Genomic DNA, 57,671 nt, shown 5'->3' with positions numbered 1-57,671 from the left:
GTGGTGTCTTGAAATCAATTAGCCTTCCATTATATAAAACAGGTAGTACCGATGCAGCATTACAGATCGACATTTATAAGGCCGATGATAAGATGCAACCTACAGGTGTATCTTTAGCTAGTTCTAAAATCCCGGCCAAATCGATAGGCTGGTCAATTAAAAAACAAACTGTTCATCCGGGTATCAGAATAAAAAAAGGAACTGTCTATTGTATCGTACTGCATTCATTAACCACAACCGGATGTTATGGCTGCACTTACAATAAAAGTATAAAAAAGGATGCTAAAAAGGTATTTAGCCAAATTAACGGATCTGTCATTACTCAGGAAAACAGTCGGGAACTGAATTTTAGTCTTGCTATTAACCCAGCTGGGACTAAACCGTAAAAACATCCCATATTTATTTATTTTTACAGGAAGGTTTATGCGATGTTCTAATGTCGAAAAATTGGCTACTTGTCACGTATAAAACACTTCAGTTTTTAACTGTTGATCACTTAGGTAACAATGCCTACTCTTATATTTTAGTAACACTATCAAACTTATCTCATCCATGACTGCGAATCCCTGCTCTACAACATTGGCACTGATCCATTTATTGTTGGGTTATAGTTATGCGGAGAATAACTGGCTTAATCTACGCATATCTTGCGTAGATTAAATCTGAAAACCCCATTCACATGTTTAAAAAGGCGGTCGAACGACTCTAGGTCAACTTCAACCCGACAACACTCCTGCATTAAACAAAGACATGCCCGGGTTTGGCCTGAGTTTAGCCTGAGTTTGGAACCGCTTTTCTACGTGTTTGCACCGTTTTTCCAACGGGTTTGGAACGGGGTTTAGCCGTTCCATACCCGTTCCATACCCGTTCCGAACCCGTTCCAAACTCAGGCCAAACCCAGGCAGAAGTTCCGCTATATTTTGTCAAAAATAGAATCGTAATTGGCTCGTTCAACAGTGAGTATCGTCAATGGAAGTCGCGATACTTGCTTAAAATCACTATTTCCATTATAGTATGAATAAAAAGGGCTATAGTGAGTAATGCTACTGGTTTCTTTTTCATACAATGAAAAAATACCTCATCAATTAAGGAAAATGTCAAAATAATGCTAAACCGATTTATTTTTGTTATTTCATTTTATATTCTTAATATTGCTCTACCAAGTATAACCCAAATGAAGTTTTTATATTCTCTATTTATCATCGTCTTTGGTTTATTGCCGTTAACGCATGGTGCGGAAGTAAAGGCAGTTAATATCTCACCAAGGCCATGGAATGCGCAATGGATTGCGGTACCTGGTGATAATGGCACCACATATGGCGTCTTTTACTTTCGTAAAAACCTTAACCTAACGAGTAAACCTCAAAAATTTATCATTCATGTCTCGGCAGACAACCGTTATAAATTGCACGTTAACAATAAACTGGTTTCATTGGGGCCGGCAAGGGGTGATACTTATTCCTGGAACTATGAAACTGTTGACATTGCACCCTATCTTACTGCCGGAAAAAATACTGTAGCGGCGTTGGTTTGGAATGAGGCCCAATACAGTCCGGTAGCACAAATCAGTGTACGCACAGGATTTATATTACAGGGCGATTCACCAGCAGAAGAAATATTAAACACCAATAATACCTGGAAGTGCATTCGCGATGCAGGGCATCAGCCTGTTCCGGGTTACTTTTTTGCCGCCAGTAAGGGCGAAATGGTAGATGAGAATCAGTCCGTTAAAGGTAACTGGGCAGCTATCAACTATGATGACAGCGCTTGGCTTGATGCGGTTAAAGTGACCGACGGAAAGCTTAAAGGTGCAGCATGGGGTATTGAATGGGCATTAGTACCTTCTACACTGCCGGCAAGGGAAATGACCTATCAGCGATTGCTAAAATTACGCAGTGTTACGGGCATAAGCCTTCCTTCTACATTTCCTGCTGCAAAAACAACGATAACTGTCCCGGCTCATACAACCGCTATAATACTACTTGATCAAACCTTTGAAACCAACGCTTATGTCACGCTGAATTTTAGCGGGGGCAAAAATGCAGGAATATCACTTGGATATGCTGAATCTCTATATGAAAAGGGCAGTAAAGGCGTGGTAAAGGGCAACCGTAACGAAGTAACGGGAAAAGAATTTGTAGGAAGAATAGATAGTCTGATTGGTGATGGCAGCAAAGAGCAGTCATTTACCTCATTGAACTTTCGTACCTATCGTTACATCAGGCTATTCGTAAAAACAGAAAACGACCCATTAGTCATTGACGATCTTTACGGCACTTTTACAGGTTATCCTTTTCAGCGAACAGCAGTTATTCACACAGATCATCCGGAGATCAATCAACTATTGGATATTGGCTGGCGCACGGCAAGACTTAATGCCTGGGAAACCTATACGGATTGCCCGTATTATGAGCAACTGCAATATATTGGCGATACACGTATACAGGCTGTGCTTTCCTATTACAATACAAATGATGATCGTCTGGCACGCAATGCCCTCAATCAAATTGACCATTCGCGCCTACCAGAAGGTGTAACCAGCAGCTGTTATCCTTCAAAAGGGGTACAGGTGATACCCACATTTTCCTTATGGTACATCGGCATGCTGCATGACTATTGGATGTACAGGGGCGACAATGATTTTATTAAAAACAAATTACCTGGAGAAAGAGGGGTGTTAGATTTTTTCAGCAAATACCAACAGCCTGATGGTTCCTTAAAAGACATTCCTTATTGGGCTTTTGTGGACTGGGCTGGTAATATGTGGGGTGAGGTGAAAGGCAAAGACGGCAGCGCGGCTATTTACGACCTCCAGTTATTGTATGCATACCAGTGGGCGGCGGAAATGGAAGCTAAAATAGGCCTTCAGGATTATGCCCGTATCTACACTGAAAAATCCGCTCAGTTGAAAGCAACCATACAGCGTAAGTATTGGGATCCGGTTAGAAAATTATATGCCGATACGAAAGAAAAAACGGGCTTCTCACAGCATGTCAATTCGCTGGCTATACTTACGGGCGTGGTGAACAATGCAGATAAACCAGCTTTAGCCAGTCAGCTGCTTAATGATAAAAGCTTAACACAATGCTCGGTTTACTTTAAATATTACCTGAACCAGGCTTTAGTAAATGCAGGTCTAGGCAATGATTATATGGATTGGCTGGCTATTTACAGGGAAAATATAGCTATGGGCTTGACTACATGGGCAGAGTATTCCGATGTTAACACTACCCGTTCTGATTGCCACGCCTGGGGAGCAAGCCCGAATATCGAATTTTTCAGGACGGTTTTAGGTATTGACAGCTATGCACCAGGGTTTAAGAAAATAAAAATAGAACCTCACCTCGGAAATTTAACAGCTATAAGCGGCGAAATACCTCATCCTGATGGTAAAGTGAGCGTTGATTATAAACTGGAAAAAGGCAAATGGAAAATCAATATCAGCTTGCCGAAAGCAACTACTGGTATATTCGTATGGAAGACAAAGCAATATACTTTAAAAGCAGGAGATAATTCTTTTGATATCTAACTGGAAATTAAGGAGATGGTACGCGAAAGAATAGATTTATTTAACGATTGATAAATTTTACAATCAAATTGTGCATACATACACAAGTATAATTAGGAGTAAATAAAAAATTAAAAAATGGTTGCAAACGAAATTAATATCTCTAGTTTTGCTAAACCGATTTATAATTCCATAACAGCCTTTAATTTGAACAAATAGAATGAAATAGTTTTAATAGGTTTTTGCTAAATCGATATTTTATATTAACCAAATATATTCCCATGAAAAAACAGCTATACACTCAAAAAGGTCTGTTATATCCCGATTTGCGTTTCGCGCATTATTGTTGGTTCGGGCTTCTATTGGTATTTGCTAACGGCACGCCGGTTTATAGTGAATCCCATATTTCCGGCGATGCTAAAATCAATTCCAAAATACTTTCCTATGCGGCAATTACCATAAAGGGAGTTGTGATTGATGAAAAAGGCCTGCCACTGCCAGGAGCCTCCGTAAAAGTTAAAAATGGAACAGGTGCTACAGTTACAGATGCAAACGGTATTTTCTCTTTGAACGTGCCAGATGCTGGAACTATATTACAAATTAGCTATACCGGTTACGATACTAAAGAAGTAATCGCCTCAGCTGCGGCAATGAAAGTACAACTGCAGCCAGCCAGCAAAGCACTGAACGAAGTAGTGGTGGTTGGTTATGGTACCTCAAAAAAGGCAAATCTGACTACAGCAATCAGTTCTGTTCAGGGCGATGCAATTACTGAAAGGCCAACCACATTAAATGTTCTGGAAGGTCTGGCGGGTAAAGCTGCGGGCGTTAATATCATGGTTAACTCAGGAAAGCCAGGTGGTAGCCCTGCGGTGAAGATCAGGGGTACAGGTTCTATTAACTCATCCAATTCTCCGTTATACGTAGTGGATGGCGTAGTGGGTGCAGATCCCAATTCAATAGATCCTAACATTGTAGCTTCAGTAGATATCTACAAAGATGCAGGGTCGACAGCTATTTACGGTTCGCGGGGAGCGAATGGCGTTATTGTGATCACTACCAAGACTGGTAAAAAAAACTCGTCAGATATCGCATTCAGCAACACCGTCAGTTTTGGTTATTTACAACATGAGCTACCCTTGTTAGATGCCAATGGTGCGCTGGAGATGCTGAAAAGAGAATATGATTATGTTCCCGGCAGGCTGGCACCTAATCTTGACCCATCCAGCACATTTGCCCGTAAAACTGACCTGTTCAACCCAGACGGTTCACCTAAATATAATACCGACTGGCAAAAGGCAGCTACTCAGGTGGCAGTGTCCCATCAGCATTCCCTTACCTTTTCTGGTGGAAAGGACGACTTTACCATCATGGCGAATTTCTCTTACAAAGACAATCAGGGGATTATGCTCAATAGCTATGCAAAACAGCTCAATGCCTATATCAACATTGGCTGGGATGTAAAACCCTGGTTAAATATAAAAGCCAGTTTAAATGTAGGTGGTTACCAGTCTAACAATGTAGAAGGTAATACCCTGGGTTTAAATGCAGTCAGGGAAATGTATGAGTTTTTACCCTTTCTGCCTGTTCAGTATCCTGATGGGTCCTATTCCAGAAAAGGAGACTATCCGGGTGAAGAAGATTCTGAAAATCCGGTTAAGCTGCTAAATGAAGTAAAAGACATCACCGGCAGGATTTCAACACTTGCCAACTTTGTTGGAACCTTTCATTTAGCTAAACACCTGAATTTTGTAAGCTCCTTTAGCGGTCAGCTAAACTCAAATTATGAGAATTATTTTTCAGGAAATGATGTCTTTGGCGTTTCTCAGCAGCAGGGCGGAGTTGCACAGCGTTCCAATACTTTAAATTCTGTATGGACCAATGAAGACTATTTTTCTTACGATAATACCTTTGGAAAACACCACATCAATGCTATTATAGGGGCAAGCTGGTATGATTATATCACCTCTGCAACAAAAGCTGGTTCCGAAAATTTCTTTGATAATACGTTTAGCTATAATAACCTGGGTGCTGGAAGTGTGATTGAGACACCCTATTCCGGACAGCTTGAAAATCAGCTGAATTCTTTTTATACCCGTGTCAATTATGATTATGATAACAGGTATTTATTTGGCGCTTCATTCAGGGCTGATGGCAGTTCGAAATTCCGTGGCGATAATCTATATGGTTATTTCCCTGCCTTCAATGCAGGCTGGCGGATTTCAAATGAAGATTTTTTCAAAAGTTTACTACCTGTTATCAGTGATCTGAAATTAAGGGGAAGTTATGGCCTGGTAGGTAACCAGGAGATCGGAAACTATCCAACAGTTTCCCTGTATAACAGTTCACAATCAATCTTTAATCAGCAAAAAAATGCAGCAGTGACCTTGTCAACCTTTGGTAACCCGAATTTAAAATGGGAAAAATCAGAGCAATTGGATTTAGGTTTCGATATGAGCTTTTTTAAAGGCCGTATTGCTATAGGTGGCGACTACTACAATAAAATAACCAAGGATCTGATCTACTTCGTACAACAACCAGCAACAACTGGATATGGAGGTGCTTACGAAAATCTGGGTTCCATACGTAACCGCGGTATCGAGCTGACTTTAAATACCCAAAACATTGTTGGCGGTGATTTTCAATGGAACTCAGGTATTAACTTTTCAATAAACCGGTCGAAAGTTTTAAATATCAACCATGATATTATTTATCCATGGGGAGGACGTATTATAGAAGGCGGGCCGTTAAATGAATTTTATGGTTATGTAAGGGAAGGTGTATGGACTACAGCACAAGCATCGGAAGCCGCCAAGTATGGTTATAAACCCGGTGACCTGCATTATGCAGACTTAAACCATAATGGGGTAATAGATGCGGGTGACCGAACTAATTTAGGTAATGCCATGCCAAAGTGGGAAGGAAACTTTACCAATACTTTCACCTATAAAAACCTCTCCCTGTTTATAGATCTGGAAGCCATGTATGGTAATAAACTGCTTAACCTTACCCGTTTCATCATGACAGGATCTACGCCTAATGTCAACAGTTATCAGGAAATCCTCAACGCTTATACACCACAAAGCCAAAATTCCAGCCTGGCACAGTTGCGTTTATCTACCGATCCGTATTCCGACAATCAGGTGGCCGACAGCCATTACGTTGAAGACGGGTCATTCCTGAGGGTGAGGAACATTGCATTAACCTACCGTTTTAACAAAGACTTCCTAAAAAAGATGAAGGTATCAAACCTTTCAGTGGGTGTGAACGTGGAGAATGCATTTCTTTTTACAAAATATAAAGGTTATGATCCTGAAGCTACCTCCTTCGATGCTTCTTTAAACCAGGGGGTGGATGTGTATCAATACCCTAAGCCGCGCACCTTCGCACTGAACATCAATGCTAACTTTTAATTCACCAGCCATGAAAAAGATATTTTTATCCCTCATCATTCTTTTTACCTTATGTTCATCGTGTAAAAAGTTCCTCGAAGAAAAAACAACCGGGATTTTAACCCCTGATAATTATTATAATAATTCTGCACAGATCAGGGCAGCAGTTAATGGAGCTTATCTTGGGCTAAACAGCCCTTTTGCTACCGGAATAGGTGTAGCAGTAAGTTCTGTTTTTAGTTTAGAATATATTACCGGTTATTGCCAGCGGCCAAGACCAAGCGGAAATGAAGATAACCAGTTTTTACAATTGACCGGTATCGATCAGAATAACAGTGCTTTGGAAACCTGGTGGACATCCTCGTATTATCCTATTGAGAATTGTAACAGCATTATAGCCAATGTGAGCAAAACCAGTGCGGTGCCGGCAACTGACAGGGACAATTTTTTAGCTGAAACCTACTTTCTGCGCGCCTACTATTACTTTCAATTGGTGAGACTGTACGGTAGGGTACCATTGAAAACTACGCCGACTACCAGTTTAGATAATACACAGCTGTCGCCTGCTGCTATCGGCGATATTTATACACAAATTGTTTCCGATCTGACCACGGCCGAAAAGGCAGGTTTAGCCTGGACCGATAAAACGGGACATGTTTCTCAGGGCGCTATCAAATCGTTATTGGCAAAGGTATACCTAACCATGGCTGGTTATCCCTTGAATAAAGGACAGGCATACTACCAATTGGCTTACGATAAATCTAATGAAGTGATACAAAGTGGTCAGTTCAGCTTGTTTGCCAACTATAGCGATTTACGCAACCCGGCAAATTACAATAGCGGCGAGCATATTTTTATGATCCAGCATGATGAAACTACCATATCCAATATCATGCATTTTTCTTTAATGCCCTATCCAGTCGTGCCTGTTAGCATCCAGCCTTCTTACGGTGGAGCAATGGCACCTGCATTATCATTTTATAACTCTTATGATCCGGCCGATCAAAGGATAAAGGAGGAGAATTTTTATTATACCCAGCATACACAGTATGGAAGCGCATCAACTATCATCAAATTACCGATGCCCTATATTTATAAATACTGGAATGATCAGGCAGAAGTGAGCGGCAGGGATGGTTCAAATTTTCCGCTGATCAGGTACGCAGATATTTTATTGGTCTGTGCCGAGGCTAGTGCCAGTTTAAACGGGAGCAGCACATCAGACCCCGTTGCAGTTTCAGCTTATAATCTGGTTCATCAGCGTGCTTTTCCAGGTACAACTGCCGCGGCTTCTGTTGCACTCAATGATATTTTAAAAGAACGTTACTGGGAAATGGCTTATGAATTTCAAACCTGGTTTGACATGATCAGGACCCGTAAAGCATTTGACGTGGATAACCATACCATTGTAAGCCTTATTGGTTATAAGGCCCCTTTACATAACCGTGCATTTACAGAGGCAGACCTGTTATGGCCAATACCATTAACAGAAGTCCAGAAAGATCCGAATTTGAGTAAATAATAGCTATAGAAACGTTTTCTTTCCGGAAGATACTATTACTATCTTCCGGAAATTTCATCAGTATTTTAAGAAAAGAAATGTTTAAAAAAATCCTAGGTTATCTTAAAGTTGCGGCTATTGCCGGTTTGGTATTGTTTGCACCAGTTGTTAAGGCACAGGATGCCGCATCATTGATCAATCCTTTCATAGGGGCGAGCAGTAGCGAGGCTGCCGCTGGTATTTACCATGGGCTGGGTAAAACCTTTCCGGGTGCTACAACGCCTTATGGAATGGTGCAGGTAAGCCCAAATACCATTACAGGAGGCGACAATGGTTCCGGGTATAGTTATGAACATAAAAGTATAGAAGGTTTCGCTTTCACCCAAATGAGTGGAATTGGCTGGTTTGGAGATATGGGTAATTTACTGGTCATGCCCACTGCCGGCGAACTCAAAACCAGTGCTGGTACATTGGCCGATCCTTCAGGCGGTTATCGGTCGGCTTACTTAAAATCAAGTGAAAAAGCATCAGCAGGTTATTACAGCGTCTTGCTGACAGATCATCATATCAAAGCTGAGATGACGGCTGCACCGCGCAGCGGTATATTGCGCTTTACTTTTCCGAAAAACAAACAGTCGCGGATACAAATTGATCTGGCAAGAAGGGTAGGTGGTACTTCAACGCTCCAATCGATAAAACTGGTCAATGCCAATACCATTGAGGGCTGGATGAAATGTACTCCTGAAGGAGGGGGCTGGGGCAATGGCGACGGACACGCCGATTATACCGTTTATTTTTATGCGCAGTTTAGCAAGCCCCTAAAGAACTTTGGTGTTTGGAGTGCTGCTATTCCTGGTGGGCAAAGCCGTAAACGTGAAGACGTTGAAAGTGCCAGATACCAGGAGATTGTGGCACACTCGGCTATCTTAAAAGGCATTACAGAGAAACAGGGAAAACACCTGGGCTTTTTTACCGATTTCGAAACACAGGAAAATGAACAGGTATTGTTAAAATCCGGTATCTCCTACGTGAGTTTAGCTGGCGCTAAAAACAACCTGCTTGCCGAGATCAAAGACTGGGATTTTGATGCAGCCCACCAGCATGCCGTAGGTTTATGGAACAAAGCCTTGGCTAAGGTGAACATTGAGGGCGGTACCCCTGAAGAAAGAACTGTTTTTTATACCGCCATGTACCATACCATGATAGACCCCCGTATCGTCAATGATGTGGACGGTCAGTATTGGGGCGGGGACGGCAAGATACACCGGAAGGCAGCTTTTAACAAGCGAACCATATTTAGCGGTTGGGATGTTTTTCGCAGCCAGATGCCGCTTCAAACCATCATCAACCCTTCGCTGGTTAATGATATGATCAACTCGCTGGTCACACTCGCTGCGGAGAAAAAAGAAAACTACCTGGAGCGCTGGGAACTGCTCAATGCCTATAGCGGCTGTATGTTTGGAAATCCGGCTGTTTCCGTTATCACAGATGCCTATGCTAAGGGGATACGTAATTTTGATGTGCCAAAAGCTTATGCGCTGTCGGTTAGTTCTGTAGAGAAGTTTGGTAATGGAGATCGTGGTTATACAGGTGGTTCAAACAGCATTGGTCTGACGTTGGAATACGCTTACTCTGAATGGTGCGTTTCGCAACTTGCACACTGGTTAAACCATCCTGAGGACGCTGTTAAATATGCCGCCCGCAGCCAGGATTATCACCATATTTTTGATCATGAAAAAGGCTGGTTTCGCCCTAAAGAGGAAAATGGTAACTGGGCTGCATGGCCGGAGGCTGGCAGGCTAAAACAAGGATACGGCACTTTTGAAACCAATCCCTATCAGCAAGGCTGGTTTGTGCCGCATGATGTGAATGGGATGGTCAAATTGATGGGTGGGAAAGAAAAAGTAATGGCAGACCTGAACAATCTATTTGATAAAACACCCGAGAACATGATGTGGAACGATTACTATAATCAGGCCAATGAGCCCGTACATCATGTGCCGTTCTTGTATAACCGTTTAGGAACGCCATGGCTTACACAAAAATGGACGCGGGAAATATGCCGCAGGGCCTATAAAAATGGCGTTGAAGGTTTAGTCGGTAATGAGGACGTAGGCCAGATGTCGGCCTGGTATGTACTGGCATCTGCCGGTTTACACCCCGTTTGTCCCGGTGATACGCGGCAGGAAATTACCAGTCCTGTTTTCAACAAAGTAACCCTTCGGCTCGACCCTAAATATGCTTCAGGTAAAACCTTCACCATTCTGGCTAAAAACAATAGCCCCAAAAATATATATATCCAGGGCGCAAAACTCAATGCTAAACTATACGATAAATGTTATATCGATTTTAAAGATATCGCAGCAGGGGGTACACTGGAATTAACTATGGGACCGGTGCCTAACAAAAAATGGGGCCTGAATTAATCAAATGAAGAAATCACGAAGCTTAAATAAGAGCTGTTTAATCCATTGAATACGCTAGAATTATAAATTATGAAAAAACTGTTTTATATGCTGATGGTCGGTGTCGGATTATTTTCGGCGGTGGCAAATGCGCAGACTGTAGCGCCATTTAAAGCGGGCGACCGTGTTGTTTTTGTGGGTAACAGTATAACCGATGGAGGGCATTATCATTCTTACATCTGGCTGTATTACATGACACGTTTTCCCAATATGCGGATTACCTGTTTTAATGCCGGTATAGGCGGAGATGTAATTGGTCAGATAGCAGACCGCTTTGATGCTGACGTGCTCTCCAAAAAACCAACCGTTTTAACCCTAACCTGGGGGATGAATGATAGCGGCTACTTTGAATGGAGCCGTACAGATGCACAGGAGGTTTTTGATAAAAAGATGGTGAGTACCTATAAAACATACGGGCTGCTTGCAGACAGGTTAAAACAAAACCCTCAGATCAGAACGATATTGATTGGAGGTTCGCCGTACGATGAAACCACAAAGTTTACAACTAAAAATATATACCCCCATAAGAGTGAAGCGCTGGCGTCTATCGTAGCCCATCAGGAACAATCTGCAAAAGATAACCACTGGGAATTTGTTGATTTTTTTCACCCGATGACAGAGATCAACAAACGTGAACAGTTAAAAGATTCAACCTTTAGCCTGACGCCGAATGACAGGGTACACCCGGATAATGACGGTCACCTGGTGATGGCCGCTATCTTCTTAAAAGCGCAGGGGATGGCTAATAAAGCGGTAGCGGATATTAAAGTTGATGCTGCTGGTAAACGTGTTGACAAGGCTGTAAACTGCAGCATTACGCATGTTGCGGGCTCGGTAAATTCGCTGGCATTTGATTATCTGGCTAATGCCTTGCCCTATCCGCTGGATACCATCCCGCGCAGCTGGGGCAATCACAAAAAACAGTCCGACGCACTGAACGTGATCCCTTTTAACAGAGAATTTAATCAGGAAGTATTAACCGTTAAAAGTTTGAAAAGCGGCATATATAATTTGCTGATTGACGGTGAAGCTATCGGCAGCTGGTCTGCCAAACAATTCTCAGAGGGTGTGAACATGGCCGAACTTACCGAAACACCGCAATATCAGCAGGCGATAGAAGTTCGTGAACTGAACGAAGAGCGCTGGGATATTGAACGCCGTTTGCGTATGTATATGTGGATGGAATATGACTTTTTAAAAGGAAAGAATCTGCTGTATAAGGACAATGTGGCCGCCATGGACAGCGTCAAAAAATACGCGATGAAAGATATGTTTGTTAATGGCAATAAAGATAATTACATGCGTGCCCGGTATAAAAGCCTGCGTGATGCCTGGCAAAAAGAAATGGATGTATTAACAGATCAGATTTATGCGATTAACAAACCGCGTATTCATCATATACAAATAGTGCCGACTAATAAATAAACCACCGACTTAATTCAAAATAAATATGAAGAAATTAATTCTGCTGGTATTGCTGTATACGGGTATAAGTATCAGTGCAAACGCAGCTAGTGTAGATACAGTTTTGACGCATAGTGCTTCCATGCACAAAGATCTTAAAGCGGTTGTGATTAAACCCGCTGACTATCGGGCAGGGAAAAAATTACCTGTTATTTACTTACTGCATGGCTTTAGCGGTAATTACAGTGATTGGATTACCAAGGTACCTGCCATCAAAGATCTGGCCGATCAATATCACGTACTGCTCGTGTGCCCTGATGGTGGTGTTGCAGGATGGTATTTTGATAGTCCGGTAAATAATAAATCTAAGTATGAAACTTATATCGCCGATGAGTTGGTCCATTATATTGATCAGCATTATGCTACCCTGGCTGATAAAAAGTTCAGGGCAATTACGGGCTTGAGCATGGGCGGGCATGGTGCTTTATTTCTGGCCTTTAAACATCAGGGTATTTTTGGCGCTGCGGGCAGCATGAGTGGCGGGGTAGACATCAGGCAGTTTCCAGATCGCTTCGGTATAGAGGAAGTATTAGGTAAGTATAGTGAATACCCGCAGCGATGGGAACAGAATAGTGTGGTTAATATGCTCTACCTGCTCAAACCAAATTCATTGGCTATTACCTTCGATTGCGGTTATGACGATATGATGTATGCCTCCAATCAGAAACTTCATGAGGAATTATTGGACCGTAAAATTCCGCATGATTATATTGTAAGGCCTGGCGGTCATACCTGGGACTATTGGGGCAACTCTGTAGCTTATCAGGTATTGTTTTTTAGCAAATACTTTAAACAGGCAAAGTGATCGAATCGTATAATGATAAAATGAAATGTTTTAGATCAGTTCATATGAGAGGTACTACATTTATTGGGTTGTTTTTTTGTTTTTTAAGCTTTAGAACAACTGCACAGGTAAAGAAGACTCCTAATCTTACAGATATTAAGTTTACAGTTCAGGAGGCTCCGGAGTGGTCGGCTATGCTAAAAAGAACCAGCGGCTGGTTTGGCGGTGATGGAATTTACACGATACCTTTTAACGGCCTTGAAGGTAAACAGGCAAACCAGCGGGATAGTGTCCTTTTTATTTTTAGCGATACAATGATTGGTGAAATTAAAAACAACACCATGGTGCCGGGTTATAAAATGATCCACAATTCTGCTGCTATTTTACATGGTAACCTGCCGGATAAAAAACAAATGAATTTTTATTGGGATAAAGATAGTAAAGGGAATGCTGAACCGCTTTTTGTTCCCCATACCCCTAAAACAGATACTGCAGATTATTATTGGCTGGGCGATGGTTTTGTCAATCAGGCTTTAGGGAACAGCGTTTATATTTTTGGGTATCGCGTGCGCAATGTAAGTACTGATGCATTTGGATTCAGGGAAGTTGGTAATACATTGATAAAAATCCCGGCAGGCAGCAGACCACCATTCAAGAATGTTAAACAAATGGATACACCATTTTATTTAACGGATGAGAAAGGCGATTCCGGCTCTTTTGGCGAAGGTATTTATGTAAACACCAAAAAAGCAGGTGCCCAAAATCCGGATGGTTATATCTACATCTACGGTGTTAAAGGGCAAAGAAAAAATTTACTGGTTGCCAGGGTATTACCTGAAGATTTTGAGCAATTTAAAAAATGGACCTACTGGGACGGGAAAAAATGGATAGCCGATATGAATGCTGCTGCCAATGTAACTGATGGTGTGTCAAACGAATTAAGTCTTACCGATTTACCTGATGGCCGGTATGCCTTAGTATTTCAGCTGAATGGCATGAGCACTACAGTAGGCATGCGTATAGGTGCAAGTCCGGCAGGACCATTTGGCCCTGTAATTAAACTATGGGATTGTAAACCCGACCTGCTTGAAAAAACTTTTGTGGTTTATAATGCAAAAGCACATCCTAGTTTGTCAAAGCCCGGCGAGCTGCTCATCAGTTATAACATTAACTCTACAAAATTTATTGAAGATCTGAAGGTACATCCCAATTTATACCGGCCAAGGTTTATCCGTGTGAAGTTTCAGTAAATATATCACCCCATTAACCGCAGAACGATAATCTAATTAAAAAACAGACCCAACTAAAGCATTATGATCTTACATAACAAACAGTAATGAAAAGATCATGATAGCTTCACAACCATTGAAAAAAAATATTTACTTATGAAAAAGATCATCCTTTTATTAACCGTATTTTCTTTATTTTCATTTACCGCAAAAAAGCCGGTGAACGTTGTATTCTTTGGCGATTCTATTACTGAGTATGCAGTACAGCCGAAAGGTTTTATCAGCCTGATACAGCAGCGCTTAAAGGATGAACATGCCGATGCCGATTATACAGTTCAAGGCGCCGGTATTGGAGGAGACAAGATCTATGACCTTTACCTGAGATATGAAGAAGACGTCTTAGCCAAAAAGCCGGATGTAGTGGTCATGTGGGTAGGTGTGAATGATGTGTGGCATAAGCGCCTTGCAGGTACAGGAACAGATTACAACAAGTTTGGCCGGTTTTATACCGCTTTGATCAAAAAAATGCAGTCTAAAAATATCAGGGTAGTATTGTGTACGCCAGCGTCAATTGGTGAAAAAACAGACTATAGTAACGAACTGGATGGCGACCTCAACAAATATTCTCAGTACATCCGCGAGATGGCGAAGCAATACAATTGCGGGCTGGTAGACTTCCGTACCTTATTTCATGAGTACGGCCTTAAAAACAATCCGGAGAACAAAGAGAATGGCATCCTGACAAAAGATGGAGTGCACCTCAATGACGAAGGGAACAAATACGTGGCTGATCTTATGTACAAAGCAGCCATCAAATAGGATATCTAAATTTTTCATAGCGGTATAATTTCATTGGTTTGGGAGGGTTTCCCTGATTGTAAATAATTGATTTTAAAATGGGAGTAAAGGGTTTATTTACGTGTGTTATATTACTATTTGGTGGTACTGTTTTTGGACAACAAACTAACCTGGTTAAGTATGTTAATACCCGGCAGGGTACCAATACCAAATATGAGTTTTCGTATGGTAACACCTACCCGGCTATTGCATTACCCTTTGGGATGAATACCTGGACGCCTCAAACCGGCAAGGATGGTGATGGCTGGAAATATCAGTATGCAGAAAAGGCCATTCGGGGATTTCAGCAGTCGCATCAGTGCAGTTCCTGGGTAAATGATTATGCCGTATTTAGCCTGATGCCTGTTACGGGTAACCTGGTGGTAGATGAGAATAAAAGGGCTGCTGATTTTAGTCACGATCAGGAAATTGCACAGCCCAGTTATTACAAAGTGAAGTTAAATAACAACATCACCACGGAGATCAGTCCCACAGAACGTGGTGCGCATTTGCGTTTTACTTTCCCTAAGGGTGCAGGATCTTACCTCGTGCTGGATGGTTACACTAAAATGAGCGGGGTAAAAATAGATGTTGCCAAAAGGCAGATTACCGGCTGGGTAAACAACTGCCGCTGGGCGCCGCAAAGTTTTAAGAATTATTTTGTGATCACATTTGATAAACCATTTGTTGCCTACGGTACCTGGGAGAACAAACAGAATACCACGCAAGCTCAAAATACAGCTGCAGAAGGTGAAGGCATTGGTGCCTATCTAAAATTTAAAGATGGCGAAACCGTACAGGCCAAAGTTGCCTCATCTTATATCAGTGCAGATCAGGCACAATTAACGTTAGCCACAGAACTGGGCCATTTCCGGTCTTTTGATGATACACATAAAGCGGCGGATGCAGTCTGGAATACACTGCTTGGCCGAATGAAGGTTGAGGGGGGCAGCGAAGAGCAAAAGGCTACATTTTACTCCTGCCTTTACCATGCTAACCTATTTTCCCATCAGTTTTTCGAATATGGCAAAGATGGAAAGCCCTACTACTATAGTCCTTATGATGGAAAGATACATGATGGATATATGTATACCGACAATGGATTTTGGGATACTTTCAGGGCGCAGTTTCCGCTCAATACCATCCTGCATCCTAAAATGGAAGGACAGCTTGTTGAAGCTTTATTAGATGCGCAGGAGCAATGCGGCTGGTTGCCAGCCTGGTCTTTTCCGGCAGAAACCGGCGGTATGCTCGGCAACCATGCGATATCACTGCTTACCGATGCCTGGGTAAAAGGTATACGCACCTTCGACCCGAAACGGGCTTTGGAGGCATACTATCATGAAGCTACCAATAAGGGCCCCTGGGGAAGTGCTAATGGCCGACCGGGATGGAAAGAATATTTTGCAGACGGCTACGTACCCTATACGCAGGAAACACAGGGCGCTACTGCCTGGACACTTGAGTTTGCCTATGATGATTTTTGCGGTTACCAGCTGGCCAAACAAACTGGTAACGCGCATGATCAAAATGTATTTGGCAGGCAGATGTATAACTACAAAAACCTGTTCGATCCGAAAACCAGATTTATGCGTGCTAAAGATGCCAAAGGTAACTGGATAGAACCTTTTGACCCAATGGATTGGGGCGGTCCCTATACGGAAGGAAATGCGTGGCACTGGACCTGGTCGGTTTTTCAGGATGTGCAGGGACTGATCAATTTGATGGGAGGAGATCAGGGATTTACCGGTAAACTGGATTCCGTATTTACGGAGCCGGGAACGATAAAAGTAGGTGCTTATGGAAGCGTAATACATGAGATGACCGAAATGGCAGCTTTTAAAATGGGACAGTACGCACAGGGAAACGAACCCATACACCATATGCTTTATCTCTATAATTACGCGGGCCAGCCCTGGAAAGCACAACAGCATTTGCGTGAAGTAATGGCGAAAATGTACAACGCTACAGAAAACGGTTATCCCGGTGATGAAGATGAAGGCCAAATGTCTTCCTGGTATGTACTAAGTTCTGCAGGTTTTTATAGTGTATGCCCGGGTACAGACCAATATGTAATAGGCAGTCCGGCGTTTAAAAAGATGACTATAGCCCTGGAGAATGGTCGTCAATTTACTATTGAAGCCAATAACAACAGTGACAAAAACGTATACATTCAATCGGCCACGCTGAATGGCAAACCTTATACACACAACTGGATCAGCCATCAGGATATTGTTAATGGTGGCATATTGCATTTTGAGATGGGGGCTCAACCAAATAAAGAGAGAGGGTTGGCACTCCAAGATAAACCCTTTTCATTATCGAAAATGGAATAAATAAGCGCAGGGATTTTAATCGTTGCACGATGAATGATCAACAGACGAGTGAAGGTCATCCCAATAAATAGCGGCTTTTTGGATCAAATAAACTCAAACCTTTGGTAACCTACAAAGATTTGAGTTTATTTACGTCAGTAAATAACCAAAAAATAAACCGCTGTTAATGGACGTTAAACCCAAGTTTACTGAACGCAGATATCTTGTAATCCTGTTGTTTATGGCTTCGCTTTTTATGCTGTGGGGGCTTGCCTTAACGCTAGGCGATGTATTGAACAAGCATTTTCAAAATGTGCTCAACGTTTCTAAGTCGCGCTCGGCACTTGTTCAATTTTCTATGTTTGGTGCATACGCGGTAATGGGTATCCCTGCGGGCATGTTCATGAAAAAGTTTGGTTATAAAAATGGTGTACTGCTGGGACTGTTTTTATATGCTGCGGGAGCGTTTTTATTTATTCCAGCTGCCAATACTGCATCTTTTAACTTCTTTAGGTTCGCCCTGTTTATTCTTGCCTGCGGCCTGGCAACATTAGAAACCGTTGCCCATCCCTTTGTTGCATCCCTGGGAGATCAGCGTACCAGCGATCAGCGAATTAATTTTTCTCAGGCATTTAATGGACTGGGTGGGGTGATCGGCCCTTTGATAGGCAGTTATTTTATTTTAAAAACGGGACAGGAGCATTCTAACGACCTGATATCGGTAAAACATCTCTATATTTTTATTGGTAGTGTAATTGTATTGATAGGCATAGCTTTTGCCTTTATAAAAGTTCCTCTACTTCATGACCCTCATCTTCCGGAAACCGGCTCAATAGAAACAGCTGGTGATGGGCAGGCACATAAAAAACTGTTTCAACATAAACATTTTGTTTTTGCTGCAGTAGCCCAGCTATTCAATGTGGCTGCGCAAGGTGGCACCTGGGCTTATTTCATTAACTATGGACACGAGGTAATGCATTTCAGTGATGAAAAGGCCGGATACTTTTTCTCGCTGAGTATGGTGATGATGGTATTAGGACGTGCAGCAGGTACCCTATTGATGCGGTATATTGCGCCCAATAAATTGCTGGCAACTTTTGCATTATGTAATATCCTGATGTGTGTAATTGTCGCGCAGGCTTTTGGCTGGGTTTCATTTATTGCACTGCTTTTTATCAATTTCTTTTTCAGCATCATGTTCCCCACTATATTCAGTTTGGGCTTAAAAAATATGGGCAGGCAGACCCAGCAGGCTTCATCATTCATTGTAATGGGCGTTGTTGGAGGAGGTATCTTTCCGCCGTTAATGGGGCTCGTAGCTAATCATAGTGTAGCTACCGCCTATTATGTTCCTATTATCTGTTATGCAGTGATATTTTTATTTGGTTATACTTATGGGAAGATAAAACCATCGCCTACCTATAATAGTTAAAAAATCAGTAAACCGATTTAAATTGTTGGAAAGTAACTTTAGTGAGATATATGTTTTACCTTTGGTTATAAAAAGAACACTTGAAAAAAATATCAATAGCGGATATTGCCCGTGAATTACATGTTTCAAAAACTACCGTATCTTTCATTCTGAACGGGCGTGCGGAAGAGAAACGCATAGGCAGGGAAGTCGTAGAACGCGTGCAAAAATTTATAGAAGAAGTGGGTTACAGACCTAACCCGCTTGCGCAAAGTTTGCGTACAGGTAAGTCAAATATCATTGCATTGATGGTAGAGGATATCTCAAACCCTTTTTTTGCTTCTATAGCCCGTTTGATAGAAGACCGGGCCTATAAAAACGGGTATAAGATCATTTATTGCAGTACTGACAACGACACTGTAAAAACCCGTGACCTGATCAGTATGTTCCGTGAGCGGCATGTTGACGGTTATATTATTGCCCCTCCTGAGGGTATCGAGGAGGAGATCAGTTCTTTGATCAAGGCAAAAATGCCTGTAGTGTTGTTTGACCGGCATTTGCAAAACATCAGTACCGATCTGGTGGAGATCGATAATCTTTTCAGCACGTATAACGCAACCAGACATTTAATTCAGCAGGGCTTTAAAAAAATTGCCTATATCACCTTTTCCTCTAACCAGTCGCAAATGCTGGCACGTTTGGAAGGATACCACAAGGCTTTGGAAGAAAGTGCTTACAAACCCTTTTTGAAAGAAATACCGTTCAATCAGAATGACGATTTAATTACTGCACCGATCGCCGCTTTTCTGAAGAAAAACAAAAACCTGGATGCTGTTTTCTTTGGCACCAATCACGTCGGAACCTGCGGACTCATGGTGCTCACGGATATAGGCATAAAAGTTCCGTCAGATCTGGCCGTGGTTTCTTTTGATGATTATAATGTTTTCAAATTGCATTCGCCGCCGGTGACAGCGATTGCGCAGCCGATAGAAGCGATTGCAGATAACGTCATTACAGTCCTTCTCAACAGATTAAACACATCTTCTCAACACATCAGCTCACAATCTATCATTTTGAAAACCGATCTGAACATCAGAGCGTCTTCCAAAATGATAAAAAGTTAATCATCAAACATTGCTTACTGATTGTATGCCTTTGCCTGCAAAATGTAATTCTTGCCCAATACTTTAGGGTCGATCTCTATGACAAGGATTTTAGACTCGCCCTGCATCAATGAAAAGTAGCCGTCGCTGTATAAAGCAGGCAGGATTTGAGTGCCAGATGAATTTAATAATTGTGCCCTGATTCCAAAGGCTGCGGTAGTGCCGGAGTTGTTTTTGATGGTGTAGCTTAGTAATTTATTGATGCCGTTTTTTGCTACAGTTATTCGCGGCTTGCTGACTGTTAAACTCTTGCCAACTTTGGGCATTTTATTTAAGGCCGTATAATTCAGATAAGTATTGCCTAACCAGTAAAAATTGTCAGACACTATCTTACCTTCTTTATCGGTCAGTTTAAGTTTTAGAAAATGGACATCAGATAATGCCGGTGCTGTGTTATTCGCTGCAAATACTGTAAAAGCTTCTGTAGCTGAAGTAGGCAGCACATCTATTGTTTTTGATAAACTATATTCTGGTACAATTTTGCCATCCATATTATAAACCGTTGCCTTTGCAGTCAGTCCATTTAAACCATAAGGTTTATTGTTAATGATCTTGATGGAATTTGTTGCCGCGTTCCATTGGATATGAACAGGCTCGCAAGCTGTTTTAGCTCCAAAATAAGCCCCTGTAAGATCGTAGTAATAATCATAGGTCTGCCAGATCATTGATGGATATGCAGATTGGCTCATCCAGATCAGCATTCCGGTTGCGTCTTTCCACATATGGTCGTTCCATGCCTCAAACATGGCTTTCATGGTTTCCACATTTTGCATTTGAGCCTTTTTGCAAAAATCTTCTATTGATGTGGGCTTACCATAACTGTCATTGATGTTGTTAATGTATTTCACCGGGTCTGAGCCGCCGCCCAAAGCTCCGTCTGTACTGAAATAGTGTTTTGCCCATAGGTTAGTTTTGCTGTTTACAGACTCAGGAGTAGGGGCAACCCAGTAATCGCGGGGCATGAATTTTTTAAAACTCTCCACATTGACAAAGGTGGCGGTACCCAGTTCGCTGCGCATACCGTAAGAATCTTTAGAAAAGAGGTAGCCATTATGCGGATCGGTAAAGTAAGTTTTAGGATCGAGGTTATTCCATAAGCCGCTGCCGGATAACATCCTGCTGCCGCCATGGATGGAAAAGTTGGGATTGGTTTCTCCGGCATTGGATCGTGCAATGTACAGCCTGTCGTTACCATCGTTATCCTTAATCGCAGTTTTTATTACGTTACTTAATGCACTATTCGGGTCGCCACCAGGGGCACCTTCATTGGCACCGCACCAAATTACTATTGAGGGGTGGTCCCTTAACTTTTTTATCTTTTCAATAGCATTGCTTTTAAATATGTTTAAGCTATCAATCTTTCCATAATTGTTGAGCCAAAAGTCGTCCCAAACCATGATGCCGTACTTATCGCAATATTCATAAAAGGCTTCGTCGGTCACTTCACCCGTCCAGTTTCTGATCATATTAAAATTCATGTCCTGATGAAACCGCACACGGGTTTCATAATCTTTACCACGGGCCTTAAGCATATAGTCGCTCATCCCCCAGTTTCCTCCCTTAACCAATATGGGTACGCCATTTATATACAAGCGCAATGGCCCGTTTAGTGTTGTCGTATCCGAGGTGATTTTTCTGATGCCAAAGTTTTTCGTCACTACATCAGAAGATACATGGCCATCCGCTTCAAAACTAGCCTTGAGGGTGTAAAGATGCTGCGTTCCATCTGGTTTTCCTCCGTATCCGTTTGGCCACCATAATTTTGGATTGTTAATATGTAGTTGCGGAAATTGCTCCTGGTTATAGTAGATGGTTTGGGTGCTGTTTGCGCCAACTGAAATTTTAGGCCCCGTAATTATGATGTTGCCTGGATTGATCGTTAATTTTACCACTCCGGTTACTGTTTCCGGTGAGGTGTTTTTAAGCCGCAGATTAACTTTTAAGTCGGCTGCAGACTTATTCTGGATGTTGGATTGAACCCATGGATCTTCAACAGTGACAGGGCCTGTAGCGGATAAACTAACCGTATCCGTTATACCGCTGTTTAAGCCGGGTACGGCAGGCATCCAGTCCCAGCTGCCACTACTGATGTAAGTAGGGCTTTCCCAGTTGGCCAATGGATGATTATGGTCAGGATCATGACGGGGAGGTACAACGAGTACTAAGATTACGTTGGCGCTCTTTTTTCTCAATATATCCGTAATATCATAAATACCCCGCTCAACAATTCCTTTTATCGTGCCTATATGATGACCATTTACATAAATTTCGCCGCGCTTATGAATCCCATTAAAGTTTAACCTGACTCTTTTATTTGCCGGGAAAGAGGTGGCAGGAAATTCACTGCGGTACCAGAAAGGCTGGTTATATTTTGCATTATCTACTTTATAAATATTATCAGCAAAGTCTGGGTTAAGCTCCCTGCCGGCTTTCACATAAGCGTAGAAAACTGTTCCTGGTACTACGGCATTGATCCAGTCTTTTGTAACAAAATTGGGTTGTGATAATTGCGATATGGTGTAACCATTCCCGCTTTCGGGATGCAGCATCCATTTCAGGTTGATTTTCTGGGCATATAGGGTACCGGGCAGCAGCAAATATGCGATGATAAACACGCGGACAAAAGATTTCATATAAGGTTTTAAAATTCAAAGCAATATAGTGAATATTTACTAAACCGATTTATTTCTATTTAAATAGCGATTTAAGCAGATTATTCCTGGATCGGATTGCTTGATGAATTTAAAATGGTCTTCTATGATGTACTGCGTTTGTCCGGTTTTTGCCGATAAAGAGGAAAACGGCAGCTTAGATTTAAACTGCCGTTTTTAACAAGCTAATCTTTTTCGCTGGCCAGTGCAAGATCCCTTTGTGCGTCAAGTGCATCCAGCCTTGAAACCAAAGCAGCACGCATGTCACGGTAGGCATCACCACCAAGTGCAAGTCGCAAAGGGGCAGGAGAAATGTTCACGCTGTCAATGATCGCCTGTACTGTGATGTCAACATTGTTTTTGATAGGGAATGTTCCTGCAGCAACGGCGCGTCTTACATCACCTGCCGGGGTGTTTTCATAAGCATCCAAAACAGGCGCTGGTGCCATGCCGGTAGCGAAGGAGGTATGGTGTGCTCCGGGTTCAACAATGGTTACGCCAATGTTAAGTGGTGCCACTTCCTTGGCGAGCGTATCGCAAAATCCTTCTACAGCCCATTTGGTAGTGTGATAATAGCTAAAGTTCGGATAAGTGGTTTGGCCACCAGCTGATGATAATTGGAGGATGCGACCAGAACCTTGTTTTCTCAAATGAGGCAAGGCAGCACGTATAACCTGGATGGAGCCGATAATATTGGTATCCACCTGCTGGCGTATCTGTTCATCGCTGGCTTCTTCAGCGGCACAAAATAAAGCGTAACCTGCATTATTTACTATAAAATCTATTTCGCCTAAATCTGCAAAAGCCTGATCCACTACTTTTTTGATCGCTGCGGTGTCTGTTACATCAAGCGTTGCTACCCATAATTGATCTGCATACTGTGCCTTCAGATCATCCAATGCATCTGTTTTACGTACAGTGCCTACAACACGGTGGCCCTGCTGCAATAGTTTTTCGGTAAGTGTTCTACCCAAACCGGTAGAGGTACCTGTGATAAACCATGTTTTCATCTTTTTCTCTGTTTAATTAATTCTCAGACAAAACTATTGAAAGCGGCCATCAGCCGTTAACCCGGTTCAAACCAATACCGACCTTAAACAAACATTTACCGAAATGAGGAGGGGGTATGTCCCGTATAGCGGCGAAATGCTCTGGTAAAATGAGTTGCTTCCTCAAATCCCAGGCTGTTGCTGATCTGGCTGACAGACCAGTTAGAATGCATGAGCAATGTCCTGGCTTCCTGCATCACCCTTTCGTTGATAAGCTGAGTGGTGGTTCTGCCGGTAATTTCTTTAAGCACACGGTTCAGGTAGTTAGTATGTACAAACAACTTTTCTGCATAATCCTGAGGAGACCGCAGTTGTAATTGCTGATTTGGGGTAACCAGAGGAAACTGATCGGCAATTAGGTTTTTAAAAGCATCGGCAAGACGTGTAGCAGCGGTCTGGCTACGCAATTCAGGATCCGGTTCTAGTTTCAGTGCACCGTGAATGCATTCCAATACGTATAAAAACAGCAGATCATACTTTTGTGAATAAGTCGATGCTTGTTCCGTGAGCATTTTTTGGAAAAGGCTTTCAAAAAATGCTTTATCCTTTTTTTCTAGTCGGAATACCGATTGGGCAGAGCCATTAAAAACGGCCCAATCGACCGGCCGGATGTAGGTGTGCACGGGTAGAAAATCCTCGGTGAACATACAGCTATAACCGCTGCAACTACCCTCGTGCACGTCCCATCGGTAAGGATTCTCGCGGTTGGTGAAAACCAATGCCCATTCGCCTGAATTGAACAGGTATTCCTGGTCACGATAATGATATGAGGCATGCCCAGTGATCAATGAAACCTTATAGAAATCTTTGCGGCTGTAAACACTGGTAGCCTTAACGCTTTCTGCGGAAAAATCATCCAGACGGACGGCTGTAAAGTAACCACCGAAGTAATCTCCGGTTTTGCCAATCTCAGGTGCGTAAACATTGATGGAATGCTGTTCAATCATGATCTGGAAATGCTAAAGGTGTTTACTTGTATAATAAGCGGAGCGCAAATATCGTGGTTTAATCTCCATCCTCACCTTTTATAACTGTATATAATTCCAGTGTTTTATTTAATTGGGCTTTCATCTGTTTTACCAATATTCTTGGTCCTAACACACGCATTTTAGCGCCAAAGCCTAATAATTCCCGCTCCAACTCAAAGTTTAAGATCACTTTAATACTAAATATCTTTCCATCAGATTCATCCCTTAATAATTTTTGTGTATGATGTAGCGGCTTAGTAATTACATAGGGGGCGTTATCATTATCCACCCAAAATATAACCTCACAATCACGCTGGCCAAGTGATTTCGTAACCCCAATACAATCATTATAATATGTGGACAGGTCTAATGTTTCGTTTTCCCTATAGTCTGCTTCATGTTCTTCAATGGTTTGTATCCTGTCCAGCGCAAGATTCATAAGCTTGGGATTCCGATCATGTTGCATCCCTAATACAAACCATCGGTTACGGTATTCTTTAAGCAGATAACCATTAAAGCAAAAAGTGCTGGCTTGCCTGGCTTTGAAGGATCGATAGGTAATACACATCGTTTTCTTCGCTACGATAGCTTTACGTATGACCTCTATCCATTCTAATCCTTTCAGATTATCATTCTTTTCAAAATCAACTATCGGCAGGCTATGCATTTTCTGCGAATAGATCTTGTCTTCCAGTTTACTCACCATTTCGTTAAGGTCGGTAAAATGGCTAAAGCCTTTAAATTGCTTTAACAAATCTGATACTTCAGTCAACACCTGCATATCCTGCTGATTTAAAGGACTATTTGTGATGCTGTAATTTTTATCGCTGTAAGTATAAAACTTCTTGTCAATCACCACAATAGGTGCTTCATAACCTAACTTATTGCTGCGCATCATTTCCATGTCTGCCTGTATAGTTCTTCGGCTCACGCCGGTATTAATACCCTGGTATTCATATAGTGCCTCACTACAGGCTTCAATCAGGTCTTCGAGGGTCCATTTCTTAAATTTGTTCTGCAAACACTGATCAAGGGTACGGTAACGGATAAGGGCATTGCGGTTAACAGGCATAGAATGAAAATTATTTTGATGAATTTATGAATTAATTTTTACTGCGCAAATAGACTGCGCAGAGCCTATATTTCTTTGTATTATCAAATAACAAAACGGTCATGGAAAAAGAAAAGATCAGTAATAACGAATTGAAGGGACTTGGTATTAACGACGTGGAAATATTGGTGAGTTTTAGTCGGGTGGCTAATGGCTTGCTTCAACACGGCGTAATGGCTAAACCTGAAATACTGGCTAACCTTGAAGCTTTAATTGACGACCCAATGCCCTATGCATTAAGAAAGGGAGGTAAGTTTAAGAACCTCGCTGAAAGCATCATTGCTATACGTAAGGAAGGCAAATTTATGAAACAAGAGCGCAGTAACTTTAAACTGAAAGAGGAAATTGCTGAATTCCCGGTATGGGGATTGGAACATATTGAGGTGGGCGCCCTGGCACAGATGAGAACAGCGGTGAAATTACCGATCGCTGTTGCCGGTGCCCTGATGCCAGATGCCCACCAAGGGTATGGTTTACCAATTGGTGGTGTATTAGCAACTACTGCAAATACAATTATTCCTTTTGCTGTTGGAGTTGATATTGCATGCCGTATGTGCTTAAGCATTTTTGATATTCCAGCAGAAGCAGTGGATACTGAAACTGATAAACTGAGAAATATTTTGGTCGACAATACTTATTTTGGGATGGGATGTACCACTAAATCATATTTTGACGGTTCATTATTTGATAGTAATACATGGAATGAAACCAAAGTGATACGTTCATTAAAGGATAAAGCTTACGCGCAATTAGGAACAAGCGGAACGGGTAACCATTTTGTCGAATGGGGCGAATTGACGATTGGTGATGGTGCTCTTGATAACATTCCTGCCGGAAGATATCTGGCTTTGCTATCGCACTCTGGTTCCCGTGGTTTTGGCGGTACAGTGGCCAATCACTACAGCAAAATTGCCATGACAAAAACCAAACTGCCCGATGAAGCGAAACACCTGGCCTGGCTGGATCTGGATAAAGATGAAGGAATAGAGTATTGGATAGCCATGAACCTTGCCGGCGAATATGCAAGTGCTAATCACCACGAGATTCATAATAAAATTGCCCGTGCATTAGGGGTTCGCCCGATTACAAGGATAGAGAATCACCATAATTTTGCGTGGAAGGAGCAACTTGCCGATGGTACTGATGTAATGGTTCACCGAAAAGGAGCAACTCCAGCTGGTAAAGGGGTGCTGGGTATTATCCCTGGTTCTATGAGCACACCTGGATTCCTGGTTCGTGGAAAGGGAGAAGTAACAAGTATCAACTCAGCCAGTCATGGTGCTGGTAGGCTGATGAGCCGTACTGCAGCTTTTAAAATGCTGGACAAAGCTGTAATCGCAGCTAATTTGGTTGAAAAACGTATTACGCTAATGGGTAGTGATATGGACGAAGCATCAATGGCTTATAAGGATATCCACGCCGTTATGGCAGCGCAAAATGACTTAGTGGAGGTTCTGGCTAAATTCGAACCGAGAATCGTGCGAATGGCGGATGCGAGAGAAAAGCCTGAAGATTAAGGGAATGAAATATAATTAAAATATTTTTCAACTGCGCAGATACACTGCGTAGAACTGATATTTCTTTGTATCAACAATAAAAAAGGAGGTTTAAATGAAATTTAACAGCTTAAGCAAAACAAAAGATCAGATCCTTAACAACGAAGGAGCAAAGGCTTATCAGCTTAGTCCAGAAATGGAATTGTATACTGCTGTTGTTACCTGGAGCTTAAACGATTCATTTTATGAGAAGAACGAGGACCGTCTAATCCGCCTGCAAAACTTAATATCGATGTGCAATCCCGTATTTGTGGGTAAACTGGCTATCTATGCCCGCACTAAAATGTATCTGCGTTCGGTGCCTTTAGTTTTGGTAACCGAATTGGCTAAGCAGCACTCGGGCGACAATTTGGTTTCCCGGGTTACGGAAGGGGTAGTTAACCGGGCAGATGAGATCACTGAACTATTGGCTTGTTATGAATTATTGAATGAGCGTAAAGGTACAAAAAAGCTAAACCGATTGTCAAAACAACTGCAGAAAGGTTTATCGGCATCGTTTAACCGTTTTGACGAGTATCAGTTTGCCAAGTATAGCCGGGATGGAAACATCAGGCTGCGTGATGCTTTGTTTTTGGTTCACCCAAAGGCAAAGGATAATGAACAACAAGTAGTTTTCGATAAAATAGTGAATAGTACTTTGCAAACACCTTATACTTGGGAAACTGAGCTTTCGGCATTAGGTCAGCTTAATTATGATAGTGATGAAGCAAAGGCAAGAGCATTCCGCGCCAAGTGGGAAGAATTGATAGACAGCAGCAAGATGGGTTATATGGCTTTATTGCGTAACCTGCGTAATATACAAGAAGCCGGTGTAAGTTATGGACATTTCCAAAAGGTATGTGCACGCTTATCTGATACTCATGAAATAACAAAGGCTAAACAGTTTCCGTTTCGTTATTTGTCGGCGTATCGCGAACTATCGTTATCGCGTACCGAAGCACCTGTAAATAGCTTAACGAAAAAGCTGAGCGTTTTTTATTTGGTAATCAGGGTTACATTGGTGAGTTGATGGACGCTTTGGAAAAAGCTGTGCACGAAAGTGCAGCTAACATCAAAGGTTTTGATCATAAAATGAAGGTCTTGCTGGCCTGCGACGTTTCAGCGTCGATGCAAACTCCGGTTTCGGTAAAATCAAAGGTGTTATTGTTTGATATAGGCCTGATGCTGGCGATGTTATTACAATCGCGTTGTAAAAATGTAGAAGTAGGTATGTTTGGTGATACCTGGAAAATGATAACCGTTCCACGTACTAATATACTGGCTAATGTAATGGAATTTTATCGCCGGGAAGGTGAGGTGGGTTATGCAACTAATGGTTACACGGTGATCAAAGATCTATTATCCCGAAAGGTTATAATGGATAAGGTCATGTTGTTTACCGACTGCCAGCTGTATAATACGTCTATAACGGGTGATGATATAAATGATTTATGGTTGCGTTATAAAATCAACATTGCCCCTAAAGCAAAGTTATACCTGTTTGATCTGAAAGGTTACGGTCAGACCCCACTACGTTTGTTGAATAATAATGTGTACCTGATATCAGGCTGGAGTGATAAGGTTTTTGAAATGTTAGCCGCTTTAGAAGATGGAGAAACAGCTTTAGCTAATATCAATAAATTAGAATTATAATATCATGGGGATGCTAACATCCCCATGATTTAAAAAGAAATTAAAATATAAGGATGCCGTAGAAGCGGGTTACTCCGTACATTAGTGGGGGATGGGCATTGTAATGAAAATTATGATGTGGGTTCGAGTCCCAAAAGCGGTTCCCCCGTCCCGTGTTCGCTTGTTGCTCCTTATCCTTAAAAAGGTGCCGTAAATTGGTAATACTTCGGTATGATGTTCCCTACGGGGAAAGGTGCAGATTCAAATTCTGCCTGCAATTTATTGCAGTAGTCTAAATTAATGACCAATTGCTTTTTGCCCTTTTTCATAAATAAATTAACTTTTTTTTAATCGTAACTAACCAGCTTCTCCTAATGATTTTCGGCGTAAATGTTGCTAGACATGTTTCACCTGCAATAAGTTAATATTTTTTAAATCAACTCGTCATGAATGTTCTACTGGTTATTCTACTTTCAGTTCTCCCTATCACCAATCCGAACAGGATATTGAATATCTATGCCAAAGATAAATCTGACGCTTCTTACCGGGAGCAAATGAGGATTTTTGCTGCCGACCCAAAAGGGTTAAAGGAACGGGATCTTGTCATAAAGGAGCATTTCGGAGTTTCAAATTTTAAAATAACTCTTATAGGAAAAGATGGAGGGGAAAAATATACGTCCAAATCGGTATTAACGCTTAAAAAGCTGTATGGTATTATTGACGTGATGCCTATGCGCAAAGATGAGATGAAGCAATAATCATATTCTATTATTAAAAGATAATCTGCCATTGTCCGTATGTTAAAAAATTATGATCTTTAAGTGTTTTCAACATCAAAATCATAAACCATCTAATGAAATATACAAAAAATACGCTCATAGCCTATTCAGGACTCGCCTTGTTATTTAGTGCTGTTATTACCTCCTGTAACCATAAAAATTCGGAAGCCTCTTATGCTGCAAACGACCCTGTTTTCAAAAACATGGATACTACAGTAAATCCGGGTAGCGACTTCTTTAAATACGCTAACGGAGGCTGGATAAAAAAGAATCCAATTCCTGCTGCTTATTCCAGCTGGGGCATAGGTAATTTGGTACAGGAAGATATTCGGGAGAAGCTTAAAAAAATAAATGAAGATGCCCTGAAAGAAAATGCGTCGAAAGGTACCAACAGTCAAAAGATTGCTGATTTCTATTTTACTGGTATGGATACTGTTGGTATTGAGAAGAGGGGAATAAGTGATTTGAAAGCAGAGCTCGACCGTATTGATCAGATCAAAGACGTGAATGCTGTTCTGGATATGGCAGCCTATCTCACCACTAATGGTATTGATAATATGATTGGGCTTTCCGTAGGACAGGACGAAAAAAACAGTGAAAAAATAATGCTGCATTTAAGTCAGACTGGTATCGGCATGCCTAACCGCGATTATTATTTCAATACCGATGCGCGAACCAAAAATATCCGGAATGATTATTCAGGCAAACATTTGCCTGCGGTACTGAAGCTTTCAGGAATGACCGGTCAGGATGCGGCAACTGCGGCAAAAAATGTATTTGCTATCGAAACAACACTGGCTGCCAGCTCGCGTAAACTGGAAGATCTGCGTGATCCATATCATAATTACAACAAAATGTCCGTTGCCAAGCTGAACCAATTGACGCCTGGGATAAACTGGACGGATATTTTTCAAAAGCTGAAAATCAATAAAGCCGATACGGTAATTGTAGGTCAGCCTGAATATTATCAGGCCTTAAATAAAGCACTTAAAACTTTCCCCTTAAATGACTGGAAAGCTTACCTGCGCTGGAGCCTGATCTCGTCTGCTTCACCTTACCTGAGCAAAGACCTCGATAAGGAAAGATTTAGATTCTATGGGACGGTTATTGCAGGCAAAAAAGAACAATTACCAAGATGGAAACGCGTCCTTGATACGGAAAATGCTTTAATGGGAGAGGTGCTTGGACAATTGTTCGTCAAAGCTTATTTTCCGGAGAAGGCTAAAAAACGCTATTCCGATATGGTTACCGCCATTCGTACAAGCTACAAAGAACACATTGAAAAACTAGACTGGATGAGTGATGCAACAAAGAAAAAAGCACTCGATAAGCTGGATAAAGTAAATCCAAAAGTTGGTTTTCCTGATAAATGGAAAGATTTTTCCAGCCTGGATATAGACCGGAAATCTTATGTGTTGAATATAATGCACGCACAGGCCTGGTGGTATAATAGGGAAATTAAAAAAATAGGAAAACCGGTAGACCGTACTGAGTGGGAGATGACCCCTCAAACCTATAATGCCTACTACAATCCTTCTAACAACGAGATTGTATTACCTGCCGCCATATTCAGCATCGCAGGTGTAAAAGATGAAGATGTGGATGATGCTGTAGCTTACGGTTATGCAGCTGCATCTACCATAGGCCATGAGATTACACATGGTTTTGATGATGAGGGCCGTCAGTTTGATGCAAAAGGAAACCTTAAAGCATGGTGGACACCGGCGGATTCCGTAAAGTTCTCAGTAAGGGCACAGGCTTTGGTGAATCAATTCAATAATTACAAAGTACTGGACAGCATGCATGTTAATGGAAAAGCTACACTCGGAGAAAATATTGCTGATTTGGGTGGAATTGTTCTGGGACTCGATGCTTTTAAAAAGACAGATCAGTATAAAGAAAATAAAAAGATCAATGGTTTAACTCCTTTGCAGAGGTATTTCCTGGGTTATGCATTAGGATGGCTTGGACATCAGAGAGATGAACAACTGGCTAGTCAGATCTTAACAGACGTTCATGCCCCTGCATTTTTGAGGGTGAACGGTCCATTTGCTGATGTGCCTGAATTTTATGAAGCATTCAAAGTAAAAAAAGGAGATGCGATGTGGATAGATCCTGATAAAAGAGTGAAAATCTGGTAAAAGAATCTGGCAAGTATATTATAAAAAGAAGAAGTCAATGATTGCAATCCAAATTTGAAAGAATTTGGAAATCAGTTATTTGTGATGAGCCCGAGAAAATCTCGGGCTCATTCCGTTTAAATCTTATTTCGACCATTCTGTTCGTTTTTATCATTGTCCTTAATTATCTGTTTATACCAGGATTTTTACTGATCAATTTCTTTTCAAGTTCTTTGTTTAAACATTGTAAACGCTGTAAAATGTATATGTTTGCACGGCAAGATGATCAATTATCATTCTTATAACTACTTGTCAGCATCATCTATCCAATCGTCGTTTACAAATTAAAATATGAAGTATTCTTCTTTATTCAAATCATTATTTTTATTTATACTTCTTGTTTCGTTAGCGGCGACATCAAAAGCGCAGCAGAATAACGACCTGCTAAAAATGCTCGTTAAAAAGAATATTATCAGCCAGAAAGAGGCAGATTCTTTACGGGCAGATACAACGGTGAAAAGTTATAATACCCAGGATAAAACTAACCAGCATGGAATAAGCATTGGTAGCCGGGCATTACAAATCAGTGGATTGATACAGGGGGAGTATGAAGGATTTCAGCAGCAAAGTGCTAATAATACTTTTCTGCTTCATCGTGCCCGGCTGGATATCAAAGGAGATGTGAGTGATAACTGGAGCTACGAAGTGTATACTGAATTTGCAGGAGGTACACCAAAGTTACTTGATGCCTATGCAACTTACAGGGTCACGGATTTTCTGAAGTTTACAGCAGGCCAGTTCAAAGTACCTTTCTCTTTAGAAAGTACTGTAAATGATAGTCAGTTAGATTTTATTGACCGTGCAGCTGTAATTAATGCCTTAACCAGCAGGTCAACTGATGTGATTGGCAATAACATCGGCCGGGATATTGGGATACAGGCAAGCGGCAGTTTTGTGAAAATCAATCACCGGTATTTGTTTGATTACCAATTAGCCCTGTTAAACGGTGCAGGATATGATGTAACTTCAGACAACAATAAATATAAAGATCTATCCGGCAGGCTTACCTTCCATCCGGTTAAAGATCTGGATATATCAGCCGATTTCTATAATGGTGTTGGTTTCTATGGTACTCCGGCGAAAAATGAAAAACGCGATCGGGAAGGCCTGGACGCCAGGTATGTTGTTGGAAAGCTGGCTTTACAGGCAGAGTACGACAAAGGCACAGACGGTGTAATCAATAGAGATGGATGGTATGGGCAGGCTACTTATTTCGTTCTTTCAAAATTACAGTTAGCAGCCAAATACGACACGTATGACCCTAACACTGTTGAATCTAATGTCCGCATGAATACTTATACAGGCGGCTTCAATTATTTCTTTAATAAATGGGCCAGGTTTGCAGCCAACTATGTAGACCGCCGTGAACAGGGCGTTCAAACCAAGAATAATATTTTTGAAACACAGCTTCAGCTTACCTTTTAAAGGACGGCTTCAGCTAATTATTCCTCTTACGGATCATGCTTAAAAAAACGGGGGTAATTCCTAAATAGGAGGCGATATGTTTTTGTGTTATCCTTTGCTCCAATTTTGGATACAGCCGGCGGAATGATTGATAACGTTCTTCTGCTGGTTTTGAAAGTTCTGAAGTGATACGCTGCTGGTGCATATGGAACCCATTCTGTACCAGAATACGGAAGAATCGTTCCATTTTGGGTACTTCAATGTACAACTCCTCCAGTACAGGATAACTAAAATAAAACACTTCAGTTTCTTCCAGTGCGCTGATGGCATAAAAAGCAGGCGTTTGTGTCGAAAAACTGGCCAAATCAGCCACCCACCAATTTTCAGGACAGAATAAAATATTATGTTCTTCACCTTCTTTGTCCGTATTAAAAATACGCAGACAGCCTTTATTCACAAAATAGATATTTCTACAGGTTTCATCTGGATGAAGTAATACCGCATTTTTTTTTACTGTCCTGAATAACAACTTAGATTGAACATATTCAGTTTCGGCAGCATCCAGCTGGATATGCAGGGCAAAATTTGCAAAGATGAATTCGTGCATTTTATAAAGATAAAATGTCCTGCTCATTAATCCTATGCTGGTTTAACATTCGTGATGCTTCGCATACTGCCGAAACCATGAATATTTAATTTAACGGACCGAAAAAGCTAACAATCCTGGTGATTTGATAGTCTTCATTAAACTCAAAGTAGTCAAAGCCTTCTCTTGTTTCTTCCGGTAAATCTACCGTCCAGGTGTAACGGCCAACATAATGGTGGTAATCTGGCTTAGTCAGTACATGGAATTTCCTTGTAGGGATTTTCTCCAAAGAATATTGAGCTAGGTCTGCAATACCGTTCACTCCCGTTACCAGATCAAAGTTCGGATCGGTATAGGTGGCATCCGTAGCCCAGCATTTTGCAAAAGCCGTTTTAAAGTCTTCCAGGTTATTTCCGTTCCAGGATTCTACATATTCGTTAATCATTTCTTCAACTGATGTTATCATTTTTATAGATTTAAGTGTATACAAAAGAAGTGTAGTTCTGGCAGAATAAAATTAAAGTAGTTTAACAAAACAGAATTTAAGTCCTTCCGGGATATGCACTGCTTTTCTTAATGCCGGAGCTGATGAAGGTAGCGTCCGGATTAAACTGCCCTCAAAATTTAGATGCTATTTTTGGGGCTATTTACAGAAGTGCAGGCGATTAATTTTAAAGATCTTAATCCTGGTATCTTATCTAAAAATTTTCTATAATATATTCAAATGTTGCCGTCGTTTTTTCTTAATATTGCGCACTATAAGTGTTTGCCTATTTCTTTACAGATAATATTTATTCAATTTTCTTCAAATCAGGCTTAATCATCTTTTTTTACGTTTTATTAATGATTAGGCTTTATTTTTGTGCGAAAATGCGAAATCAGCAGGGGTGATGAAGCTGGTTTATTTTGGTAAAACGGTTAAGGTAGCAAGATTAACTGATGAGCATTATACATTTTTGAGATAAAGTGAAATAATAAAATAATATGGAAAACATTGTTCTGGGGGCCGATATTGGCGGTTCTCACATTACTGCAGCATTGATAGACTTACAAGGGAAAAATGAAATCGGCAAAAGCTGGTCCAGGACGCGCTTAAATTCTGCTGGTTCTGCAACAGAAATTATTGATGCCTGGGCAGTGGCGATAGAAAAATCTATGGACAGTTATCCTGTAAAGCCAACTATGATTTCTATAGCAATGCCTGGTCCTATGGACTATAAAAATGGAGTATGCCGGATCAAAGGGCAGGATAAATATGGTGCCTTATACAATATCAACATCAAAGAAATGCTGGCCAGCCGACTGGGGGTTTCTCCATCTGTGGTAAACTTCAAAAATGACGCTGCCTGCTTTTTAAAAGGAGAGCTGTTTACAGGAAGCCTGAGAGGTATTGACGATGCCATTGGATTAACCCTGGGTACAGGTTTAGGTACCTCGCACACAAAAAATGGGGAAGCCTTTGACTCTGATCTATGGAAAATGCCATTTTTAAAAGGAATTGCTGAGGATTACATTTCTACGCGCTGGTTTATAAAACGTTTTAAAGAGCTTGCTGATGTAGACATTAAAGATGTGAAAGACCTTGTTGAAAACCATCAGGATTCACCTCATTTTACCACGATATTTCATGAGTTCAGCACCAATCTGGCAAAATTTATTTACAAGTTCATCAGGAAAAAGATGCCCCATGCTGCTGTTATAGGTGGAAACATCGCCAACGCAGAAGCCTATTTTTTAAGTGATACCCGCAAGATCCTGGCAGAAATGATGGGATATAGTTTCCCTATCAGACGCTCGGCATTGGGAGAAAAAGCCGCTTTATTTGGGGCGGGATCTAGTTTTTGATATCAGGAACGTCTTGATATTTAGCTAATATTGTTTGTGTATTCAACGATGACAGAACCGGAACCTTTTATCAGGTATATACAAAGGACAGTAGAGCTGACAGAAGAAGAGCTGACTGAATTTACTGCAGCTTTTAAATTGAAAAAATTAAAAAAGAAACAGTTTATCATTCAGCCCGACTTTATTGCACAGTACCGAAGTTATGTGGTAGAGGGTGCTTTGCGCTCTTATGTCATTGGTCAGGATGGCGTAGACCATACCATCAATTTTGCTATAGAAGATTGGTGGGTTTCTGATCTCAACAGTTACCTCTACCAAAAACCGGCGACGATGTTTGTGGTGGCTATAGAAGATAGTACTGTATTACAGATCGAATACGAAAATGAGCAGCGCTTAAAACAGGCTAACCATAAGTTCGAAACATTTTTCAGGATAGCAGCCGAACGTACGGCTGCTTTTCATCAGCGCAGGATCATCTCTGCCCTTACCCGCACCGCAGAAGAGCGTTATAATGATTTTCTGCTCGTCTATCCATCTGTAGCCCAGCGCTTGCCGCAGTACGCTATCGCTTCTTATCTGGGCATGACCACCGAATTTCTTTCCAAAATCCGTAACCATAAAGTGCGCAAAAAGAACTAAGACAGGGAAAAGAGTTGAAGTAGTTCAACCGAATTTCCTAAACTGGTTCATCTTTAAATTTTAGCGGCCACAGTAGTTTTGTTGTATAAAAACAGAACAAAATGTCACGTAAATTAGAAAATAAAGTAGCCGTAATTACTGGTGGTAATAGCGGCATCGGATTTGGAACTGCAAAATTATTCGCCAGTGAAGGTGCAAAGGTGGTGATCACCGGCCGGAATGCGGAAACACTAAAAACTGCGGCCGCAGAGATTGGTAATGGTGCTATCGGTATCGTAAGTAACGTTGCAGAAGTAAAAAGTTTCGAACCGCTCTATGAAGAGGTAAAAAATACTTTTGGCAAAATTGATGTGCTGGTAGTTAATGCAGGTATCATTTTAATGGCACCACTGGAAGACTGGACGGAGGAGATGTTTGACCAGATCAGTGATATCAATTACAAAGGTGTTTTCTTTACCGTACAAAAAGCATTGCCTTATTTGAATGATGGTGCTTCTATAGTGATCACTTCTTCTACAGTAGCCGAAAAAGGTATCGCAGGATCAGGTGCGTATGTTTCTTCAAAGGCTGCTGAGCGTGCATTGGTAAGATCTTTTGCGACTGAACTGGCCAGCAAAAATATCAGGGTAAATGCCCTTTCTCCAGGTTCTATAGATACGCCTATTTTTGAGAAAAATGGATTTTCTAAAGAATCGGCAGATGGAATGAACACCTTTTTTGCGAGTGCTGTTGCTTTGAAAAGAGGAGGCACAGTAGAAGAAATGGCTAAAGGATATTTATTCCTGGCTTCTGATGATTCTTCCTATATGACAGGTGCAGACCTGGTTATTGACGGAGGATTCAGGAACCTGTAAGTCAGCTCTGCAAATATCAAGCCCTGAAAGTTTACTATTTTCGGGGCTTTTTTATGTGCTATTAATTCTGACAGCTCTGGCGGAAATCTAAATTAAGGTGCTGAAGTGTAATTTTTCCTGCTCAGATTAATGCTTATATTGCTGCTAGTCCGTATCTTATGGCTGATAACAATAAATTTTCCTCTTAACTATAAATTATGAAACGCAGAGATCTCATCAAGTATTTGTCAGTTGCCCCAATCGTGGGCGGAATTGTTGGCTCAGGTATCCCATTTTTATCAGATGCAGCTGTAATAGCTCCCCTAAAGCGGGACCTGATCAAAGAACTGGGACTGCGCACTTTTATCAATGCTGCGGGTACTTATACCACACATACAGCTTCGCTGATGGATCCGGAGGTAATGGAAGCGATCAACAGCTCTTCCTCACAGTTTGTGATGATCAGTGAAGTGCAGGATAAAGTGGGGGAGAAGATTGCTGAGTTATGCCATGCTGAAGCTGCAATGGTCACCGCAGGATGCTGGTCGGCCTTAGTATTAGGCACAGCCGGCATATTGACCGGAACCGATCTTAAAAAGATCGGGCAGCTCCCTAATGTAGAAGGATTTGAAAAAATGGAGATGATTGTACAAAAAGGCCATAATTATGATTATGTCCATGCACCTACCAATGCCGGCGCAAAAGTTATTGTAATTGAAACAAAGGAAGAATTGGAGAATGCGATCACTGAAAAAACTGCACTGATGTATTACCTGAACGTGGCGACAGACCTTGGACAAATCAAACATGAAGAATGGGTGGCCATTGCCAAAAAGCATCAGGTCCCTACCATGATCGATATTGCTGCGGATATCCCTCCGGTACAAAATTTATGGAAGTATAACGATCTGGGTTTCGATCTGGTTTGTGTATCTGGTGGTAAAGCGATATGCGGACCACAAAGTGCAGGGATACTGATGGGAAGAAAAGAGCTGATCAAAGCTGCCCGTTTAAACGCGCCGCCACATGGTGACAATATTGGCCGGGGGATGAAGGTAAACAAAGAAGAGATCCTGGGGATGTACGCTGCGCTGGATCATTATATCAAGCGCGATCATAAAAAGGAATGGCAGGATTGGGAAGAGCGGGTGGCACTGATTGGCGATGAGGCAAAGAAGGTAAATGGTGTAACCACTACAGTGACTGTTCCACCGATTGCCAATCATACACCGCTTTTAAATATAGCCTGGGATATCAGTAAAATCAAAATAACCAGCCAGGAATTGCAGCTTGCTTTGCGTAATGGCAGCCCTTCTATTGAAACGATGCAGTTTAGTCCCAACAGTATTAATATCACCGTGTTTATGTTGAGACCGGGTGAAGAAAAGATAGTTGCTAAGCGCGTTCATGAAGAATTGAACAAGGTGGGATAGGTAAATCAAAAACTAAAGGCTAGCGATGCTGATAACAAAGTACTGTTATTGGTTAGGCCCTGGTCCATTTTAGAATAGAGCTTATCCTCGCTATTCAAATTCCTGATTTCCATCCTGCCTAATAATTGTTTAGTGATATGATAATCAGCATTAGCTGAATAACCCCAGGCGTTAAATCCGTTTGGAGTTGCGGTATTGATGATTACTCCGTTTTTATCGGTATAATATTCCGCCCTCAGTGCGAAACTTGTTTTTGGGGTAAGTGTATATCTCATCATGATAACAGGGGTATACCAGGTGTTAAACCTGGACGAACCTTTGGCAATTTGCTCCGCCCCAATATCAAAGCCAAGGGTTGCAGCCAGGCGTTTATTGAGCTGAAAAACACCATAGAGATCATGAAAATAGCGCATCTGGTGAACACTGTCGGGTAGATTATAACCTAAGAAACTACTGCTGTTCAGCGTGATTTGTGCGTTAGGTTTGTAAGTCACCTGGGTACCAAAAGCCGGCGTACTGTTTCCTGCTTCTCTTCTAATACGCTGCCAGCCATTTAAAACCAAAGCGCTTAAATACCACTTTTCATCTTTTGTAGTATAACTTAATCTCGCCCCGGTTTCAAAATAGGGGGAATTATCTGCTGCTAAACTTCTGCTGAGCGTCCAGTTGTCCTTTCCAATAGCACTTTCCCATCCTATATGTGAAGGCAAAATCCCTGCATCCAGCCATAAGTTACTTTTATTGGAAAGTTTGATGCCCAAATTGGCTTCGTAAATATTTCTTACAATATTTGGCTCTGCGGCATAATTCGCATTTACGTAGGTGCCGGCTGCGATAGCGAGGTTGGCACGCACGTTTTCAGTAACAAAAGCTGCTTTAACCATACCTAAGTTAAGATTTGGTTCGTTTGTCTTATTGTTGCTGTAAATAAACGGTGCGATGGAATGATTGGCAGGTCTGTTAAAATCATAATTATAATAACCTTCTGCATATCCGCTAATGGTAAAGGGAGATAGTTTAATGTCTTGTGCAAAAGTCTTCGTCGTTATAAATAATAGGAAGACCAATATTTTTTTCATCGCTGTCGTTTACTATTTTTTGACTTATACATCGATAAAAGAGAATTTATAAGATATATACCAGGATAACCCTATTCTTTTAGGAGTGTTTAAACAATTTGAAGAAAAATCTATTTAAACCGGATCTGTTTAGAGGTTACCATATAGTGGTTCTTGATTTTATTCTTATTTTAAATGCGATTCTGGGTCGTTACCTGTATAGAAGATAAAAAAAATAACTGTAACTTTAGGATTCGCTCTTTTATCATAGGTAAGTAGCGGTTAAGGAAAAATACTGTGAAAAAGTACACCAAATATAAATTCATGCCGTGGTTTTACCTGATCTTTTGTTTTGGTCAGTTTGCATTACTGAATTCGGCAAAAGCCGAAGGTCAGCAGGACAGCCTGCAAAATGTTTTAAACCAGCTTCTTGACAATAAGTCTCAGTATGACCGTCAGAAACTGAGGCATATCAGTGAAATTAAAAGACAGCTGGTGATCAATTATTCCTCTCTGGATAAACGCTATGTCAATTATCAGCAATTGTTCAATGAATATAAATCGTTCGTTCATGATTCAGCCTATCTGTATTGTAAAAAGTTAAACGATTGTGCTTACTTACTGCACGATGCCAATAAAATCAATGCCTCAAAAGTGGATATGGGCTTTGTGCTCATCTCTGCAGGGATGTTCAAAGAAGGATTGGATACCTTAAACAGAGTAAACATCAGCAGTTTTGATAAGAAACAGCGCTATGAATATTTTTTCCTGCAGGCGAGAAGTTATTTTGATGTAGCCGATTATGATAAGATCGGCGATTATTACAATCGGTATAGCCTGATTGGCTTGAAATACTGTGATTCTATTATACATTCTAATCCCGTTGGCTCTTATCCCTATTTATCCGCACTTGGATTAAAAGCATTGAGAAAGGCAGATTTTCAGGAAGCTATGAGCTCTTATCAAAAGATCCTCACCTATAGGCAAACCTACCAGGACAGCGCCATTAACCTCAGCTGCCTGAGTTATATTTATTTTGAACTTAAAAACATTCAGCCCGCTGTAAACCATTTAATCCATGCGGCCATCATAGACAATACCCATTCAACAAAGGAAGGGGTAGCACTCACCAACCTGGCCACCTATTTATATAAACAAGGGGATGTAAAACTGGCTTTCCGGTATATTAATAATGCAATAGAGGATGCTAACTTTTATGGGGCCAGGCACAGGGAAGCACAGATCAGCAGTATTATGCCAATTATTCAAAGTGATAAGGTGAATGGTATAGAAAAGCAGAAACAGCTGCTCACCATTTACGCCTCCCTGATCACTTTATTAATCATTATCGTTATTGTCTTTGCTTTTATTACGGTGAAACAATTGAAAAAACTGCGTGTGGCAGATCAGATCATTGTCCATAAAAATGAAGACCTGAACAGGATGAATAATTCGTTGATTTCAGTCAATAAAGTTTTAGATCACACCAACCGCTCCCTCTCCCGAATCAATATTAAACTGGATGAAGCGAATATGATCAAAGATGAATATATCGGCTATTTCTTTAATATCCACTCAGACTATATAGAGAAATTAGACCGGCTTAAACGGTCGATTGAAAAAAATGTGAGAGAGAAAAGGTATGAGGAAGTGCTGCATGTGCTGAACCGCCTCAATACCAATTTTGAACGTGAAAATTTATCCCACAGCTTTGATAAAGTGTTTTTAAACCTCTTCCCAAATTTTGTAGACGACTTTAACTCTTTATTTGATCCTGATCATCAGACTTGTCTGCGTGATGGCCTGCTCAATACAGAACTTCGCATTTTTGCCCTCATCCGTTTAGGGATAGAGGAGAATGAAACAATCGCAAAGATCCTGAACTATTCTGTGAACACCATCTATACCTATAAAACAAAGGTTAAAAACCGTTCCTTTATTCCAAATGAAGAATTTGAGGATCGAATTATGCAGATTAAAGCGGTTAAAGAAGCAGCTGAATAAATTATTGTTTTAACACAAGGTATGAATAAGGCTCCAATGTCACCACCTGGCCTATTTTGTTGCCGGCACCAGTGAAAGCATTTGTCCATTCCGTTTGGAGGCTAAAAGGAACGGGATAGCTTATCTTTTTGTTTCTTAAATTGGAGAGTACCAGTATTTTTTCCTTTCCATCTGTTTTGGTAAATACACACACATCTGCGTTGCTGTAAGAAGTAAGTGCCCCTCTTCTTATCGCTTTGCTGTTATTCCTGAAGGCGATTACTTTTTTATATTCGGCGGTAACCTCAGGACTATTCGACCAGTTGATTTTTGAGGTGGCAAAAGGAAAGATTAAACGGTATGGGGTACCCACTTCCTGACCATTATAAATAAAGGGTATACTTTTCATATAGGCGATGACCACAAATGCAGCCATAGAACCTTTTTTCTCACCAAACAATTCTAAAGGTGTACCGTCTGAGCCATTCACATCATGATTGGTGGTGTACCGCACAATTTCCTGCCCGTTGGCCGCACCTTCGTAATCCGTTTTGTTCAGGCTGTCAATAGATAATACAGATTTGTCTTTTTTATAGATTTTCTTTAAGTTATCAAAGAATTTGAAGCCAAAGTTATAATCAAAACCAGCAGCGTACTGGTCGGTGCGCGAACCTTCCGACAGAAAAAGCAATTGATGGCCGGGAGTTTTTCTCAGTGAACTGATTGCTTCTTTCCAGAAATCAAAAGGAGGCCCGTCAGCATAATCACAGCGGAAACCATCAATGTTGGCTGTAAGTATCCAGTATCGCATTGATTTGATCATTTCTTCCCGCATGGCGGCGCTTTTGTAGTTCAATTGCGCTACGTCATTCCATCCTTTACCCGGAGGACTAACAATGTTTCCAATAGAATCCTGTAAGTACCATGATTTGTTCTTTATCCAGGGGTTATCCCAGGCCGTATGGTTAGGTACCCAGTCCAGCATCACTGCCATGTTCCTTTGATGCGCACCGTTAACTAAAGCACGCAGGTCGTCCAGCGTCCCAAAATCCTTGTTAATTGCCGTATAATCTTTTACGCAATAAGGCGAGTTCATCGATTTTACGACACCTACAGGATAGATGGGCATGATATATACCACATTTGCACCCAAGGCTTTGATAGAATCTAAACGGGCAGTAACGCCCTTAAAATCTCCTGCTTTACTGAAGGCACGCGTATTAACCTGATAGATGACCACATCCCTGCGGTCAGGTACATGCGTAAAGGGTTTTCCGTAATGCTGAACCGATGCCACATCAGTTTGTGCCTGTGAGGGGTTGATCTCGGATAATAGGATAAAAAGGAGAATCGGAAATACAGCCGCTATTTTGTTCATTGGATTAAATTATTCCACAAGTTACCTATTCGGCGAGAAGAAAATCAATGTAATTCTTAGCATATATAGATTTTTGTGCCAATGATTGTTTTTAATCTGTTGAATTCTAATTGGTTATATGATAGGTTTGGTCAGTTAAATATTAACAAATATTGCCGTCGCCTATCCATTTAAAAATTAGAGGCAAATTTCCGCAGCTTAAATTATCTATATATTTTGTCGTCAATATTTATGTAAGTATTTGTTTTTCAGTTTTTTATATTAGTAACTGTGATATATTTTTAATATTGACTTTTCAGGTTATTGATTAAGGCAATAAAGCTCTTTTACTTTGGTGAAAATACCGGCCTACAGTTGGTGTCTTTACCAAATTAAACCAAATCTATATGAACAAACTTTACTTGTACAAGTATGGCCTGACTTTACTTTTACTCTTTTTTTCATTCACGCTGTTTGCCCAGAAAAATGTTTTTACGGGTAAAGTAGTTGATGAACGAAACCTCCCTTTACCAGGCGCTTCTATTTTGATTAAAGAAACCAACCAGTCGGCTATTTCTGACAAAGATGGTGCCTTTCAAATTCAGAACCCTAACCTGAAAACGTTAACGTTATCTATCAGCTTTGTTGGTTATGATGCCATAGAAAAGGTGATCAGGGCCAATCAGCCATTAACGGTATCCTTAAATCCAAATGCAAGGTCGCTATCTGACGTGGTGGTAGTTGGTTATGGAACAGTGAAAAAATCTGACCTGACGGGAGCAGTAGCTACCATTTCCAGTAAAGACCTCAACCCGGGGCCTATAACCAACCCTTTGCAACAACTGGCAGGTAAGGCTGCGGGTGTAAATGTTACCCAGACGGGCAGTGAGCCGGGTACCGCACCAAGTGTGCGTATCAGGGGTATCACTTCATTGATTGGTGGTAACGACCCACTGGTGGTAGTGGATGGTGTACAGGGAAATATGGATCTGCTGGGACAGGTACCACCAAGTGAGATTGAGTCTGTAGATGTGCTGAAAGATGCATCAGCGACGGCCATCTATGGTTCCCGCGGAGCTCCGGGAGTGATCATCGTGACGACAAAGAAGAATAAAGCGGGTACAAGCAGTATAGAGTACACGACCAATAATTCTGTAGATGTTATTCCCAGAAAGCTGAAAGAGTTAAATGCAGATGAGTGGAAGCAACAGGCGCAGCTTTATAGTGTTCCGGCATCCACAGATCATGGTGCCAATACCGATTGGTACGACCTGCTTACCCGGACTGGCTTTACACAAAACCATACACTGGCCTTTGGCGGAGGGGCAAACGGCTTTAATTACAGGGCATCCCTGGCGGCTATCCTGCAAAATGGTACAGTAATCCACTCCAATTATAAAAATTACATCGGCCGTATTCAAGCTACACAAAAGGCATTGGGTGATAACCTTACCCTGACGATGAATCTGAATAGCGGGATCAATGATGCCAATTACAGTCCTACGGGGATTGGAAGGGCAAGTTTTACCTCTAACCTGATTAGTAATGCTTATGTGGCGCGGCCAACGGATCCGGTCTATAACGCCGATGGAAGTTATTATACAGATCCCAATGTTTTCCAGTATATCAATCCCCTGGCAGTTGCCAATACCGTGGTTAATGAAACCAAGGTTGATAATTTGTTTGGTAGTTTACGTGCTGATTTAAAACTGTTTAAGGGTTTAACTGCCGGATGGTTTGGCAGCTGGAGAAAGGTGGACGGAAATAGCGGTTATTATTTGCCGGTAGCCTCAACCGTACAAACAGCAATTGATAACCAGGGTATAGCCAATATCAATAACTATCATAATGATGAAAAGTTAATGGACCTCAGCCTGAATTATAAAGAAGATTTTGGGGATCATCATGTGGATGCAATCGCTGTTTATGAAGAACAGGGGCAGACCTATAACGGGAACTTTGCGCAGGCTAAGGGTTTTGTGAATGATATCGCTACTTTTAACGCCTTGCAACTCGGCGACCTGAGTAAGGTTACGCCGGGTGATATCACTTCTTACAAAAACGACAGGCACCTGGTTTCCTTCCTTGGCCGTGTAAATTATTCTTACCTCGGCAGGTATTTGTTTACGGCAAGTTTCAGGAGAGACGGGTCTTCTGTTTTTGGGGCAAACCATAAATGGGGAAATTTCCCTTCCGCATCGGTAGCCTGGCGTATAGATCAGGAGCCTTTTATGAAAGATCAGGAGATTTTTAGCAACCTAAAATTGCGCGGAGGTTATGGTGTAACGGGAAATCAGCAAGGCTTAAGCCCGCAGAGCTCTCTACAGTTAGTAGGATCTGCCGGTGTTACTTATTTTGGTGGCAGCCCGATCAGTAATTTTGTAGTTAGCCAGAATGCAAACCCTGATCTGCGTTGGGAAACACGTAAGCAGACAAACATCGGGATAGACTTTGGCTTTTTGAAGAACCGCCTTAATGGTACCATTGACGCTTATACCGCCACTACCAGCAATTTATTGTTTAATTATACCGTTCCCCAGCCACCTTATCCCTATCCAAGTATTGCCGCCAATGTAGGCAGTATACTGAATAAGGGACTGGAGCTAACGCTTAGTTATCAGCTGATCAAAACAACCAATACCCTGCTGACCATTGGGGGAAATGCTTCTTTATTGAAGAATAAGGTGCTGAATCTAAGTGGCAGCATCAATGGAGTGCCGCTAAACACCAATTATGTTTCCTGGGGGCCAACTGGCGTAGTAACCAATGCCTACCTGATTAAGGGACAGCCAATAGGTACGTTTTATATTTTGCAGCACTCGGGTAAAGATGCCGCCAATGCAGAAACGGTGGTTGACCAGAACAAAGATGGCATTATCGACCAGGGAAACCAAAGTCCGGACAGGGTGATTGAAGGTTCTGCCATACCCAAATATACCTATGCGTTTACACCTACTTTCAGCTATAAGAACTTTGATGCATCTATGGTGTGGCGTGGTTCGGGAGGTAACAAGATCTATAATACTTTACGGTCTAACCTCAGTTATTTTGAAAACCTGGGTAAGGCAAATGTGCTGGAAAGTGCTGTGCCACTTGGGATCTATACTTCACAATATGCGTCAGACCAATGGCTGGAAAGCGGCGCCTTTCTGCGCTGGGAAAATATTTCCTTCGGTTACCGGATCAAAACAGAACGGATAAAATACATCAGTTCGCTGCGTGTATCACTTACCGGAAGCAACCTGCTGGTGATCACTAAATATTCGGGTATAGATCCGGAGCTAGCCGCAGATGGCGGTACCAGTTCGGGTGTTGACAATGGAATTTATCCCCGTACCAGGACTTTTTCGATTGGCTTAAATGTGGTCTTAAAATAAAAAGGAAATGAAGAAAATAATAACAAGCATTTTGATTTTATGCCTGGGCACACAAAGCTGCAAAAAGGTAAATGAAAATGTATACGATAAATACCCTGCGGCCGACTTTTATGCTTCTGCAAAGGGAGCCGATGTGGCGCTGGCCAATGTATATTCGCAGATTGCCGGTAACTGGGGTGTAGGATATGCCGGTGCAGATAACTGCTGGTACGACCTGAATACGATGTCTTCTGATGAGCAGGTGATCCCGCACAGGAACACGGGCGACTGGCAGCTGGATTTTGCACAGCTTTACCTGCGGCAGTGGCTGCCCAGCGCTACCATTGTAGGAAATACCTGGACCTGGCTGTATAAATCGGTATATACCGCTAACCTCGCTGTCGATCAGCTCCAGCAGTCGAAAGCAGATGCCTCAAAGATCGCGGAAGCAAAAGTGCTGCGCGCGTTTTTCTATTACCTGCTGATTGATGATTTCGGTTCAGTTCCTTTTTATACGGATAACAATATTACCGTGGATAAGATCCCTCAGTCCAGCAGAGCTGAGGTGTTCAATTTCATTGTAAAAGAACTCACCGAAAACGTAGATCTGCTGTCAGAAACAAAGGGAGGGACTTATTACGGAAGGTTTAATAAATGGGCAGGATATGCTTTACTGGCCAAGGTTTATTTAAATGCCGAAGTTTATACCGGCACTGCAAAATGGAACGAATGCCTTGCGGCTTGCAATAAAATAGCAACTGCAGGATATACGCTGCATCCCGGGGCAGCCAATGCGGCAAGTCCGCTGGGTTATCAGTACTATGAATTGTTTGGTGACAGGTGCCCTGATGATGAAACCATACTGGCTATCTATGTCACTGAAAATATCATTTCACGTAATATCTATGCGCTGAGAAGTGTAAACGGCCCCAATGGTGTTGCCATGTTTGGCTTTAGCGGCTGGAACGGAACTATTGTGCCCCACAATTTTTATAATACTTTTGCCGATAATGATATCAGGAAAAAACAATTCCTGGTGGGGCCGCAGCCCGGGGGTGTAACTTATACGCTGGATGTAAATTCACTGGATAACCCCGGGGCAGGGCCTACAGAAGGAATAAGGGATGTCAAGTTTTATCCGGTTCCGCCGCAGGATGGAAGCGGAGAGTCAAATGACTTCCCTATTTACCGTTATGCGGATATTTTACTGATGCAGGCAGAATGTAATGTCCGCCTGGGAAATGCCGGGGCAGCTAAACCTTTTGTAGATCAGGTAAGGCAGCGGGCAGGATTGGCCGCGCTGGCTGCAAATCCAACACTGAATGATGTGTATAATGAACGTGGGGTGGAGCTCAGCTGGGAAGGGCACCGCAGACAGGATATGATCAGGTTTAATACTTTCCTGCTGGCGCATGATTTTGCTCCTGCTGTTCCTTCTTTCCGTCTTTTGTTCCCTATACCTACCAGTGCACTGAATGCCAATACATCTTTGAAACAGAATCCCGGTTATTAATTTACAGGGAGGTTATCACAATTTGTGATAACCTCCTGATTTATGTTTTACATTTCCTGGTTCTGAAGCTGCCTGAATGATCTCGGAGAAGCCATCGTCTGGCGCTTAAAGAAAATATTAAAGTTAGCAGGATATTCAAAGCCAAGGCAATAGCCTATCTCTGAGATGTTCCATTCCGTATGCCTCAGTAAAGCAATCGCCTCGTCGGCCATCCTTCCGGAAATATGTTCTGAAGTTGTTTTTCCGGTCAGTTCCTTTACCGCATGGTTCAAATGGTTCACGTGGATATTCAATCGCTCTGCGAAATCATTTGCTGTACGCAGTACAATGATATCGTCTGTGGTGTTTATGGGGAACTGGCTTTCCAGTAATTCAAAGAAAAGGTTAGAAATCCTGGTTGAGGCATTGTGCACATTGTCATGAGCTTCTTTTGGAAGTATTTTTATGGCACTATGAATCAGCAGCTTTACATAAGTTTGAAGCAGGTCGTTTTTAAAAGAATAGTCATCTTCCATCATACCCATCATCCTTTCAAAAATAAGGGTGATATCTTTAACCTGTGTTTCATTGAGTAATAAAACCGGGTTTTCGTGGATCTTTGATAGTAATGAATCTTTAAAAGGTTCTGTCCGTTCCCTGATAAAACTTTCATTGAAAAGGCAGAAATAGCCGGATTGGTTGGAAGAAGTGGTTTCCCAGGAATAAGGGGTAATCGGGTTATTGATCAGCAATGCGGATCCATCCACTATAATTTTTTGTTTAGGGTAGTTTAATACTCCCTTACCGATAACTAAAGTGATCTTATAAAAATCTTTCCTGTTATAAGGAGCTGAATTGAGTGCACAACTACCAATTCTCTTAAAAACATTAAAATGTCCTTCATGAACATTTGAAGCCGAGCTTGGGATAATCACATCAGGTCTGCCGATTTTCAGATAATCATAGAATTCCAGAATAGACATGTTCTTTTTCACCTCCTAAAATTGCAAAATATTTAAGGGATATATGCAATCACCTTGTAATATTATAAATGAATTTTAAAGCTAACAGACAGTATTTTAATTTGCCGAATGATCTTTTAACCTATAAAGTCGCGCATATAATTCAGCAATACAGTTTTCATCCAGCAGCCATTTTGGTTTTTTTAGGTCTGCAGGGTTAGGTTTCCAGCTGTGGGTAAGCAACCCATATTGATCGCGGGAGTGCTGCCAGGCATAGTTAAGGTCTTTTTCAACGGCTGTGATATACTGCTTGTTTCCATCCTGCAGATATAAAGCTTCGTAACCTCTAAAAAGTATAGTTACAAACCATGGAAGGTCGATTTTAAATAACAAAGGGCTATCAGGACTGGCTGATTTAAACTGTGTGTAGGTACTTATTGCCAGTTGCTGAGCTTGTTTGAGGTATAATTTGTTCCCCGTGAATTGATATAGCAATACAGATGCTTCAAGCATGGAGCCGGAGTTATAGGTCCAGAAGGTTTTATTTACTTTTCCGTCTGGTTTGATATCATTGTCATATACTCCCGAGGAATCCCTTAAATGCTCATACATCCAGCCATAAAATTTTTCTCCCCAGTTTAAGTAATGGGGGTCTTTAGTTGCCTGATATATCTTTAGTGCTACTAGTGCTGCCATTCCATTGCTACATGCAGGTTTTTGATCCCGGTGTCCTTCCAGCCAGCTTACACCTCCACCCAACTGGTCATCCCATCCGCTAATGATAAAAGTGAATACTGTTTTTGCACGCTGTAGGTATAAGGGGTTTTTGGTGTTAAAATAGGCTTCCATCTCATCAATGCCAACCAGTCCGTTATCGTCATAATAGCGGTCGGCTTTTTCAAATTTAACCGGGTAAGCCTGGTAACCCACAGGTGATCGGGTAGTATCACGATACTGCTCTACACTGCTGATTATTTTGATAAGGTAAGGTTTGTATTTTTCCTTCACAGCGGGAATACTTACCAGCGCGTTGGTTGCAGAAAACATACCCGATAAGGGCCAGAGGAAACTAACCGGCCTTTCTTTTACCGCACTGCCCTGAAGGTAGGTGAGGGAGTCATTTTGTGCCGATGGGTAATTTTCTGTAAATAAACCGGGATTTGCCTGGGCCTGATAATCCTTCCATACATTTGCGTAGATCAATTCAGCTCTATACAGGTAATCTGCTGCTGGTAAATCCTGTGTGTATGATTTCTGGGCAAAACACAGCAGGAACAAGCAGGTAAGGCTGTAGCGGATCACGGCGACAGCCTTAACAGATTTTTGAAACTGTTTGGTCAGTAAATACATTATTGTGCCGACGGAGGTGGAACTTTGGTGCCCCATTTCATATTGGGCTGATTGCCCATCACAAATATCAGTTTGCCGCCTTTCATCAGCTCATCGCGGTATAACCAGCAATTGTCTAAAGGTTTTCCATTAAATGAGGCCGACTGAACATATACATTTTCTTTAGAAGTGTTTTTTGCTTCCACTGTTAATTCCTGCTGGTTACCCAGGCGGATGGTCGCAGTGTTGAACATCGGGCTGCCAAATTCAATGATCGGCCTTTCATCCGTAAAGCCTTTAACGTCAAACAAACCTAAGGAGGTCATTACAAACCATGATCCCAGTTGTCCCTGGTCTTCGTCCTGGCCATATCCGTAACCATGGATAGGTTCTGTTCCGTAAAATTCGTTACAGATAGCCCTGGTCCATTTTTGCGTTAACCATGGCTTGCCAGAGAAGTTAAAGAGCCAGCTGATATGCAGACAAGGCTGGTTACCCTGGTTATACAGGGATTTGATCCCGGCGAAAGCGTCAATCTCTTTACCGCCCCCAAAATCATCTTTTTCTGAAGTGCTGAAAATGCTGTCCAGGCGTTTGTTGAATTGATCTTTACCGATCGCTTTGATCAGCCCGGCGGGGTTCTGAGGAACATAGTAGGTATATTGTATGGCATTACCTTCCTGGAAACCTCTCCATGGCTGATAAGGATCAAATTTATCGATGAACGTGCCATCAGCATTTTTGGGTTGCATAAATTTGCTTTCCGAATTTAACAGTTTTCTCCAGCCATTGGAATAGGCGATGAGTTTTTTATAATCTTCGGTTTTGCCCATTGATTTAGCCATTTGCGCTGCGGCAAATGCACTGAAGCTATATTCAAGCGTGTGAGAAGCAGAAGAGCGCGCACCTGTTGAATCAGTTTTATCCTGATCTCTAAAAGGTACATAACCATTTTTAACAAAAGCCTGTACATCAAGCTTTCCTGAGCCAGGGGCTTTTTCTCTTCCTACCCAGTTTAGCTCGTTTGCTTTTACGGCTTCATAAGCCAATTTGGTATCATAGTTTCTGATGCCCACCTGGTAAGCTGCCGCAACAGCAAGGCCTACAAAGTTTGTTCCCACTCCGGATACAAATTCACTATTGGCCACGCCATCACCAAACCATCCTTTGTCCCTGTACAGCTGTAATTGTGTGTTGACAAAATTGCCATACCATTGCGGATAGGAGAGCGACCACAATTGGGTAATATTCCAGTATCCGCCCCAGATGGCATCAGTATTCAGGAATTCAGGTTTCTGCTGCGGATCGGTAACGGTTAACTTACCGCTTAGTCCACCATGTTTGGGATAAGAACCATCAACATCACTGGCAATTCCCCTGCCCAGCAGGCCATGGAATAAGCCTGTATAGAATTTTATTTTATTGTTTTCATCTGTACCTGTTACTTTGATCCTGGCCAGTTCCTGTTGCCAAACGGACTGTGCTTTGGTTTTCGCCTGATCGAAGTTAAGGTTTGCTGCTTCTGCCAATAGGTTTTTATGGGCATTTGCTGTAGAAGTATAAGAAAGGCCGACTTTAATTTCAATCTGTTCTTTGTCTGTAGTTTTGTAATTCAGGAATAGACCAGCACCTTTTCCCTCTGCATTTTTGGTATGCTGGTTGATTGCTGAAGCAGTGAAGGCGCCAATATCCTGTGGTTTTTTACTCAATTCTCCATAAAAGAACATCGCCACTTTACCTGTAGGCTCATCGTGTCTTAAATACTGTGGATAAGTGATCACAAAACCTTCAAAATGTGTATCGTCAATCATTTTTATGCCTGCATCAGTGACCTCACCACTTTCCCCCTGTTTATTACCGATATCCAGGATGATGTGTGCGCTGTCTGTTTTAGGAAAGGTATAACGGTGAAATCCTACCCTTTTTGTAGCGGTTAGCTCTGCTGTAACGTTATAGTCATCAAGCAAAACTTTATAATATCCCGGCTGGGCCACCTGATTTTTACGATCGAAATGAGAACGGTAACCTACAGGAGGTCCGTTAAGCTCTCCGGGTTTAACTTTTAACCGGCCAACGGTGGGCATAAAACTTATTCCGCCAACCTGCCATTCATGAAAATGGACAAATCCTTCAATTGAATTTTGTCTTGTGTCGTAACCTACGGCTTCCCATCCCGATGGATTTCCTTCGTGTCCATTGGTAGAAGGAGCGAGTTTGGCCATTCCATAAGGTACGGCAGCAGGGGTATAAAAGAACCAGCGGCTATGTGCGGTACCTATATTGGGGTCTACATATTTGAGCAGGTCCTGACTGCTCACTTTATAGGAGCTAAATAGCAGGATGAGCAGAAAAGAATATACTTTGAGTGTTTTCATGGTCTTATGGTTTTGGACGCTTGTCAGGCCGCCTAATATCTTAATTATTTATGGTTTGGTTGGGTTTAAAGGAGAATTTGCATAATCTTCCTTCCAGTACTGATCTATATTTTCCAGCGATTTTCCTTTGGTTTCGGGGATCAGCTTCCAGGTAAGCCATAGGGCAGGAGAGCAGCAAAGTGCGAATATCCAGAAGGTCCAGGAAGAACCTAGTCCTTCCAGCATGAGCGGCGTGAGCTGCCCGACCAGAAAGTTGCCTATCCATAAAGACAGAGTGGCCAGTGCCATTGCTTTTCCCCGGATGGCGTTGGGGAATATTTCACCGATCACTACCCAGCATACCGGGCCGAAGGAGAAGGCAAAACAGGCAATAAAAGCGAGAATGAAGATCAGTATCCAGGGGCCGGAGGTGATTTTCAGGGCAAACAAAACACCGATGATCACCAGGGAAAGTACTGCTCCGCCGATGCCCGCAAATAAAAGCGGGCGCCTTCCCCATTTATCAATGGTAAAAATGGCTACAAAGGTAAAGAGCACATTGACCAGCCCGATGGTTACCTGTCCGCCCAGGGCATTGTTTAACGTAAAACCTGCCTGTTCCAGGATGCGCGGGCCGTAATAGATCACTGCATTGATCCCGCAAACCTGGGAGAGGAAGGGAAGGAGCAGGCCTATCCATAACGCTTTACGGTAAACCGGTTTGAATAACTCACTGAGCGAGGTATCCTGTGTACCCTGCTGCGCCTTAAAAGCCTGGAGTTCTTCGCTGGCAGCCGCAGCGCCATCTACCCTGATCAGGATCTGTTCTGCTTTCTTTTCCTGTCCTTTCAGTAACAGCCATCTTGGAGATTCAGGAACCAGAAACAGGCAGCAAAGGAATATGGATGCAGGTACAGCACCGAGACCCAGCATGGCCCTCCATACTTGTTCAGAAAAGATCTTCACGGTCGTCGCGCTGTTAAAAGATGCAGTAGTATGATTGGCCAGCCAGGCATTGGAGAAATAGGCCAGTACAATTCCTATAGTAATAGCAAGCTGATATAACGATACCATCATTCCGCGTAAGCGGGAAGGAGAAAACTCAGAAATGTATAAAGGAGATACCATAGAAGCTACGCCAATCCCTAATCCGCCAATGAGGCGGAAAATGATAAGGGCATCATAAGAACTGGAGAACATGCAGCCTATGGCCGAAGCCAGAAATAAAACAGCGGAAAGTATCAGTATCTTTTTACGTCCGTACTGATCGCTAAGCTTTCCTGATAAGCTTACGCCAATGATGCAACCGAGCAGTGCACAGCTCACAAACCAGCCTTCACTCATTGCACTCAGATAAAAATCGTGTTTAACGAGGCTTACTGTTCCGGAAATAACTGCGGTATCAAAGCCGAACAGGAAACCACCTAAGGCGGCAACCATGCAGATCAGGAACAGGTAACTGCTGCTCTTTTTTGTGTTTATAGTTGTTTCCATTATTTCAAAAAGGCTTTGATCACCTTTGCCCGTCCTTTGCCGAGGTTCGTTAAAGTATAAATTCCTGCCGCTGCGGGTACCATAAAGGTCTCTGCATAGGCAAATGTTTGCCGGGTTCCGTCCTGTGTTTCCAGCAGCAGAGCCTGCCCTTCTACCAGCATCATCACGATACAGCAATCGTCGGTGCTGATGCTGATGTCGGTATCAAATTCTATGCGGTGTACATCGTAAAAATGTTCCTGATGTGTGGGGAGGTGAATTAATTCCCAGTCTTTTCCTTTGCTGATCACCAATTGTTTAGCAATCAGCTCTTCCTGTACACGTTTTCCTTTTCTTTCAAAATCAAGATTTTTAAAGGCATGGTCAATGTTGATAGGCCGCGGTTTACCTTCCAGATCAAGACGCACCCAGTCGTACATTTTAAAAGTGAAAATATAAGGGGTAGCACTGATTTCCAATACGAGGTTACCTGCCCCGGCACTATGGACTGTGCCATTGGGAATCAGGAACAGGTCGTGTTTTTTTGCATGATGTGCCTGTACGTAATCTTCTATGTTTAACTTTTTACTTTCTGCCTGGCTGTTTTCCAGTGCCTTCCTAAATGTTTCGGGCTGAATATTTTCCTGGAAGCCGAGGTATACTTTGGCGTTTTTCTCACAGTCAAGGATGTAATACGTTTCATCCTGTGTGATGTTTTCTCCAAATTGTTCCCGGATGTATTGAAGCCTTGGATGGCACTGAATGGAAAGGTCGCCACCCTGAACCGTATCAAGAAAGTCAAAACGAATAGGGAACTCATCACCAAAAACCGAGGCGTGTTTACCTAAGATGTTGGAATTGCTGTAGAACATCAGGAAATCGAAGCTGACTTCCAAAAGGAGGCTATCGCTTTCAAATAACAATCCATTTTCCGGTACGATCATTTCAAACGACCAGGCATAGTTGACTACCTCGTTATTTAAGCCTTTGATATGCTGTTTAATCCATTGGCCGCCCCATATTCCAGGTTCAAACCAAGGGCGTACACGTACAACCGAACGGCTCATCTTATCGAGGCCTGCTTTAAGATCATTCATAAACATCCAGTTTATCCGGTATGGCCATTGTGCGTCGGCAATCAGGGTGATCTTGTGCAGGATTTCCTTTTTATGCTGGTTTAACAATACCCAGTCTACAAAGTAGAAACGCTTGTACATCGCAAAAGGTGAATCTGTTCCGGCGGCACCTAAGTTGGTGACCGATCCGGCACGCATCCTGAACTGAAGTTCGTTTTTAGGCAGATCGAAATAAATAACAGGAACATTCCATCCGGATAATACAGCACCGGGACCAATAAGGATATTGATATCCGCTTGCTGATCTGGCTGGATTGCCGTTAATTCCCGCTCCTGGAAAAGGTCTTTCAGGGTTAAGGTGCATTTTGTTCCCCATACAGCATCAGCTGTTCCTAAAAAAGGCTTTATCAGCGTATCAATTGCTGTTGCGGGTTTAAAATATGCAGTTGTCTCTATCCAGTTTATAGTTAAACCGGCGATAAGCAGGCGGCTGTTTAATTCATCTTTGATTCTGTCCCAGAAAACGCCTGCATATCCATCAATGACTACAGTTTTCTGCACTTTGATCCAGTTGGCGATGGAATCATATCCGCTGAAGATTTGACCGGTGCCTAAAGCAAAGGCAGGATAAATATTATATTCATCCTGTGCTTTTCCAATATGGTCAAGTGTGGCAGGCAATAGAAATTGCGATGTTTTTCGTAATTCTTCTGCTGAGGCTTGCTGATCACAATCTACGGTATTGACTGTTTTGCTGTTCATACAATAATTTATGTTGATACATATTAACTCATATCATAAGGCTGTTTAAAAGCTTTTTATGTAATGATTTAAAATTAAACTATTTGGTATTGATTTATTATGTACAAACATATTAAATGTTTTCTAATAACAAGAACTATAAATTTATTTTTTCTGGCTTGCTATTTAGCCTTGACGTGGATGATGTAGCAAATACATTCTCATGGTATGTACATACATAATTGGAAAATGATTATTATTGTAAATATTAAGATCTATGAAATACGATATAGACCATAAAAGCTCAGTTCCGCTGCATATACAGGCAGAAAAGCTTTTGAGGCGGTTAATCACTGCGGAAGAATATCAGAATGGTAAAATTTTACCGGCGGAAGTAGAGCTGGCCAAACAACTGGCTATTTCAAGAACTACGCTTCGTCAGGCGATCAATAAACTAGTAATCGAGGGTTTATTATCGCGTAAAAAACGAATAGGAACCAAGGTGTCTAAACCTTCTGTAAGTTCTAAGTCGAACAACTGGCTCAGCTTTTCACAGGAAATGAAACTGCGGGGAATAGAGATTAAAAACTTTGAACTCCACGTGACCTGGGTGCTGCCTGATGAGTCGGTAGCCAGTTTTTTTGATTTGAAAAGCGGCGAGGAGGTTTTAAAGATGGAAAGGGTTAGGGGCAGACCAGATGAGCCCTTTGTTTATTTTGCTTCTTATTTTCATCCCAGGATTGGCCTGACCGGCGATGAAGACTTTAAACGGCCTTTGTATGAGTTGCTGGAAAGTGATTACGCTACTATCGCCGCGCTCTCCAAAGAAGAGATCAGCGCTAAGGCTGCAGATAGTTTTATCGCGGGAAAGCTCAAAGTTGCAGTCGGCAACCCAATACTTCTACGCAAAAGGTTTGTTTTTGATCAGCAGGAAAGACCAATGGAGTATAACCTCGGGTACTACAATGGGGACAGTTTTGTTTACTCTGTAGAGAGCACACGGTAACCAATCCTTTCAGGTATGATCAATTAAAAGAATTTTTAAATTCTAATGGTGACAAATTGGTTTTACTTTTAAATAGCTTGTTAAAGGATTGCGGATATTCAAAGCCAAGCTGATAGGCGATCTCACTTACAGATAGTGAAGTAGTGACTAATATTTCCTTGGCTTTGTCGATCAGTTTATTGTGGATATGCTGTTGTGTGCTTTGACCAGTGAGGGATCTTAACATATCACTCAAATAATTTGGGGATATATTTAGTTGTCCGGAGATATATTGTACCGTTGGCAGGCCTGTTTCACGCACATTTTCATTGTTAAAGTAATCTGTTAACAAGTTTTCCAAATTGATCAGCAGGTCATTGCTTGCGTTTTTACGGGTAATGAATTGCCTGTTGTAAAATCTGTTCGAATAATTCAGCAGCAGTTCAATATGGGATATAATTACATCCTGGCTGTATAGATCAATCGTAGAATTATATTCCTGTTCAATATTTTTCATCGTTAACGCGATCATCGCTTCCTCCTTTTCAGAAAGATGCAGCGCTTCATTCACCGCATAAGAAAAATAGCCGTAGTCTTTGATGCTTTTGCCCAGGGAATAATTCCTGATCAGGTCGGGATGGATCACTAACCAATCACCTGAAAGCGAAAGATCGGCCGTGATCTCTGTAGCGATCACTTGCCCGGGAGAAAAGAAAGTTAGTATCCCTTCATCAAAATCATAGGAATTTTGCCCGTATTTAAGCTTTCCATTATAATTCTTTTTCACGCAG

40 protein-coding genes (2 of these 40 only partly in view) are annotated in these 57,671 nt (G+C 41.8%); 26 read left to right on the top strand and 14 right to left on the bottom strand.

What is annotated here, in order from left to right:
- The 12 genes from GSQ84_RS09235 to GSQ84_RS09180 all read left to right on the top strand — a co-directional run.
- Positions 1 to 386 carry the 3' portion of a family 43 glycosylhydrolase gene (locus GSQ84_RS09235; RefSeq protein ID WP_254070812.1) on the top strand. 1,132 nt of this gene lie to the left of the window's left edge, so 386 of the gene's 1,518 nt are visible here — the last part of the coding sequence; its start codon lies off the left edge, out of view; the stop codon is at positions 384 to 386.
- A 788-nt stretch (positions 387 to 1,174) separates the two neighbouring features.
- Entirely contained in the window at positions 1,175 to 3,529 is a 2,355-nt protein-coding gene (locus GSQ84_RS09230; protein WP_158796941.1) for an alpha-L-rhamnosidase C-terminal domain-containing protein, read from the top strand.
- A gap of 260 nt (positions 3,530 to 3,789) precedes the next feature.
- The gene (locus tag GSQ84_RS09225) at positions 3,790 to 6,921 is read left to right on the top strand and encodes a TonB-dependent receptor (protein ID WP_158796940.1); all 3,132 of its coding nucleotides are present in this window, start codon (positions 3,790 to 3,792) and stop codon (positions 6,919 to 6,921) included.
- A gap of 10 nt (positions 6,922 to 6,931) precedes the next feature.
- Positions 6,932 to 8,422 (top strand): RagB/SusD family nutrient uptake outer membrane protein, encoded by a 1,491-nt coding sequence (locus GSQ84_RS09220; RefSeq protein ID WP_158796939.1) that lies wholly within the window; start codon positions 6,932 to 6,934, stop codon positions 8,420 to 8,422.
- 77 nt (positions 8,423 to 8,499) lie between these two features.
- Positions 8,500 to 10,827: a GH92 family glycosyl hydrolase gene (locus GSQ84_RS09215; protein ID WP_158796938.1), complete on the top strand. Its 2,328-nt coding sequence runs from the start codon at positions 8,500 to 8,502 to the stop codon at positions 10,825 to 10,827.
- Positions 10,828 to 10,896: 69 nt separating this feature from the next.
- Complete coding sequence (locus GSQ84_RS09210; protein ID WP_216848900.1) at positions 10,897 to 12,291, top strand: SGNH/GDSL hydrolase family protein; 1,395 nt, start codon at positions 10,897 to 10,899, stop codon at positions 12,289 to 12,291.
- Positions 12,292 to 12,316: 25 nt separating this feature from the next.
- Positions 12,317 to 13,135 carry an alpha/beta hydrolase family protein gene (locus tag GSQ84_RS09205; protein WP_158796937.1) on the top strand — a complete coding sequence of 273 codons (819 nt, stop codon included), beginning with the start codon at positions 12,317 to 12,319 and terminating at the stop codon, positions 13,133 to 13,135.
- 44 nt (positions 13,136 to 13,179) lie between these two features.
- Positions 13,180 to 14,364: a DUF4185 domain-containing protein gene (locus tag GSQ84_RS09200; protein WP_158796936.1), complete on the top strand. Its 1,185-nt coding sequence runs from the start codon at positions 13,180 to 13,182 to the stop codon at positions 14,362 to 14,364.
- Positions 14,365 to 14,499: 135 nt separating this feature from the next.
- Positions 14,500 to 15,162: a GDSL-type esterase/lipase family protein gene (locus GSQ84_RS09195; RefSeq protein ID WP_158796935.1), complete on the top strand. Its 663-nt coding sequence runs from the start codon at positions 14,500 to 14,502 to the stop codon at positions 15,160 to 15,162.
- 77 nt (positions 15,163 to 15,239) lie between these two features.
- Positions 15,240 to 17,516 carry a GH92 family glycosyl hydrolase gene (locus GSQ84_RS09190; protein ID WP_158796934.1) on the top strand — a complete coding sequence of 759 codons (2,277 nt, stop codon included), beginning with the start codon at positions 15,240 to 15,242 and terminating at the stop codon, positions 17,514 to 17,516.
- Positions 17,517 to 17,682: 166 nt separating this feature from the next.
- Positions 17,683 to 18,927, top strand: a complete 1,245-nt coding sequence (gene fucP / locus GSQ84_RS09185) for an L-fucose:H+ symporter permease (RefSeq protein WP_158796933.1) — start codon at positions 17,683 to 17,685, stop codon at positions 18,925 to 18,927.
- A gap of 80 nt (positions 18,928 to 19,007) precedes the next feature.
- On the top strand, positions 19,008 to 20,030 hold the full coding sequence (locus tag GSQ84_RS09180; RefSeq protein ID WP_158796932.1) for a LacI family DNA-binding transcriptional regulator: 1,023 nt from the start codon (positions 19,008 to 19,010) through the stop codon (positions 20,028 to 20,030).
- Positions 20,031 to 20,044: 14 nt separating this feature from the next.
- Here the strand turns inward: GSQ84_RS09180 and GSQ84_RS09175 are convergent, their stop codons facing one another.
- The 4 genes from GSQ84_RS09175 to GSQ84_RS09160 all read right to left on the bottom strand — a co-directional run bounded on the left by GSQ84_RS09175 (position 20,045) and on the right by GSQ84_RS09160 (position 25,809).
- Positions 20,045 to 22,702 carry a sugar-binding domain-containing protein gene (locus GSQ84_RS09175; protein ID WP_158796931.1) on the bottom strand — a complete coding sequence of 886 codons (2,658 nt, stop codon included), beginning with the start codon at positions 22,700 to 22,702 and terminating at the stop codon, positions 20,045 to 20,047.
- Positions 22,703 to 22,905: 203 nt separating this feature from the next.
- On the bottom strand, positions 22,906 to 23,730 hold the full coding sequence (locus tag GSQ84_RS09170; RefSeq protein WP_158796930.1) for an SDR family oxidoreductase: 825 nt from the start codon (positions 23,728 to 23,730) through the stop codon (positions 22,906 to 22,908).
- Between the two features lie 95 nt (positions 23,731 to 23,825).
- Entirely contained in the window at positions 23,826 to 24,716 is an 891-nt protein-coding gene (locus GSQ84_RS09165; RefSeq protein ID WP_158796929.1) for an AraC family transcriptional regulator, read from the bottom strand.
- Between the two features lie 58 nt (positions 24,717 to 24,774).
- Entirely contained in the window at positions 24,775 to 25,809 is a 1,035-nt protein-coding gene (locus tag GSQ84_RS09160) for a YafY family protein (RefSeq protein ID WP_158796928.1), read from the bottom strand.
- 101 nt (positions 25,810 to 25,910) lie between these two features.
- Here GSQ84_RS09160 and GSQ84_RS09155 point away from each other — a divergent pair, with 101 nt between their 5' ends.
- The 6 genes from GSQ84_RS09155 to GSQ84_RS09135 all read left to right on the top strand — a co-directional run bounded on the left by GSQ84_RS09155 (position 25,911) and on the right by GSQ84_RS09135 (position 33,399).
- Positions 25,911 to 27,365 (top strand): RtcB family protein, encoded by a 1,455-nt coding sequence (locus GSQ84_RS09155; RefSeq protein WP_158796927.1) that lies wholly within the window; start codon positions 25,911 to 25,913, stop codon positions 27,363 to 27,365.
- A 94-nt stretch (positions 27,366 to 27,459) separates the two neighbouring features.
- The gene (locus GSQ84_RS28020) at positions 27,460 to 28,413 is read left to right on the top strand and encodes a TROVE domain-containing protein (RefSeq protein ID WP_254070811.1); all 954 of its coding nucleotides are present in this window, start codon (positions 27,460 to 27,462) and stop codon (positions 28,411 to 28,413) included.
- Entirely contained in the window at positions 28,413 to 29,036 is a 624-nt protein-coding gene (locus GSQ84_RS28015) for a hypothetical protein (protein WP_254070810.1), read from the top strand. Before GSQ84_RS28020 ends, GSQ84_RS28015 begins: the two co-directional genes overlap by 1 nt.
- Positions 29,037 to 29,461: 425 nt before the next feature.
- Positions 29,462 to 29,773: a DUF4174 domain-containing protein gene (locus GSQ84_RS09145; RefSeq protein ID WP_158796926.1), complete on the top strand. Its 312-nt coding sequence runs from the start codon at positions 29,462 to 29,464 to the stop codon at positions 29,771 to 29,773.
- A 95-nt stretch (positions 29,774 to 29,868) separates the two neighbouring features.
- Positions 29,869 to 31,935: a M13 family metallopeptidase gene (locus GSQ84_RS09140; protein ID WP_158796925.1), complete on the top strand. Its 2,067-nt coding sequence runs from the start codon at positions 29,869 to 29,871 to the stop codon at positions 31,933 to 31,935.
- A gap of 330 nt (positions 31,936 to 32,265) precedes the next feature.
- On the top strand, positions 32,266 to 33,399 hold the full coding sequence (locus GSQ84_RS09135; RefSeq protein WP_158796924.1) for a porin: 1,134 nt from the start codon (positions 32,266 to 32,268) through the stop codon (positions 33,397 to 33,399).
- Positions 33,400 to 33,412: 13 nt separating this feature from the next.
- Here the strand turns inward: GSQ84_RS09135 and GSQ84_RS09130 are convergent, their stop codons facing one another.
- The gene (locus GSQ84_RS09130) at positions 33,413 to 33,985 is read right to left on the bottom strand and encodes a Crp/Fnr family transcriptional regulator (protein ID WP_158796923.1); all 573 of its coding nucleotides are present in this window, start codon (positions 33,983 to 33,985) and stop codon (positions 33,413 to 33,415) included.
- Positions 33,986 to 34,070: 85 nt separating this feature from the next.
- Positions 34,071 to 34,430: an isomerase gene (locus GSQ84_RS09125; protein WP_158796922.1), complete on the bottom strand. Its 360-nt coding sequence runs from the start codon at positions 34,428 to 34,430 to the stop codon at positions 34,071 to 34,073.
- A gap of 518 nt (positions 34,431 to 34,948) precedes the next feature.
- Between GSQ84_RS09125 and GSQ84_RS09120 the strand changes: the two genes are divergently transcribed.
- From GSQ84_RS09120 to GSQ84_RS09105, 4 genes are all read left to right on the top strand, one after another.
- The gene (locus GSQ84_RS09120; RefSeq protein ID WP_158796921.1) at positions 34,949 to 35,809 is read left to right on the top strand and encodes an ROK family protein; all 861 of its coding nucleotides are present in this window, start codon (positions 34,949 to 34,951) and stop codon (positions 35,807 to 35,809) included.
- 48 nt (positions 35,810 to 35,857) lie between these two features.
- Positions 35,858 to 36,448, top strand: a complete 591-nt coding sequence (locus GSQ84_RS09115; RefSeq protein ID WP_158796920.1) for a Crp/Fnr family transcriptional regulator — start codon at positions 35,858 to 35,860, stop codon at positions 36,446 to 36,448.
- A gap of 101 nt (positions 36,449 to 36,549) precedes the next feature.
- A complete protein-coding gene (locus tag GSQ84_RS09110) occupies positions 36,550 to 37,302 on the top strand; it encodes an SDR family oxidoreductase (protein ID WP_158796919.1) in 753 nt (250 codons plus the stop codon).
- Positions 37,303 to 37,499: 197 nt separating this feature from the next.
- Entirely contained in the window at positions 37,500 to 38,714 is a 1,215-nt protein-coding gene (locus GSQ84_RS09105) for an aminotransferase class V-fold PLP-dependent enzyme (RefSeq protein ID WP_216848899.1), read from the top strand.
- Between the two features lie 5 nt (positions 38,715 to 38,719).
- Here the strand turns inward: GSQ84_RS09105 and GSQ84_RS09100 are convergent, their stop codons facing one another.
- A complete protein-coding gene (locus GSQ84_RS09100) occupies positions 38,720 to 39,793 on the bottom strand; it encodes a porin (RefSeq protein WP_158796918.1) in 1,074 nt (357 codons plus the stop codon).
- 303 nt (positions 39,794 to 40,096) lie between these two features.
- On the opposite strand from GSQ84_RS09100, the gene GSQ84_RS09095 reads away from it, so the two are divergent.
- Positions 40,097 to 41,776 (top strand): DUF6377 domain-containing protein, encoded by a 1,680-nt coding sequence (locus GSQ84_RS09095; RefSeq protein ID WP_158796917.1) that lies wholly within the window; start codon positions 40,097 to 40,099, stop codon positions 41,774 to 41,776.
- Position 41,777: 1 nt separating this feature from the next.
- Here GSQ84_RS09095 and GSQ84_RS09090 read toward each other — a convergent pair whose 3' ends face one another.
- Positions 41,778 to 43,133 (bottom strand): alpha-amylase family glycosyl hydrolase, encoded by a 1,356-nt coding sequence (locus tag GSQ84_RS09090; protein ID WP_158796916.1) that lies wholly within the window; start codon positions 43,131 to 43,133, stop codon positions 41,778 to 41,780.
- Positions 43,134 to 43,519: 386 nt separating this feature from the next.
- Here GSQ84_RS09090 and GSQ84_RS09085 point away from each other — a divergent pair, with 386 nt between their 5' ends.
- Entirely contained in the window at positions 43,520 to 46,489 is a 2,970-nt protein-coding gene (locus tag GSQ84_RS09085) for a TonB-dependent receptor (RefSeq protein ID WP_158796915.1), read from the top strand.
- Positions 46,490 to 46,496: 7 nt separating this feature from the next.
- Positions 46,497 to 47,981, top strand: a complete 1,485-nt coding sequence (locus GSQ84_RS09080) for a RagB/SusD family nutrient uptake outer membrane protein (protein WP_158796914.1) — start codon at positions 46,497 to 46,499, stop codon at positions 47,979 to 47,981.
- 47 nt (positions 47,982 to 48,028) lie between these two features.
- Here the strand turns inward: GSQ84_RS09080 and GSQ84_RS09075 are convergent, their stop codons facing one another.
- The 5 genes from GSQ84_RS09075 to GSQ84_RS09055 all read right to left on the bottom strand — a co-directional run bounded on the left by GSQ84_RS09075 (position 48,029) and on the right by GSQ84_RS09055 (position 55,916).
- Positions 48,029 to 48,955, bottom strand: coding sequence for an AraC family transcriptional regulator (locus GSQ84_RS09075; RefSeq protein WP_216848898.1), 927 nt, complete (start codon positions 48,953 to 48,955; stop codon positions 48,029 to 48,031).
- Positions 48,956 to 49,039: 84 nt separating this feature from the next.
- On the bottom strand, positions 49,040 to 50,272 hold the full coding sequence (locus tag GSQ84_RS09070; RefSeq protein WP_158796912.1) for a glycoside hydrolase family 76 protein: 1,233 nt from the start codon (positions 50,270 to 50,272) through the stop codon (positions 49,040 to 49,042).
- Positions 50,272 to 52,626: a GH92 family glycosyl hydrolase gene (locus GSQ84_RS09065; protein ID WP_158796911.1), complete on the bottom strand. Its 2,355-nt coding sequence runs from the start codon at positions 52,624 to 52,626 to the stop codon at positions 50,272 to 50,274. Before GSQ84_RS09065 ends, GSQ84_RS09070 begins: the two co-directional genes overlap by 1 nt.
- Positions 52,627 to 52,674: 48 nt before the next feature.
- Positions 52,675 to 54,099: a sugar porter family MFS transporter gene (locus GSQ84_RS09060; protein ID WP_158796910.1), complete on the bottom strand. Its 1,425-nt coding sequence runs from the start codon at positions 54,097 to 54,099 to the stop codon at positions 52,675 to 52,677.
- Positions 54,099 to 55,916, bottom strand: coding sequence for a class I mannose-6-phosphate isomerase (locus tag GSQ84_RS09055; protein WP_158796909.1), 1,818 nt, complete (start codon positions 55,914 to 55,916; stop codon positions 54,099 to 54,101). The genes GSQ84_RS09060 and GSQ84_RS09055 overlap by 1 nt, the downstream gene beginning before the upstream one ends.
- Before the next feature lie 256 nt (positions 55,917 to 56,172).
- Between GSQ84_RS09055 and GSQ84_RS09050 the strand changes: the two genes are divergently transcribed.
- Positions 56,173 to 56,901 (top strand): GntR family transcriptional regulator, encoded by a 729-nt coding sequence (locus GSQ84_RS09050; protein ID WP_158796908.1) that lies wholly within the window; start codon positions 56,173 to 56,175, stop codon positions 56,899 to 56,901.
- A gap of 19 nt (positions 56,902 to 56,920) precedes the next feature.
- Here the strand turns inward: GSQ84_RS09050 and GSQ84_RS09045 are convergent, their stop codons facing one another.
- Positions 56,921 to 57,671: the 3' portion of an AraC family transcriptional regulator gene (locus GSQ84_RS09045; RefSeq protein WP_158796907.1), read on the bottom strand. Its footprint extends 170 nt past the window's final position; only the last 751 of its 921 coding nucleotides appear in the window; the start codon falls outside the window, past its right edge; the stop codon is at positions 56,921 to 56,923.

This window comes from Pedobacter sp. L105 (assembly GCF_009765875.1).
GTDB lineage: Bacteria > Bacteroidota > Bacteroidia > Sphingobacteriales > Sphingobacteriaceae > Pedobacter.
This window is presented reverse-complemented; position numbering and strand designations above follow the sequence as displayed.

Coding starts and splice junctions, on each gene's coding strand:
- GSQ84_RS09205 (WP_158796937.1), top strand. CDS start 12,317: ATGAAGAAATTAATTCTGCTGGTATTGCTGTATACGGGTATAAGTATC.
- GSQ84_RS09065 (WP_158796911.1), bottom strand. CDS start 52,626: ATGAAAACACTCAAAGTATATTCTTTTCTGCTCATCCTGCTATTTAGC.
- fucP (WP_158796933.1), top strand. CDS start 17,683: ATGGACGTTAAACCCAAGTTTACTGAACGCAGATATCTTGTAATCCTG.
- GSQ84_RS09085 (WP_158796915.1), top strand. CDS start 43,520: ATGAACAAACTTTACTTGTACAAGTATGGCCTGACTTTACTTTTACTC.
- GSQ84_RS09160 (WP_158796928.1), bottom strand. CDS start 25,809: ATGCCTGTTAACCGCAATGCCCTTATCCGTTACCGTACCCTTGATCAG.
- GSQ84_RS09210 (WP_216848900.1), top strand. CDS start 10,897: ATGAAAAAACTGTTTTATATGCTGATGGTCGGTGTCGGATTATTTTCG.
- GSQ84_RS09110 (WP_158796919.1), top strand. CDS start 36,550: ATGTCACGTAAATTAGAAAATAAAGTAGCCGTAATTACTGGTGGTAAT.
- GSQ84_RS09095 (WP_158796917.1), top strand. CDS start 40,097: ATGCCGTGGTTTTACCTGATCTTTTGTTTTGGTCAGTTTGCATTACTG.
- GSQ84_RS09225 (WP_158796940.1), top strand. CDS start 3,790: ATGAAAAAACAGCTATACACTCAAAAAGGTCTGTTATATCCCGATTTG.
- GSQ84_RS09105 (WP_216848899.1), top strand. CDS start 37,500: ATGAAACGCAGAGATCTCATCAAGTATTTGTCAGTTGCCCCAATCGTG.
- GSQ84_RS28015 (WP_254070810.1), top strand. CDS start 28,413: ATGGACGCTTTGGAAAAAGCTGTGCACGAAAGTGCAGCTAACATCAAA.
- GSQ84_RS09070 (WP_158796912.1), bottom strand. CDS start 50,272: ATGTATTTACTGACCAAACAGTTTCAAAAATCTGTTAAGGCTGTCGCC.
- GSQ84_RS09170 (WP_158796930.1), bottom strand. CDS start 23,730: ATGAAAACATGGTTTATCACAGGTACCTCTACCGGTTTGGGTAGAACA.
- GSQ84_RS09135 (WP_158796924.1), top strand. CDS start 32,266: ATGAAGTATTCTTCTTTATTCAAATCATTATTTTTATTTATACTTCTT.
- GSQ84_RS09090 (WP_158796916.1), bottom strand. CDS start 43,133: ATGAACAAAATAGCGGCTGTATTTCCGATTCTCCTTTTTATCCTATTA.
- GSQ84_RS09120 (WP_158796921.1), top strand. CDS start 34,949: ATGGAAAACATTGTTCTGGGGGCCGATATTGGCGGTTCTCACATTACT.
- GSQ84_RS09130 (WP_158796923.1), bottom strand. CDS start 33,985: ATGCACGAATTCATCTTTGCAAATTTTGCCCTGCATATCCAGCTGGAT.
- GSQ84_RS09155 (WP_158796927.1), top strand. CDS start 25,911: ATGGAAAAAGAAAAGATCAGTAATAACGAATTGAAGGGACTTGGTATT.
- GSQ84_RS09055 (WP_158796909.1), bottom strand. CDS start 55,916: ATGAACAGCAAAACAGTCAATACCGTAGATTGTGATCAGCAAGCCTCA.
- GSQ84_RS09050 (WP_158796908.1), top strand. CDS start 56,173: ATGAAATACGATATAGACCATAAAAGCTCAGTTCCGCTGCATATACAG.
- GSQ84_RS09190 (WP_158796934.1), top strand. CDS start 15,240: ATGGGAGTAAAGGGTTTATTTACGTGTGTTATATTACTATTTGGTGGT.
- GSQ84_RS09115 (WP_158796920.1), top strand. CDS start 35,858: ATGACAGAACCGGAACCTTTTATCAGGTATATACAAAGGACAGTAGAG.
- GSQ84_RS09175 (WP_158796931.1), bottom strand. CDS start 22,702: ATGAAATCTTTTGTCCGCGTGTTTATCATCGCATATTTGCTGCTGCCC.
- GSQ84_RS09195 (WP_158796935.1), top strand. CDS start 14,500: ATGAAAAAGATCATCCTTTTATTAACCGTATTTTCTTTATTTTCATTT.
- GSQ84_RS09145 (WP_158796926.1), top strand. CDS start 29,462: ATGAATGTTCTACTGGTTATTCTACTTTCAGTTCTCCCTATCACCAAT.
- GSQ84_RS09200 (WP_158796936.1), top strand. CDS start 13,180: ATGAGAGGTACTACATTTATTGGGTTGTTTTTTTGTTTTTTAAGCTTT.
- GSQ84_RS09165 (WP_158796929.1), bottom strand. CDS start 24,716: ATGATTGAACAGCATTCCATCAATGTTTACGCACCTGAGATTGGCAAA.
- GSQ84_RS09220 (WP_158796939.1), top strand. CDS start 6,932: ATGAAAAAGATATTTTTATCCCTCATCATTCTTTTTACCTTATGTTCA.
- GSQ84_RS09100 (WP_158796918.1), bottom strand. CDS start 39,793: ATGAAAAAAATATTGGTCTTCCTATTATTTATAACGACGAAGACTTTT.
- GSQ84_RS09230 (WP_158796941.1), top strand. CDS start 1,175: ATGAAGTTTTTATATTCTCTATTTATCATCGTCTTTGGTTTATTGCCG.
- GSQ84_RS09060 (WP_158796910.1), bottom strand. CDS start 54,099: ATGGAAACAACTATAAACACAAAAAAGAGCAGCAGTTACCTGTTCCTG.
- GSQ84_RS09125 (WP_158796922.1), bottom strand. CDS start 34,430: ATGATAACATCAGTTGAAGAAATGATTAACGAATATGTAGAATCCTGG.
- GSQ84_RS28020 (WP_254070811.1), top strand. CDS start 27,460: ATGAAATTTAACAGCTTAAGCAAAACAAAAGATCAGATCCTTAACAAC.
- GSQ84_RS09140 (WP_158796925.1), top strand. CDS start 29,869: ATGAAATATACAAAAAATACGCTCATAGCCTATTCAGGACTCGCCTTG.
- GSQ84_RS09080 (WP_158796914.1), top strand. CDS start 46,497: ATGAAGAAAATAATAACAAGCATTTTGATTTTATGCCTGGGCACACAA.
- GSQ84_RS09215 (WP_158796938.1), top strand. CDS start 8,500: ATGTTTAAAAAAATCCTAGGTTATCTTAAAGTTGCGGCTATTGCCGGT.